General features: G+C 73.6%; 56 protein-coding genes, 1 tRNA gene and 1 pseudogene (2 of these 58 cut by a window edge). 35 read left to right on the forward strand and 23 right to left on the reverse strand.

Annotated elements, in window-relative coordinates:
• The 3 genes from OG338_RS07350 to OG338_RS07360 form a co-directional block, all read left to right on the forward strand.
• Positions 1-223: the 3' end of a class I SAM-dependent methyltransferase gene (locus tag OG338_RS07350; protein WP_405936547.1), read on the forward strand. The gene continues 422 nt to the left of window position 1, outside the view; only the last 223 of its 645 coding nucleotides appear in the window; its start codon lies off the left edge, out of view; it ends in the stop codon at positions 221-223.
• An 83-nt stretch (positions 224-306) separates the two neighbouring features.
• Positions 307-1,242: an N-acetylmuramoyl-L-alanine amidase gene (locus OG338_RS07355; RefSeq protein ID WP_405936548.1), complete on the forward strand. Its 936-nt coding sequence runs from the start codon at positions 307-309 to the stop codon at positions 1,240-1,242.
• A gap of 223 nt (positions 1,243-1,465) precedes the next feature.
• Positions 1,466-2,239 carry a hypothetical protein gene (locus OG338_RS07360; protein WP_405936549.1) on the forward strand — a complete coding sequence of 258 codons (774 nt, stop codon included), beginning with the start codon at positions 1,466-1,468 and terminating at the stop codon, positions 2,237-2,239.
• 75 nt (positions 2,240-2,314) lie between these two features.
• Here the strand turns inward: OG338_RS07360 and OG338_RS07365 are convergent, their stop codons facing one another.
• The 6 genes from OG338_RS07365 to OG338_RS07390 form a co-directional block, all read right to left on the reverse strand.
• Positions 2,315-3,349 (reverse strand): PHP domain-containing protein, encoded by a 1,035-nt coding sequence (locus OG338_RS07365; RefSeq protein WP_405936550.1) that lies wholly within the window; start codon positions 3,347-3,349, stop codon positions 2,315-2,317.
• A gap of 92 nt (positions 3,350-3,441) precedes the next feature.
• On the reverse strand, positions 3,442-4,218 hold the full coding sequence (locus tag OG338_RS07370) for a maleylpyruvate isomerase family mycothiol-dependent enzyme (protein ID WP_405936551.1): 777 nt from the start codon (positions 4,216-4,218) through the stop codon (positions 3,442-3,444).
• Positions 4,219-4,257: 39 nt separating this feature from the next.
• A complete protein-coding gene (locus OG338_RS07375) occupies positions 4,258-4,812 on the reverse strand; it encodes a hypothetical protein (RefSeq protein ID WP_405936552.1) in 555 nt (184 codons plus the stop codon).
• Positions 4,813-4,968: 156 nt separating this feature from the next.
• Positions 4,969-6,042, reverse strand: a complete 1,074-nt coding sequence (locus tag OG338_RS07380) for a prenyltransferase (protein WP_405936553.1) — start codon at positions 6,040-6,042, stop codon at positions 4,969-4,971.
• Positions 6,039-6,788 (reverse strand): methyltransferase domain-containing protein, encoded by a 750-nt coding sequence (locus OG338_RS07385; protein WP_405936554.1) that lies wholly within the window; start codon positions 6,786-6,788, stop codon positions 6,039-6,041. Before OG338_RS07385 ends, OG338_RS07380 begins: the two co-directional genes overlap by 4 nt.
• Positions 6,789-6,857: 69 nt before the next feature.
• Entirely contained in the window at positions 6,858-8,189 is a 1,332-nt protein-coding gene (locus tag OG338_RS07390) for a glycosyltransferase family 4 protein (RefSeq protein WP_405936555.1), read from the reverse strand.
• A 176-nt stretch (positions 8,190-8,365) separates the two neighbouring features.
• Here OG338_RS07390 and OG338_RS07395 point away from each other — a divergent pair, with 176 nt between their 5' ends.
• The 7 genes from OG338_RS07395 to OG338_RS07425 all read left to right on the forward strand — a co-directional run bounded on the left by OG338_RS07395 (position 8,366) and on the right by OG338_RS07425 (position 14,769).
• A complete protein-coding gene (locus OG338_RS07395) occupies positions 8,366-8,965 on the forward strand; it encodes a TetR family transcriptional regulator (RefSeq protein WP_405936556.1) in 600 nt (199 codons plus the stop codon).
• A 135-nt stretch (positions 8,966-9,100) separates the two neighbouring features.
• Positions 9,101-10,348, forward strand: a complete 1,248-nt coding sequence (locus OG338_RS07400) for a substrate-binding domain-containing protein (protein WP_405936557.1) — start codon at positions 9,101-9,103, stop codon at positions 10,346-10,348.
• Positions 10,349-10,351: 3 nt separating this feature from the next.
• On the forward strand, positions 10,352-11,140 hold the full coding sequence (locus tag OG338_RS07405; RefSeq protein WP_405936558.1) for an ABC transporter ATP-binding protein: 789 nt from the start codon (positions 10,352-10,354) through the stop codon (positions 11,138-11,140).
• A complete protein-coding gene (locus tag OG338_RS07410) occupies positions 11,137-11,883 on the forward strand; it encodes an ABC transporter ATP-binding protein (protein WP_405936559.1) in 747 nt (248 codons plus the stop codon). The genes OG338_RS07405 and OG338_RS07410 overlap by 4 nt, the downstream gene beginning before the upstream one ends.
• Complete coding sequence (locus tag OG338_RS07415) at positions 11,883-12,770, forward strand: branched-chain amino acid ABC transporter permease (protein ID WP_405936560.1); 888 nt, start codon at positions 11,883-11,885, stop codon at positions 12,768-12,770. The genes OG338_RS07410 and OG338_RS07415 overlap by 1 nt, the downstream gene beginning before the upstream one ends.
• A complete protein-coding gene (locus tag OG338_RS07420) occupies positions 12,767-13,879 on the forward strand; it encodes a branched-chain amino acid ABC transporter permease (RefSeq protein ID WP_405936561.1) in 1,113 nt (370 codons plus the stop codon). The genes OG338_RS07415 and OG338_RS07420 overlap by 4 nt, the downstream gene beginning before the upstream one ends.
• On the forward strand, positions 13,876-14,769 hold the full coding sequence (locus OG338_RS07425; protein ID WP_405936562.1) for an alpha/beta fold hydrolase: 894 nt from the start codon (positions 13,876-13,878) through the stop codon (positions 14,767-14,769). Before OG338_RS07420 ends, OG338_RS07425 begins: the two co-directional genes overlap by 4 nt.
• Before the next feature lie 54 nt (positions 14,770-14,823).
• Here OG338_RS07425 and OG338_RS07430 read toward each other — a convergent pair whose 3' ends face one another.
• On the reverse strand, positions 14,824-16,086 hold the full coding sequence (locus tag OG338_RS07430) for an alpha/beta hydrolase family esterase (protein WP_405936563.1): 1,263 nt from the start codon (positions 16,084-16,086) through the stop codon (positions 14,824-14,826).
• A gap of 285 nt (positions 16,087-16,371) precedes the next feature.
• On the opposite strand from OG338_RS07430, the gene OG338_RS07435 reads away from it, so the two are divergent.
• The 3 genes from OG338_RS07435 (at position 16,372) to OG338_RS07445 (ending at position 21,557) form a co-directional block, all read left to right on the forward strand.
• A complete protein-coding gene (locus tag OG338_RS07435; protein WP_405936564.1) occupies positions 16,372-17,190 on the forward strand; it encodes a 3-hydroxybutyrate dehydrogenase in 819 nt (272 codons plus the stop codon).
• A gap of 35 nt (positions 17,191-17,225) precedes the next feature.
• Positions 17,226-19,196 carry a helix-turn-helix domain-containing protein gene (locus tag OG338_RS07440; protein ID WP_405936565.1) on the forward strand — a complete coding sequence of 657 codons (1,971 nt, stop codon included), beginning with the start codon at positions 17,226-17,228 and terminating at the stop codon, positions 19,194-19,196.
• Positions 19,197-19,337: 141 nt separating this feature from the next.
• Entirely contained in the window at positions 19,338-21,557 is a 2,220-nt protein-coding gene (locus OG338_RS07445; RefSeq protein ID WP_405936566.1) for a CDP-glycerol glycerophosphotransferase family protein, read from the forward strand.
• On the opposite strand, the gene OG338_RS07450 is transcribed toward OG338_RS07445, so the two are convergent.
• Positions 21,554-22,009 (reverse strand): DUF3291 domain-containing protein, encoded by a 456-nt coding sequence (locus OG338_RS07450; RefSeq protein WP_405936567.1) that lies wholly within the window; start codon positions 22,007-22,009, stop codon positions 21,554-21,556. The genes OG338_RS07445 and OG338_RS07450 overlap by 4 nt on opposite strands.
• A 48-nt stretch (positions 22,010-22,057) precedes the next feature.
• Positions 22,058-22,696, reverse strand: a complete 639-nt coding sequence (locus OG338_RS07455) for a helix-turn-helix transcriptional regulator (RefSeq protein WP_405936568.1) — start codon at positions 22,694-22,696, stop codon at positions 22,058-22,060.
• A gap of 398 nt (positions 22,697-23,094) precedes the next feature.
• Here OG338_RS07455 and OG338_RS07460 point away from each other — a divergent pair, with 398 nt between their 5' ends.
• The 6 genes from OG338_RS07460 to OG338_RS07485 all read left to right on the forward strand — a co-directional run bounded on the left by OG338_RS07460 (position 23,095) and on the right by OG338_RS07485 (position 29,474).
• Positions 23,095-24,357 carry a prenyltransferase/squalene oxidase repeat-containing protein gene (locus OG338_RS07460; RefSeq protein ID WP_405936569.1) on the forward strand — a complete coding sequence of 421 codons (1,263 nt, stop codon included), beginning with the start codon at positions 23,095-23,097 and terminating at the stop codon, positions 24,355-24,357.
• Positions 24,354-25,031 carry an SCO2322 family protein gene (locus tag OG338_RS07465; RefSeq protein WP_405936570.1) on the forward strand — a complete coding sequence of 226 codons (678 nt, stop codon included), beginning with the start codon at positions 24,354-24,356 and terminating at the stop codon, positions 25,029-25,031. Before OG338_RS07460 ends, OG338_RS07465 begins: the two co-directional genes overlap by 4 nt.
• Positions 25,028-26,188: an energy-coupling factor transporter transmembrane protein EcfT gene (locus OG338_RS07470; RefSeq protein ID WP_405936571.1), complete on the forward strand. Its 1,161-nt coding sequence runs from the start codon at positions 25,028-25,030 to the stop codon at positions 26,186-26,188. The genes OG338_RS07465 and OG338_RS07470 overlap by 4 nt, the downstream gene beginning before the upstream one ends.
• On the forward strand, positions 26,185-27,912 hold the full coding sequence (locus OG338_RS07475) for an ABC transporter ATP-binding protein (RefSeq protein WP_405936572.1): 1,728 nt from the start codon (positions 26,185-26,187) through the stop codon (positions 27,910-27,912). Before OG338_RS07470 ends, OG338_RS07475 begins: the two co-directional genes overlap by 4 nt.
• Positions 27,909-28,733 (forward strand): ECF transporter S component, encoded by an 825-nt coding sequence (locus OG338_RS07480; RefSeq protein WP_405936573.1) that lies wholly within the window; start codon positions 27,909-27,911, stop codon positions 28,731-28,733. The genes OG338_RS07475 and OG338_RS07480 overlap by 4 nt, the downstream gene beginning before the upstream one ends.
• 303 nt (positions 28,734-29,036) lie before the next feature.
• Positions 29,037-29,474: a transglycosylase SLT domain-containing protein gene (locus OG338_RS07485; protein ID WP_405936574.1), complete on the forward strand. Its 438-nt coding sequence runs from the start codon at positions 29,037-29,039 to the stop codon at positions 29,472-29,474.
• Positions 29,475-29,552: 78 nt separating this feature from the next.
• On the opposite strand, the gene OG338_RS07490 is transcribed toward OG338_RS07485, so the two are convergent.
• Positions 29,553-30,830: an alpha/beta hydrolase gene (locus tag OG338_RS07490; protein ID WP_405936575.1), complete on the reverse strand. Its 1,278-nt coding sequence runs from the start codon at positions 30,828-30,830 to the stop codon at positions 29,553-29,555.
• A gap of 115 nt (positions 30,831-30,945) precedes the next feature.
• On the opposite strand from OG338_RS07490, the gene OG338_RS07495 reads away from it, so the two are divergent.
• Complete coding sequence (locus tag OG338_RS07495) at positions 30,946-31,920, forward strand: AEC family transporter (RefSeq protein WP_405936576.1); 975 nt, start codon at positions 30,946-30,948, stop codon at positions 31,918-31,920.
• On the opposite strand, the gene OG338_RS07500 is transcribed toward OG338_RS07495, so the two are convergent.
• Positions 31,883-33,907: a bifunctional glycosyltransferase 87/phosphatase PAP2 family protein gene (locus tag OG338_RS07500; RefSeq protein ID WP_405936577.1), complete on the reverse strand. Its 2,025-nt coding sequence runs from the start codon at positions 33,905-33,907 to the stop codon at positions 31,883-31,885. The two genes, OG338_RS07495 and OG338_RS07500, sit on opposite strands and share 38 nt — an antisense overlap.
• Positions 33,908-34,261: 354 nt before the next feature.
• On the opposite strand from OG338_RS07500, the gene OG338_RS07505 reads away from it, so the two are divergent.
• Complete coding sequence (locus tag OG338_RS07505; RefSeq protein WP_405940348.1) at positions 34,262-35,335, forward strand: DUF2330 domain-containing protein; 1,074 nt, start codon at positions 34,262-34,264, stop codon at positions 35,333-35,335.
• A 24-nt stretch (positions 35,336-35,359) separates the two neighbouring features.
• On the opposite strand, the gene OG338_RS07510 is transcribed toward OG338_RS07505, so the two are convergent.
• Positions 35,360-37,558, reverse strand: coding sequence for a DHA2 family efflux MFS transporter permease subunit (locus OG338_RS07510; RefSeq protein WP_405936578.1), 2,199 nt, complete (start codon positions 37,556-37,558; stop codon positions 35,360-35,362).
• On the opposite strand from OG338_RS07510, the gene OG338_RS07515 reads away from it, so the two are divergent.
• The 5 genes from OG338_RS07515 to OG338_RS07535 all read left to right on the forward strand — a co-directional run bounded on the left by OG338_RS07515 (position 37,547) and on the right by OG338_RS07535 (position 42,295).
• Positions 37,547-38,590, forward strand: coding sequence for a peptidoglycan-binding protein (locus tag OG338_RS07515; RefSeq protein ID WP_405936579.1), 1,044 nt, complete (start codon positions 37,547-37,549; stop codon positions 38,588-38,590). The genes OG338_RS07510 and OG338_RS07515 overlap by 12 nt on opposite strands.
• A 162-nt stretch (positions 38,591-38,752) precedes the next feature.
• Entirely contained in the window at positions 38,753-39,415 is a 663-nt protein-coding gene (locus tag OG338_RS07520; RefSeq protein ID WP_405936580.1) for an HAD-IA family hydrolase, read from the forward strand.
• Positions 39,416-39,794: 379 nt separating this feature from the next.
• A complete protein-coding gene (locus OG338_RS07525) occupies positions 39,795-40,439 on the forward strand; it encodes an HNH endonuclease family protein (protein ID WP_405936581.1) in 645 nt (214 codons plus the stop codon).
• A gap of 493 nt (positions 40,440-40,932) precedes the next feature.
• Positions 40,933-41,391, forward strand: coding sequence for a DoxX family protein (locus OG338_RS07530; protein ID WP_405936582.1), 459 nt, complete (start codon positions 40,933-40,935; stop codon positions 41,389-41,391).
• Between the two features lie 244 nt (positions 41,392-41,635).
• Complete coding sequence (locus tag OG338_RS07535) at positions 41,636-42,295, forward strand: DedA family protein (protein ID WP_405936583.1); 660 nt, start codon at positions 41,636-41,638, stop codon at positions 42,293-42,295.
• Here OG338_RS07535 and OG338_RS07540 read toward each other — a convergent pair.
• The 3 genes from OG338_RS07540 to OG338_RS07550 all read right to left on the reverse strand — a co-directional run bounded on the left by OG338_RS07540 (position 42,282) and on the right by OG338_RS07550 (position 44,566).
• A complete protein-coding gene (locus OG338_RS07540; RefSeq protein WP_405936584.1) occupies positions 42,282-42,506 on the reverse strand; it encodes a DUF2277 domain-containing protein in 225 nt (74 codons plus the stop codon). The genes OG338_RS07535 and OG338_RS07540 overlap by 14 nt on opposite strands.
• Positions 42,507-42,563: 57 nt before the next feature.
• Positions 42,564-43,004, reverse strand: a complete 441-nt coding sequence (locus OG338_RS07545; protein WP_405936585.1) for a hypothetical protein — start codon at positions 43,002-43,004, stop codon at positions 42,564-42,566.
• Between the two features lie 65 nt (positions 43,005-43,069).
• Positions 43,070-44,566: an MFS transporter gene (locus OG338_RS07550; RefSeq protein WP_405936586.1), complete on the reverse strand. Its 1,497-nt coding sequence runs from the start codon at positions 44,564-44,566 to the stop codon at positions 43,070-43,072.
• Between the two features lie 91 nt (positions 44,567-44,657).
• Here OG338_RS07550 and OG338_RS07555 point away from each other — a divergent pair, with 91 nt between their 5' ends.
• From OG338_RS07555 to OG338_RS07570, 4 genes are all read left to right on the forward strand, one after another.
• Positions 44,658-45,617: a LysR family transcriptional regulator gene (locus OG338_RS07555; protein WP_405936587.1), complete on the forward strand. Its 960-nt coding sequence runs from the start codon at positions 44,658-44,660 to the stop codon at positions 45,615-45,617.
• Between the two features lie 194 nt (positions 45,618-45,811).
• Positions 45,812-47,101, forward strand: coding sequence for an MFS transporter (locus OG338_RS07560; RefSeq protein ID WP_405936588.1), 1,290 nt, complete (start codon positions 45,812-45,814; stop codon positions 47,099-47,101).
• 25 nt (positions 47,102-47,126) lie between these two features.
• A complete protein-coding gene (locus OG338_RS07565) occupies positions 47,127-47,465 on the forward strand; it encodes a PadR family transcriptional regulator (RefSeq protein ID WP_020207434.1) in 339 nt (112 codons plus the stop codon).
• On the forward strand, positions 47,462-48,349 hold the full coding sequence (locus OG338_RS07570; RefSeq protein ID WP_405936589.1) for a hypothetical protein: 888 nt from the start codon (positions 47,462-47,464) through the stop codon (positions 48,347-48,349). Before OG338_RS07565 ends, OG338_RS07570 begins: the two co-directional genes overlap by 4 nt.
• A 37-nt stretch (positions 48,350-48,386) precedes the next feature.
• On the opposite strand, the gene OG338_RS07575 is transcribed toward OG338_RS07570, so the two are convergent.
• From OG338_RS07575 to OG338_RS07590, 4 genes are all read right to left on the reverse strand, one after another.
• A complete protein-coding gene (locus OG338_RS07575) occupies positions 48,387-49,160 on the reverse strand; it encodes a class I SAM-dependent methyltransferase (protein ID WP_405936590.1) in 774 nt (257 codons plus the stop codon).
• A gap of 84 nt (positions 49,161-49,244) precedes the next feature.
• Complete coding sequence (locus tag OG338_RS07580) at positions 49,245-49,580, reverse strand: hypothetical protein (RefSeq protein WP_405936591.1); 336 nt, start codon at positions 49,578-49,580, stop codon at positions 49,245-49,247.
• On the reverse strand, positions 49,559-49,705 hold the full coding sequence (locus OG338_RS07585; protein WP_405936592.1) for a hypothetical protein: 147 nt from the start codon (positions 49,703-49,705) through the stop codon (positions 49,559-49,561). The genes OG338_RS07580 and OG338_RS07585 overlap by 22 nt, the downstream gene beginning before the upstream one ends.
• A gap of 54 nt (positions 49,706-49,759) precedes the next feature.
• Complete coding sequence (locus tag OG338_RS07590; protein WP_018103370.1) at positions 49,760-49,945, reverse strand: hypothetical protein; 186 nt, start codon at positions 49,943-49,945, stop codon at positions 49,760-49,762.
• 64 nt (positions 49,946-50,009) lie between these two features.
• On the opposite strand from OG338_RS07590, the gene OG338_RS07595 reads away from it, so the two are divergent.
• Together OG338_RS07595 and OG338_RS07600 are read left to right on the forward strand one after the other, a co-directional pair.
• Positions 50,010-50,252: a hypothetical protein gene (locus OG338_RS07595; protein ID WP_405936593.1), complete on the forward strand. Its 243-nt coding sequence runs from the start codon at positions 50,010-50,012 to the stop codon at positions 50,250-50,252.
• A gap of 100 nt (positions 50,253-50,352) precedes the next feature.
• The gene (locus tag OG338_RS07600) at positions 50,353-51,024 is read left to right on the forward strand and encodes a hypothetical protein (RefSeq protein ID WP_405936594.1); all 672 of its coding nucleotides are present in this window, start codon (positions 50,353-50,355) and stop codon (positions 51,022-51,024) included.
• 232 nt (positions 51,025-51,256) lie between these two features.
• Here the strand turns inward: OG338_RS07600 and OG338_RS07605 are convergent.
• Positions 51,257-51,976: pseudogene (locus OG338_RS07605) on the reverse strand (pyridoxal-phosphate dependent enzyme); the annotation flags it as partial.
• Positions 51,977-52,112: 136 nt separating this feature from the next.
• Positions 52,113-52,184, reverse strand: a tRNA-Val gene (locus OG338_RS07610).
• A gap of 174 nt (positions 52,185-52,358) precedes the next feature.
• Here OG338_RS07610 and OG338_RS07615 point away from each other — a divergent pair.
• The 3 genes from OG338_RS07615 (at position 52,359) to OG338_RS07625 (ending at position 55,010) form a co-directional block, all read left to right on the forward strand.
• Complete coding sequence (locus OG338_RS07615; RefSeq protein WP_405936595.1) at positions 52,359-53,126, forward strand: DUF4097 family beta strand repeat-containing protein; 768 nt, start codon at positions 52,359-52,361, stop codon at positions 53,124-53,126.
• A gap of 107 nt (positions 53,127-53,233) precedes the next feature.
• Complete coding sequence (locus OG338_RS07620; RefSeq protein WP_405936596.1) at positions 53,234-54,727, forward strand: hypothetical protein; 1,494 nt, start codon at positions 53,234-53,236, stop codon at positions 54,725-54,727.
• Positions 54,728-54,800: 73 nt separating this feature from the next.
• Positions 54,801-55,010 carry a zinc ribbon domain-containing protein gene (locus OG338_RS07625; RefSeq protein WP_405936597.1) on the forward strand — a complete coding sequence of 70 codons (210 nt, stop codon included), beginning with the start codon at positions 54,801-54,803 and terminating at the stop codon, positions 55,008-55,010.
• A 64-nt stretch (positions 55,011-55,074) separates the two neighbouring features.
• Here the strand turns inward: OG338_RS07625 and OG338_RS07630 are convergent, their stop codons facing one another.
• Positions 55,075-55,734: an O-methyltransferase gene (locus OG338_RS07630; protein WP_405936598.1), complete on the reverse strand. Its 660-nt coding sequence runs from the start codon at positions 55,732-55,734 to the stop codon at positions 55,075-55,077.
• A 27-nt stretch (positions 55,735-55,761) separates the two neighbouring features.
• On the reverse strand, positions 55,762-56,437 hold the 3' portion of the coding sequence (locus tag OG338_RS07635) for an HAD family hydrolase (RefSeq protein WP_405936599.1). It continues 146 nt past the right edge of the window; only the last 676 of its 822 coding nucleotides appear in the window; the start codon falls outside the window, past its right edge — the gene reads right to left on this strand; the stop codon is at positions 55,762-55,764.

Below are 56,437 nucleotides of genomic sequence, written 5' to 3' on the forward strand. Positions count from 1 at the left end.
CGGCGGCCACACCGACGAGCACGCGAACGGCGACTACGAGGGCTGGGCCCCGAAGGTCGCCGAGGGCGGGCTGCTGGTGATCCACGACGTGTTCCCGGACCCGGCACACGGCGGCCAGGCCCCGTACCGGGTGTATCTGCGGGCGCTGGAGTCGGGCGCGTTCACGGAGGTCTCCGTCACGGACTCGCTGCGCGTGCTGCGCCGCACCGGACGGGGCATCTGACCGCAAAGCACCGTTTACGGGGTGTTCCCGGCCGGTCCGCGGACGCCCCGGACAGGGCGGGAGCCTGCCGCTACCATCGCCGGGTGCGTCACCACGAGAGCCTTCCCCCCACCCCGCGCCGCCCGCTTCGGCTCGCCTCCGCCGCTGCCCTGCTGTGTCTGGGCCTGGCCGGCTGCGGCGACGGAGACGGCACCAAGCAGCCCCAGGCCGGGCCCGGCGGCGGTGCGGCCACCACCCCGGCCGCATCCGCCTCGCCGTCACCGGCGCCCACGACGGCCGTCCCGTCGCCGTCGAAGTCCCCGGTGAAGCCCTCCTCGCACACGACGACGCCGTCCGCTCCGGACGGGCCGCTGTCCGGCAAGACCGTGGTCATCGACCCCGGGCACAACCCGCGCAACCATCTGCACACCGCCGCGATCAACCGCCAGGTCGACATCGGCACCGGCCACAAGGAGTGCGACACCACCGGGACCGCCACCAACGGGGGTTACCCGGAGGCGGAGTTCACCCTCGACGTGGCGCACCGGCTGCGGGACCTGCTGCGGGCACAGGGCGCCACGGTGATCCTGACGTACGACGGGGACCGGGAGTTCGGGCCGTGCGTGGACGAGCGGGCGCGTATCGGCAACGAGGCGCACGCGGACGCGGTGGTCTCGGTGCACGCGGACGGATCGGCCGTGGGAAACCGGGGGTTCCATGTGATCCTTCCCGCACTCGTACGCGGCGGGGGTGCGGACACCTCGAAGATCGTGGCTCCTTCACGCGATCTCGGCACCCGTATCGCCGGTCTGTTCGTACGCAGTACCGGAAGTTCCCCTTCCAATTACGTAGGCGGCAAAACGGGTTTGGACGTCCGCAAGGATCTCGGCGGACTGAATTTGTCGACCGTGCCCAAAGTCTTCATCGAATGCGGCAATATGCGTGACCCCAAGGACGCCGCCCTGCTCACCAGCCCGGGCTGGCGCCAGAAGGCGGCCCAGGGCATCGCGGACGGCATCAGCAGCTACCTCAAGGGGTAGTCAAGGGGTGATTCTGCGATGAATTCGGGAGGATGTTCCCGCACCAACCGGGCAGGAACACAACCCGCCCGGGCAGACGATAGATTCATCCCTACGATGGGGAGCCGTTCCCGAGCTTCAAGCCTCGCCCGCCGTGTATCCGGCGGCAGCGACGACCGCCCCGACGAGACGACCGACTAAGGACCTTCACGTGAATATCCGCTCCCTCACTCGAGGCGATGGCGTGGTGATCGGAGCAGCGGTCGTGCTGTTCATCGCCTCGTTCCTCGACTACGTCGACTACGGAAGCAGCCGCATCGACGCGCCCAACTCCTGGGACTCCCTGGGCAACGGCATCGGCGTCTACATGGTCGGAGTGATCGGCGCAGCGCTGATCGTGCTCTCCCGTTCGCAGCCCCAGCCGCGCAAGGTCCTCGGTCTCGACCTCGCCCAGTTCGGTGTCGCCGCCACGGTGTTCACCGCGTGGAACATGTTCTGGACGATCATCGACCTGGGCCAGATCGACGCGGGCGCCGGTCTGATCCTCGGCTTCATCGCCTCCCTGGCGCTCGCCGGTGGCGCGGTCGCCTCGCCGCTGGTCCCGGCCCTCAAGGCCCCGCTCGCCGGTGCCCCGAACCCGCAGGCCGTGCAGCCGCCGTACGGTGGCCAGCCCGGCCAGGGCTACGGCTACCCGGGCGGTCCGCAGCCGGCGTTCGGCGGCCAGCAGCCGGGCCAGCCGCAGCCCTACGGTGCGCAGCAGCCGGGTCAGCCCGAGGCGCAGAAGGCTCCGGCGGCGCCGGCGGCCGGTGGCGGCTCCGGTGACTTCACCCCGTTCTGGTTCGCGGTGCCGGTGGCCCGCCAGCTGTACAACGAGGACGGTTCGCAGGCCCCGATCGCCGAGCTGGCGCCGGGCACCTGGTACCTCGCGGTCGAGCAGCGCGGTGCGGCGCTGATCGCCCAGACGCAGGACGGCCGTCGCGGCGTCCTCCAGGACACCACGGGCATCCAGCGCGGCTGAGCCCCGCGCCCGGTCCGTCCCAGCGGCCCCCCGCCCTTTCCGGGCGGGGGGCCGCTGTCGTGCCCGGGGCCGCGCTCAGCCGGCCGCGCGGGCGGGGACCTTGCCCTCCCGGGTCCAGCGCAGCAGCTCGTCGGCCGTCCAGGTGGTGACCACGCGCTCCGGCGGGACCTCGCACTCCTCGGCGCGGGCGCAGCCGTACGCCTGCCAGTCGAGCTGGCCCGGTGCGTGCGCGTCGGTGTCGACGGCGAACAGGGTGCCCGCCGCCACGGCCCGGCGCAGCAGTGCGCGGGGCGGGTCGAGCCGTTCGGGCCGGCTGTTGATCTCGACGGCGGTGCCGGCATCGGCGCAGGCGGCGAAGACCTCGTCGGCGTCGAACGACGACTGGGGGCGGCCCCGTCCGGTGAGCAGGCGGCCGGTGCAGTGGCCGAGGACGTCCGCCTGCGGATGGCGGACGGCGGCGACCATGCGGCGGGTCATCGGGGCGGCGTCCATGCGGAGTTTGGAGTGGACGGACACCACGACCAGGTCGACCTGTTCGAGCAGGTCCTCCTCCTGGTCGAGGGAGCCGTCGAGGTTGATGTCGCACTCGATGCCGGTGAGCAGCCGGAACGGCGCCCAGCGCGCGTTGAGTTCGGCCACTTCGGCGAGCTGCTCGCGCAGCCGCTCCGGCGAGAGGCCGTTCGCGACGGTGAGCCGGGGCGAGTGGTCGGTGAGGACCGTCCAGTCATGGCCCAGTTCCGCCGCCGCGCGGCCCATCTCCGCGATGGGGCTGCCGCCGTCCGACCAGTCGGAGTGCGTATGGCAGTCGCCGCGCAGCATCGACAGCAGGTGCTCGCCGCCCGGTGCGAGGGGTCCGGCGCCCTCGGATTCGAGCCGCTCCAGATATCCGGGGGCCTCCCCGGCCAGCGCCTCGCGGATGACCTGGGCGGTGCGGGGGCCGATGCCCTTGACGCGTTCCAGCGAGCCGTCGGACACGCGCCGCGCCGCCTCGCCGTCGTCCATCGCGGCGACGGTGCGCGCGGCGGTGCGGAACGCCTGGACGCGGTAGGTGTCCGCCCTGCCGCGCTCCAGCAGGAAGGCGATCCGCTCCAGGGCCCGGACGGGTTCCATCGGCGCCTCCTCGCGGGACGGGACGGCCGGCGGCCGCCCGTCCAGCTTGGCCCAGCCCGCCCGGCCCCGCACACCGGCCGGGCGCGCCCCACTCAGCCGAAGGAGGTGCGCTCCAGCCAGAAGTCCAGCAGCGCGGCGTCGCCCAGCACCTCGACCCGGTCGCTGCCGGGGTCGAGCCGACGGTTGAAGACGAGCATGACGTCGGTGAGCGGCCCGCGCAGCGCCACGGTCGCCTTGGCGTGTGCCCGGCGCCAGGTGAACCCGTCCGAGCCGATCTCGATCAGCCACTCGGCGTCGGGCGCGTCGGTGGCGTGCAGGTGGAGCGAGCGCTCGGCCCCGCGCAGCTGGGCGACCTCGCGGTCGCCGTCGGTCTGCGCGAAGCTCACGATCTCCAGCCACTCCTCGATGGTGTCGGCGGCCAGCTCGGGCGCCATCGTGTACGGGACCTGTGCGGCGAGGGCCGCGTCGGCGAGGTGGACGACGGTCTCGATGGCCATGCGGCGGGCCCAGAAGCCCGCGCTGCCGTCCCAGGCCCAGGACCACACCTCGGCGTCCGGCCCGGCCTCCCGCAGCGCGTCCGCGGTGCCGGCGGCTCCCTCGGCGAGCCAGGCGTCGAGCGCGGCGGGGTCGTCGCTCCCGGGGCTGTTGTCCGGCACCTTCTCGGCCGGGATCGCCTCGCCGGACCGGGTGCGGACGATCTCGCCGACCCAGCGGTGCGCGCGGCCGACGTGCTCGGCCAGTTCGCGCAGGGTCCAGTCGGGGCAGGTCGGCACGGTCGCGCCGAGGTCGGCGCCGCGCAGGATCGCCCTCATCTCCCCCGTGAGCCGCACGATTTCATCGCAGTAGCGCCCGTGCGCCAGAAGTCTCATGATCGCACCCTAGAGCGGCCGGCCCCGATTCACATGGGGTTATCCGCCGAGCTGCGAGGTGGACGGGACCTTGTCCTTCACCTCGGCGCCCGCGCTCTTCCCGGCGTCCTTGATGCCGCTGATGACGTCCTCGAACAGGCCGATGTCGCCCGCTCCCGCCTCGCCCTTGCGGAGCTTGGTGCCGAGGCCCTTGAGCGAGGCGATGCCCGCGGTGAGCGGGGCGACGGCCTTGGACAGCAGCGGGTCGCCCTTGGCATTCTCCGTGGCGGCCTTCAGCCGGTTGTAGGCGAAGCCGCCCGCGAGCCCGGCCTTGACCAGGGCGAAGGTGCGTCTGTCGGCGCCCTTCTTGAACTTCCCGGCCCGGTACGGCTTCACGACCCACTGGTACGTGGCGCCCGCGGCGAGCCCCGCGTTGGCGGCGAACCTGGTCTTGGCCCACTTCTGCGCCTCGGCCGACGAGGTGCCGGTGGGCGACGCCGAACTGCCCGTACCACCGTCCCCGTCGCCGCTCCCGCACGCGGTGGTGCCCGCCGGCACGGCGCAGGCCAGCAGCAGCGCGAGGAGCAGGCGGCGGAGCGGTACGGGTCGGAGCACGGCGGGCCTCCCTGGCCGGGCGGAGCGGATGCCGGGGCCCCGGCACTCCCCGCCAGGCTGGCCGCGTACGGGCCAACCCGCCACCGCTGCGCGGCCGTAAGGGTTCGGCCACCGCGTTTCGGCCGCGTCCGGCGCTGACGCAACCCCGTCAGCCGGTCAGCCGCAGCAGTCCGGCTCCAGCCCCGTCGGGAGCCGGTCCCCGCCGAACACGGCGGTGGTCGCCTCGTCGCCGCCGAGCGCGGCCACCGCCAGCAGCAGCGAACCGGCCGTCCAGGAGGTGTGCTCCTCGGGCCAGAAGGCGCGGTTGCCCTCGAAGACGTAACCCGTCCAGTACATGCCGCCCTCGGCGCGCAGGTGCTGGACCGACTGGAGGATGCCGAGCGCGCGGTCGGACTCGCCCATCACCCACAGGGCGAGGGCCAGTTCGCAGCTCTCGCCGCCGGTCACCCACGGGTTGGGCAGCACACAGCGCACCCCGAGGCCGGGGACGACGAAGCGGTCCCAGCCCTCCTCGATGCGCTCCTTGGCCGCCGCGCCGGTGACGGCGCCGCCGAGGACCGGGTAGTACCAGTCCATCGAATACCGGCTCTTGTCGAGGAAGCGCTCCGGGTGGCTGCGGATCGCGTGCCCCAGGGCCCCGGTCGCCAGCTCCCAGTCGGGCTGCGGCTCCTCGCGGCGTTCGGCGATGGCGAGCGCGCAGCGCAGGGCCTGGTGGACCGAGGAGGAGCCGGTGAGCAGCGCGTCAGTGACCGGTGTGCCGTCGTCCTCCCGCTTCCAGCCGATCTGGCCGCCGGGCTGCTGGAGGCGCAGGACGAATTCGACGGCCGCGTGGACCGTGGGCCACATCCGGTCCACGAAGGCGTCGTCGCCGGTGGCGAGGTAGTGGTGCCAGACGCCGACGGCCACATAGGCGCAGAAGTTGGTCTCCCGGCCGCGGTCGGTCGGCTGCCCGGCGTCGCCGTCGTGGTAGGCGGCGTACCAGGAGCCGTCGGCGTGCTGGTGGCGGGCCAGCCACTCGTACGCGCGTTCCGCGGCCGCGTGCTCGCCGGCCGCGTCCAGGGCCATGGCGGCCTCGGTGTGGTCCCACGGGTCGAGGTGGTGGCCGCGGAACCACGGGATGGCGCCGTCCGGGCGCTGCACGGCGCGCAGCGCGGCGACGGTCTCGGCGGCCTGCGCGGCGGTGAGGACTCCGGGCAGGACGAGGTGTTCGGTCCGCTCGGGAAGGCTCACGCCTCGGCCTCGGCGGCCGCTGCGGCGACGGGCAGGTGCGGCTTGGTCGCGTACGCCACGAAGCTCTTGCCGACGACCGGGTTGAGCAGCTGTTCGGCGACCCGGGTCAGGGCCGGCTTCTTCATGATGTCCCAGACCAGGAGCTTGTGGTACGCCTTCACCGGCAGCGCCTTGTCGTTGTCGACACCGAACGCGCACTTGAGCCACCAGTACGGGGAGTGCAGCGCGTGCGCGTGATGGGTGCCGTACGGCTTGAGGCCGGCGCCGCGCATCCTGCCGAGCAGTTCGTCGGCCTTGTAGATGCGGATGTGGCCGCCCTCGACCTCGTGGTACGCGTCGGAGAGCGCCCAGCAGACCTTTTCGGGGCCGTAGCGCGGGACGGTCACGGCGATCCGGCCGCCGGGCCGCAGCACGCGGACCATCTCGGCGAGGACGCCCTTGTCGTCGGGGATGTGCTCCATGACCTCGGAGATGATCACGACGTCGAAGGACTCGTCGGGGAACGGCAGATTGAGCGCGTCGCCCTCCATCGCGGTGGCGGTGGCGCCCTCGGGGGCCTCCCCGGCCTCCTTCATCGCGGCGAACCACTTCGCGACCTCGCGGATCTCCTCGCCGTTCCGGTCGAGGGCCACCACCTGGGCACCACGCCGGTAGCACTCGAAGGCGTGGCGTCCGGCGCCGCACCCCAGGTCGAGCACGCGGTCGCCGGCGGCGAGCGGGAAGCGGGTGAAGTCCACGGTCAGCACGAGTGCCTGCTTTCGCGGTCGGGGGTGGGTCGGGGGAACGGGGTCAGGGGCCCGGCGGAAGGTCCGGGGTCACCGCCGGCCGCCGGGGCCGGTGGCGGCGCGGGCGGCGATGGCCTGCCGGTAGAGCTCGGCGGTGCCGATGGCGGCCTGCTTCCAGGTGAACCGGGCGAGCACCCGTTCACGTCCTGCGGCCCCGAGCCGGGTGCGCAGCTCCGCGTCGCCGAGCAGCCGGCCGAGCGCGTCGGCGAGGGCCCCCGGGTCGCCGGGCGGGACCGCGAGGCAGGTCTCCCCGTCGGGTCCGGCGACCTCCGGGATGGCGCCGCCGGTGGTCGCGACGAGCGGGGTGCCGGTGGCCATGGCCTCGGCGGCGGGCAGCGAGAAGCCCTCGTACAGCGAGGGGACGCAGGCGATCTGCGCGCCGCGCACCAGGTCGACCAGCTCGGTGTCGCTGATGCCCTTGACGAACTCGACGGCGTCCGCGAGGCCGTGCCGCTCGATGGCCCGGGCGACCGGCCCGTCCTCGGCGCGCCTGCCGACGACGACGAGATGGGCGGCGGGGTTGCCGGTACGGAGCTTGGCCAGGGCTTCCACGAGGTGGACGAGGCCCTTGAGCGGGACGTCGGCGCTGGACGTGGTGACGATGCGGCCGGGGACCTCGGGGACCGAGGGGTCGGGCGACCACAGATCGGTGTCGGCGCCGATGTGGACGACCCGGATGCGGCGCGGGTCGACCCCGAGGTGGTCCACGATCTCCTGCTTGGAGGAGCCGGAGACGGTGAGCACGGACGGCAGCCGGCGCGCGACCCGCTTCTGCATGCGGGTGAATCCGTACCAGCGGCGCACGGAGGCCCGGCGGCGCCGGCTCGTCGCGGCGTCCAGGTCGAGCTGCCGGTCGACGGTGATGGGGTGGTGGATCGTGGTGACCAGGGGCGCGCCGAGGTCGGCGAGGAGCCCGTAGCCGAGGGTCTGGTTGTCGTGGACGACGTCGAACTCGCCGCGCCGGGCGGCGAGATGGCGCCGGGCCCGGAGGCTGAAGGTGAGCGGTTCGGGGAAGCCGCCGGTCCACATGGTGGCGACCTCGGCGGCGTCGATCCAGTCCCGGTACTCGCCGCGGCTCGGGGTGCGGAACGGGTCGGGCTGCCGGTACAGGTCGAGGCTGGGCAGTTCGGTGAGCGGGACGCCCTCGTCGAGGACCGGGTAGGGCTGGGCGCCGATGACCTCGACGTGGTGGCCGAGGCGGGCGAGTTCGCGGGCGAGGTGCCGTACGTAGACGCCCTGGCCGCCGCAGAAGGGGTTGCCCTTGTAGGTGAGGAGCGCGATGCGCAGGGGTCCGTCGCCGGGACCCGTGCCCGGTGCGGCGACGCCCGTACGGGGGCCCGATTCAACGGCCTCAGCGGTCACACTCGGCCCCCTTCTCACTGCGTGTTCGCCGGAGCGTAACCGGCGGCGCTAATCTAGAACAAGTTTCAGACTGAGTAGTTCAATGAGCTACGAATCTACCGGGCGGTAGCGTCGGTGCAACGGCCGGATCAGGTGATTCACGCCACGGCACACACCCTGGCCACGGGACGGGACACATGACAGCGGAAGCCAGACCGGCGACGCCGCCCCTGACGGAACGCCAGGAGGCCCGCCGCCGCCGCATCCTGCGGGCCACCGCCGAGCTGGCCGGACAGGGCGGCTTCGAGGCCGTCCAGATGCGCGAGGTGGCGGAGGCGGCCGAGGTCGCCCTCGGCACCCTGTACCGGTACTTCCCGTCCAAGATCCACCTCCTCGTCGCCACCCTGCGCGACCGCCTCCAGCTGCTGCGCACCGCCCTCCGCGAACACCCCCCGGCCGGGGACGACGCGGCGGCCCGGGTCGCCGGGACCCTGCTGCGGGCGTTCCGCGCGATGCAGCGCGAACCGCAGCTGGCCGACGCCATGGTGCGCGCCCTGACCTTCGCGGACCGGAGCGCGAGCAGCGAGGCCGACGCGGTCTCACGGCTCACGACGGCGATCATCCTGGACGCGATGGGCACCGGCCACCCGACGCCGGGGCAGCTCTCCGCCGTGCGGGTGATCGAGTACACCTGGCACTCCGCGCTGATCTGCTGGCTGGCCGGCCGGGCGTCGATCGCGCAGGTGCGCACGGACATCGAGACGGTGTGCCGGCTGGTCGGCCCGGCGGCGCCCTGACGGGCGCGCCCGGCTGCCATGTGCGGCGCCCACACGCCTCGGGGGCGAGGTGGGGTGCCCTGCACCATATCGACGGCGGCGCGGTGTTCATACGGTTCGGCGACATCACAGGAACACGCCGAGGAGCCGGTCACCATGCCCCGCAGCCGTACCGCCAGCAGAGCCCGCAGATCCCTCAGTGACATCCGTACCACCGCCGTCCTGGCCGCAGCCGGCCTGCTGCTGACGGGCTGCACCGCCGCCGGGACGGCGGGCGGGTCCGACTCCGCGAAGTCCGCCGACGACGCCGCCGTCAAGGTCGGCCTGGTGTACTCCAGGACCGGGCTCCTCGCCGACTACGGCAAGCAGTACCGCGACGGCTTCATGGCCGGGCTCGACTACGCCACCAAGGGCACCCGCAAGGCCGCCGGACATCCCATCGAGGTCACCGAGCAGGACGACGCGGGCGACCCGGGCAAGGCGGTCTCCGCCGCGAAGAACCTCATCGGCAAGGGCTACAAGGTGCTGGCCGGCACCACCGACTCCGGCGTCGCCCTCCAGATGGCCCCGCTCGCCGCGCAGAACAAGGTGCTGTACGTCAGCGGACCGGCCGCCACCGACGCGGTGACCGGGATCAACGACTACACCTTCCGCTCCGGCCGCCAGTCCTACCAGGACATCCTGACGGCGGGCACGATGCTCGGCGACGCCAAGGGCAAGAAGGTCACGGTGCTCGCCCAGGACTCCACCTTCGGCCAGGCCAACGTGGCCGCCGTCAAGGCGGTGCTCGGTGAGAAGGGCGCGAAGGTGGGCTCGGTGCTGGCGCCGCCCAGCGCCACGGACCTGACGCCGTTCGCCCGGCAGGTCAAGGCGGGCGGCCCGGACCTGGTCTTCGTCGCCTGGGCCGGCTCCACCGCACCGGCGCTGTGGACCGCGCTCGACCAGCAGGGCGTGCTCGGCGCGAGCAAGGTCGTCACCGGCCTGGCCGGCACCGCCTCCTACCCGATCTTCGGCGCGGCCGGGGCCAAGGTGTCGTTCCTGGCGCACTACTTCCCGGGCGCGGGCGGGAACAACGCCGTGGAGAAGGCGATGCTGGACGCGGTGAAGAAGGACGGCGGCAAGCCCGACCTGTTCACGCCGGACGGCTTCACGGCCGCCCAGATGATCGTGCACGCCATCGAGGAGGGCGGCGCCACCGACACCGCCGCGATGGTGAAGGCCCTGGAGGGCTGGAGCTTCGACGGGGTCAAGGGACAGACCCGGGTGCGCGGCGAGGACCACGCGCTGCTCCAGCCGATGTTCGTGGCCAAGCTGGAGGGCAAGGGCAAGACCGCCGAGCCGAAGCTGCTGGACACCGAGCAGCTGGACGCCGTCGCGCCGCCCGTGAAGCCCGCGGCGGGCTGAACCGTGACCGCACCCCACACCCTCGGGCAGGCGAGCCCGGCGGACCGGGAGACGCCCGTGCTCCGGCTGGACGGACTCGGCTGGAGCGTCGGCGGCGCCACCATCGTCCAGGACGTCTCACTGAGCGTCCGCGAGGGCGAGTTCCTGGCCTTCATCGGGCCCAACGGGGCGGGCAAGACCTCCCTGTTCAACCTGATCAGCGGGCTGAACCTGCCGACCGCCGGCCGGATCGAGCTGGACGGCGCCGAGATGACGGACCGGCCCGCGCACGTCCGGGCCCGGCGCGGCGTCGGCCGGACCTTCCAGACCTCCAGCCTGTGGCCCGCGATGACCGTCGCCGACCACGTCCGGCTCGCCGCGCAGGCCGCCCGGGGCGGCTCGTACCGGCTGTGGCGGCGCGCCGACCCGTACACCGCCGAAGTGACCGGCGTCCTGGAACGCACCGGCCTCGGCCACCGGGCGAAGGCCACGGCGGGCGAGCTGTCGCACGGCGAGAAGCGGAAGCTGGAGCTCGCCGTGCTGCTGGTGGGCGAACCCCGGCTGATGCTGCTCGACGAGCCGATGGCCGGGGTCAGCGCCGAGGAGGTCCCCGCCCTCACTGAACTCATCCGCACCCTGCACCGCGAGGAGGGGCGCACGGTCCTCATGGTCGAACACCACATGGACGTCCTGCTCGGCCTCGCCGACCGGCTCGCCGTGATGCACCACGGCCGGCTGCTCGCCCTGGACACCCCGGAGGCGGTCACCGCCGACCCGGTCGTGCAGCAGGCATACCTCGGGGAGGGCCTGTGACGGAGCAACCCCTCCTGGACGTACGGGACCTGCGGGTCCTGATCGGCGGCCGGCACATCCTGCACGGCGTCGACCTCGACGTCAGCGCGCACGGCGTCACCGCGCTCCTCGGGCGCAACGGCGCCGGGAAGACCACCACGGTCCGGGGCATCCTCGGGCTCGTCCCGCGCGCCGGGAGCGTCCGGCTGGACGGCGAGGAGACCGCGGGGCTGTCCACGCACGCGCTGGTCCGGCGCGGCATCGGCTACGCCCCCGAGGACCGGGGCATCTTCGCCGGGCTGACCGTCGCGGAGAATCTGCGCCTTGCCGAGCGGCGCGGCGCGGGCGAGCCCGCTTACGGCCTGGTCCACGAGCTGTTCCCGGAACTCAAGCAACGGGCCCGGCAGTTGGCCGGAACGCTGTCGGGCGGTCAGCAGCAGATGGTGGCCATCGGGCGCACCCTGCTCAACACCAACCGGCTGATCATCGCGGACGAACCGACCAAGGGCCTGGCGCCGAAGGTCGTCACCGAGGTGGCCCAGGTGCTGGAACGGGCCGCCGAGGCGGTGCCGGTGCTCCTGGTCGAGCAGAACCTCGCCGTGGTGCGCCGGCTGGCCGGGCACTGCGTGGTCCTCGCCGACGGCCGCACCGCCCACCGGGGCCCGGCCGCCGAGCTGCTGGGCGACGCGGAGGCGGCCCGCACGCTGCTCGGTGTGGGCCACGGCCCGCTCCCCGCACACCCTTCCGTGAAGGCGGATTCCTGATGTCCACCCTCGTCCTGCTCACCATGACCGGACTCGGTCTGGGGGCCCTCTACTTCCTCGTCGCGTCCGGACTCTCGCTGATCTTCGGCCTGATGGACGTGCTCAACTTCGCGCACGGGGCGCTGCTGTCCATCGGCGCGTACGGCACCTGGTGGGCCGCGTCCGGGAATCTCCCCGGCGCGGGCCCCGGCGGCGCCGGCTTCGTCCTCGCGGTCCTGTTCGGTACGGCGGTGGGCACCGCCGCCGCCGTGCTCCTCGAACTCGCGGTCGTCCGCCCGCTCTACACCCGGCCGCGCGAGCAGGTGCTCGCCACGGTCGGGGTGGGGCCCGCGGTGCCCGCGCTGCTCTCCGGCGTCTGGGGCTCGGACGCCCATCCGTTCCCGGGGCCCGAGGCGCTGTCCGGGACCTTCGGGCTGCTGGGCGCGCAGGTCCCGGTCAACCGGCTGGTCCTGGTGGGCGCGGCGGTCGTGGTGCTGGTGGCGCTGCGGCTGTTCCTCGGCCGGACCCGGCACGGCCTGGTCGTCCGGGCCGGGGTCGAGGACCGGGCCATGGTCACCGCGCTCGGCATCGACGTCCGCAGGGCGTTCACGCTGGTCTTCGCGATCGGCGGCTGCGCGGCGGCGCTGGGCGGTGCGCTCGGCGGGCTGTACTTCGGCTCGGTCGACCCGCGCCAGGGGACCTCGCTGCTGATCTTCGCGTTCGTCGTCGTGGTCACCGGCGGCATGGGCTCGGTGACCGGCGCCGCCGTGGCGTCCGTCGTCATCGGCCTGGTCCAGCAGTTCGCCAACTACTACACCGCAGCGGGGCTCGGCGACCTGGCGGTCGTCGTCCTGCTCGCCGTGCTGCTGCTGATCCGGCCGCGCGGACTGACGGGGAGGCTCGCGTGAGCACCGCCACCGACACACCCGACCGCACCGCCGGGCGCACCGCCGCCGGACCGGCCCCCGCCGGACGCTTCCGGCCGCTGCGGTGGTGGCCCGCCGCCGTCCTGCTCGTCCTGGCCGTCGCCCCGTTCAGCGCGGTGCCGGTGCCGGGGCTGCTCGACGGGCCGCTGGGCTCGGCGGGGAGCCTGCAACTCCTGGCGACCTGCCTGCTGTTCGGCGCCCTGGCCACCGGCTACGACCTGCTCCTCGGACGCACCGGGCTGCTCTCCTTCGGGCACGCCCTGTACTTCGCGGCGGGCAGCTACGCCACCAATCTGTTCCTCCTTGAGGCGGGCCTGCCGTTCGCGCTCGCCACGGTCCTCGGGCTGCTCTTCGGGATCGCGCTCGCCCTGGCCCTGGGGTCGGTGAGCCTGCGGGTGACCGGGATCGGCTTCTCCATGGTGACCCTGGCCTTCGCCCAGGCGGGCTCGATCCTGGTCTCCCGCAACCCGGGCGGGGTCACCGGCGGCGAGGAGGGCCGGGCGGCCCCGTCCGACCTGCTGCCGTCCTCGCTGGTCGGCATCGACAACACCGCGAATCTGTACTGGATCGCGCTGGCCTACCTGGTGCTGACCCTGGGCGTCGTCCACTGGGCGGTCCGCTCGCCCACCGGCCGGGTCTGGGAGGGCATCAAGGAGAACGAGCGCCGGGTGGAGGTGCTGGGCCTGAAGCCGTACGGGTTCAAGCTGACGGCCTTCGTGGTCGCGGGCGGACTCGCGGCTCTCGGCGGGATCGTGCACCTGCTGCTGACGGGCGGCTCGACCCCGCAGACGACCACATCGGACTTCACGCTGTCGCTGCTGGTGATGGTGGTGCTCGGCGGCTCGGGCACCCGGTGGGGCCCGATGGTCGGCGGCATCCTCTACACCTGGGCCGACCACCGGCTGGGCGATCTCGCCGGGTCGGGCGCGGTCGCGGATCTGCCGGCGGTGCTGCGCGTACCGCTGTCGCAGCCGTTGTTCCTGCTGGGCGTGCTGTTCGTGGCCGTGGTACATCTGCTGCCCGGCGGCCTGGCCCGGCTGCCGTCCCGGCTGAGGGCAGCCTCGAACCGTAAGGAGACCGGAGTCAGTTGAGCCCGCTCGCGGAGTACGAAGAGATCGAGGTCCCCGTGCGCGGGGGCTCCCTGGCGGCCCTGCGCTGGCCGGCCGCCGACCCCGGGGCCCCGGTGGTGGTGGCCCTGCACGGGATCACCTCCAACGCGCTGTCCTGGGCGGCGGTGGCCCGGCTGCTGGACGGCCAGGTCACCCTGGTCGCGCCCGATCTGCGCGGCCGGGCCGGGAGCGCTCGGCTGCCGGGCCCGTACGGGATCGCCGCGCACACCGACGACATCGCCGCCCTGACCGAGGCCCTGGGCCGGGACCGGGTGGTGCTCGCGGGCCACTCGATGGGCGCGTTCGTGGCGGCCCTCGCGGCGGTGCGCCACCCGGACCGCTTCGGGCCGCTGCTGCTCGTGGACGGCGGCGTCGGCTTCCCGGCGCCGACGCACCTGACGCCGGACGAGCTGATGACGGCGGTGATCGGCCCGGCGATGGACCGGCTGTCGATGACCTTCCCGGACCGGGCCGCCTACCGGGCGTTCTGGCAGGCGCATCCGGCGTTCGCCGGGGCGTGGTCGGACGAGGTGGACGCGTACATCCAGCGCGATCTGACCGGCGAGGAACCGGAGCTGCGCTCGTCCTGCCGGATCGAGGCGATCCGCACGGACGGGGTCGGCCTGTTCGACGAGGAGGTCCTGTCGGCGGTGCGGAGGCTGCCCGCCGACGCGACGCTGCTGTGGGCCGCGCGCGGTCTGATGGACGAGGAGCAGGGCCTGTACGACGAGGGCCGGCTCGCCGCCGCCGGTCTGGACGGGACCCGGGTGGAGCCGGTCGCGGTGAAGGACGTGAACCACTACACCGTCCTGACGGGCGACCGGGGCGGCCGGGAGATCGCGGACCGGCTGGTGGCGCTGGCGCGCGGCTGAGAGGCCGTACGAACGGGGCCCGGCGGGTGTGCCGGGCCCCGTTCGTCGTGTGCGTCAGGTGGTGCAGCCGCTGTCCGCGATGACGAAGTAGCCGGCCGGGGTCTCCTTCAGGGTGTGGCTGACGAAGACGTTGTACAGGCCCATGTTCTCGTCGGAGCCGTTGGCGTAGACGTATCCGCCGGACATGTGCGCCCGGCCCGCCATGACGTGGGCGTAGTTGGTGGCGGTGTAGCACTGCGCGGGGTCGGGGTCGCCGGGGTCACCCGGGTCCCCCGGATCACCCGGGTCGCCGGGATCGCCCGGGTCGCCCGGTTCGGTGCCGTCGTCCAGGCCCCAGAAGACGCCCGTGTAGTACGTGGAGCAGATGGTGTTCAGGAAGTACGCGGCCGTCGAGCCGCACTGCCGGTCGCCCGAGCCGGGGCTGACGGGCAGGCCGTGGCCCATGCCGGAGACCGAGTACATCTCCACCGCCGGCTGCCCGGAGGCGTCGTTGTAGACGGTGCGGGTGGTGCTGCCGGGGAGGCTGTCCGTGGCGGACGGGGTCTGGCTGATGCCCCACACATTGGTCCACTGGTCGCGCAGGGCCGTGGCGTTGGCCGGGTAGACCGTGTAGTCCGAGGTGCCCTGCCAGATCGCGACCCGGGGCCACGGGCCGCTGTAGCCGGGGTACGCGGAGCGGACCTTGTCACCCCACTGCGCGGGCGTCAGGCTCTGCGGGCCGTACTGACAGGTGGACGCGGCCGTCTGGCTCGTCGCGCACTGGGCGGGCAGCCCGGAGGCCACCGAGCCGCCCGCGAAGACGTCCGGGTAGGCGGCGAGCAGGTCGGCGGTCATGCCGCCGCCCGCCGAGAGCCCGGTGACGTACACCCGGTCCGCGTCGGAGCCGTAGGTCTGCTTCGCGTAGTCGACCATCTGCACGATCGACGCGGCTTCGCCCTTGCCCCGGGTGTCCTCGTTCGGGTCGAACCAGCCGAAGCAGGACAGCGCGTTGTTGGCCGAGGTGGTCTGCGGGAAGACGACGGCGAAGCCCCACTCGTCGGCGTACTCGGGCCAGCCGGAGTTGGTGTAGTACGCGTCGGCGGTCTGCGTGCAGCCGTGCAGGGCGACGACCAGGGGGGCGTTCGCGGGGAGTCCTGCGGGGGTGTACGCGTACATCTGGAGGTTGCCGGGGTTGGAGCCGAAGCCGGTCACCTGCTGGAGGCCGGCGGCAGCGGCGGCGGGCTGCGCGGTGGTGACGCTCAGCGTCGCCGCGAGCAGGCCGAGGACGGCCGTCGCCGCGAGGCGGCGGACGAGACGTTTCAGGATCGGTGGGCGCACGGGTGCTCTCTCCCTGCCGTGGGGGTGTACGGGTTGCTGCCGGAACCTACGAGCGGCACCGGCCCCCGCCCATGGGACCGGTGGCCACACCCGGGCCCCCGCTGTGTGCCCCGACGCCCTTGCGCGACAGGGCGCGGCGAGGGACCCCGGGCACCGGCCCCCGCCGGTCGCGCCCCGGCGCCCGCCCGGGGACCCGCACCATGTACGCCCGCACCATGCCCCGGTACGCGGGTGTGTGCACCGACGCCGTGTGACGCGGGGCCGCGCGTACCTACGGTGACGGCCATGGAGACTTCCCGCAGACCGGATCACCAGCCCGCCGCCCCCGCGCCCGGCGGCCCCGCGCAGGCGCCCGCAGAACCCGTCCTGGCCGGGCGCACCGCGCTGGTGACCGGGGCGGCGAGCGGCATCGGACGGGCCTGTGCGCAGGCGCTCGCCGCCGCGGGTGCCCAGGTGCACGTCGTGGACCGGGCCGCCGAGGCCGCCGAGCGGCTGGCGAAGGAGATCGGCGGGACGCCCTGGGTGGTGGACCTGTCCGAGCCCGACGTCGTGGACACCCTGCCCGCCGATGTGGACGTGGTCGTCAACAACGCGGGCATCCAGCACGTGGCGCCGGTGCACGCGTTCCCGCCGGACCGGTTCGCGCTGATCCAGCGCGTGATGGTGGAGACCCCGTTCCGCGTCTTGCGCCGGACCCTGCCGGGCATGTACGAACGCGGCTGGGGGCGCGTGGTCAACATCTCGTCGGTGCACGGGCTGCGCGCGAGCCCGTACAAAGCGGCCTATGTCACGGCCAAGCACGCACTGGAGGGGCTGAGCAAGGTGGTCGCGCTCGAAGCGGCGGAGCACGGGGTGACGAGCAACTGCGTCTGCCCCGGCTATGTGCGCACCCCGCTGGTGGAGAACCAGATCGCCGACCAGGCCCGCACGCACGGCATCTCCGAGGACGAGGTCGTCGGGCAGGTCATGCTGGAGCGCAGCGCGGTCAAGCGGCTGATCGAGCCGGCGGACGTGGCCGAGGCGGTCCTGTGGCTGTGCGGCCCGCGCACCGGGCACATCACCGGCTCCTCGCTCTCCATGGACGGCGGCTGGACCGCGAACTGACCCGCCTGCCCGAACCCCGAGGAACACTGGACGCCATGCCTGAACCGCTCCCCTCCGCCGCGCCCCACCTCCGGCGCCTGTTCGGCCTGCTGGCCGACGACGCCCCGGCCGAGGCGCTGGGGGCGGTCTCCTCGCAGGCGCGGGCGGACGGGGTGCCCGCCGAGGAGCTGGCGGAGGTGGAGCGGGCGACGGCGACCGCGCTGCGGATCAGGAGCGCGCTGCGCCAGCACCGGCGGCGCGAGGCCCAGCTGACCGCGCTGTTCGACACGGCGGGGGACCTGGCGGCGTCGCGCGACCTGGACGACGTGCTGAAGGCAATCGTGCGGCGGGCCAGGATGCTGCTGGGCACGGACACCGCGTATCTGACGCTCCCGGACGAGGAGGCCGGGGACACCTATATGCGGGTCACCGACGGCTCGGTCTCGGTGCTCTTCCAGCGGCTGCGGCTCGAACTGGGCGAGGGCCTGGGCGGTCTGGTGGCGCAGACGGCGAGCCCTTACGCGACGCCGGACTACCGCACCGACGAGCGCTTCCGCCACACCCGCAACATCAACGCCGGGGTGCTCGACGAGGGCCTGGTCGCGATCCTGGGCGTGCCGCTGCTCCTCGGGTCGAGCCGGGGCGGTACGGGGAAGGTGATCGGCGTCCTGTTCGCGGCGGACCGCTCGCCCCGGGTGTTCAGCCCGGACGAGGTGGCCCTGCTCTGCTCTCTGGCGGCGCACGCGGCGATCGCCATCGACACGGCCCGGGCGCTCGCCGACACCACGGCGGCGCTGGCCGAGCTGGCGGAGGCGAACGCGGAGCTGGCCGAGGCCAACGCCTCGGTGCGGGCGCACTCGGCGGCCATGGCGCGGGCCGAGGAGTCGCACGACCGGCTCACCGACCTGGTGCTGCGCGGCCGGGACGTCAAGGACGTGGCGGCGGCGGTCGCCGGGCTGCTCGGCTCGCCGCTGACCATCCACGACCCGGGCGGCCGCCCGCTGGCCGCGGTCCGCCCGGACGGTACGGGCTTCGCCGCCGACAGCATGGACGCCGGCTGGCTGGCGGAGGCGGCCGAGGAGTCGCGTACCGGCGCCCGGGCGGTGCACCGGGACGGGCGGGTGGTGTGCGCGGTGCTCGCCGGGCAGGAGCTGCTGGCCGGGCTCGTCCTGCACCGGGTCCGCCCGCTGGACGACTCGGACCGGCGGCTGTTCGAGCGGTCTGCGGTGGTGACGGGGCTGCTGTTGCTGCTGCGGCGCACGGTGGCCGAGACGGAGAACCGGATACGCGGTGAGCTGATCGCGGACCTGCTGTCGGACCCGGCCCGGGACCCGGCCGGGCTGGCCGAGCGGGGCCGCCGCCTCGGTATCGACCTGGACCGCCCGCATCTGCTGCTCGTGGCGGAGACCGGGGCGCGGGAGCGGCTGGCCCCGGCCGCGATGCGCTTCCTGTTCGGCGGCGAGCACCAGGGCGTGAGCGCCGAGCACGCGGGCACGGTGGTGCTGCTGACCGAGGACACCGGTACGGGTGCGGGGGCGGCGGCCCGGGCGGCGGCGGCCCAGCTGGGGCAGCTGGCCCAGGCCCCCGTCACGGTGGCGGCCGCCGGTCCGGCCCGGGGCCCCGGGGAGCTGGCCGCCGCCCATGCGGAGGCGGCGCGCTGTCTGCGGGCGATGCGGGTGCTGGGGCGGGCGGGCGAGGGCGCGTGCGTGGAGGAGCTGGGGTTCCTGGGCGTGGTGCTGGGCAACGCGCAGGACGTGGACGGCTTCGTGGCGGCGGCGCTGGGGCCGCTGCTGGAGTACGACGCGCAGCGCGGCACGCATCTGGTGCGGACGCTGAGCGCGTACTTCGGGGCGGGCGGCAGCCTGATCCGGGCCAAGGACGAGCTGCACGTCCATGTGAACACGGTGGTGCAGCGCCTGGACCGCATCCAGGTGCTGCTGGGCCAGGACTGGAACGAGCCGGACCGGGCGCTGGAACTACAGCTGGCCCTGCGGCTGCATCTGCTGTCGGGGGCGGACCGGCCCTAGGGCGTGCCGCCCGGCGGAAGCCCGTAAGGTACCCGGCGGAGTGCGGACGCACCCCTGCCCGCCTCGTACAACGCTTCGACGGGCTGGGGAGTCTTCCTTGTCCGACCTCCCGCGTTCCCGCACGTCATCTGGAGTTCCCGAATGCCCCGATTCAGCGTTGTCGTCCCTGTGTTCAAGGTGCAGGGATATCTGCACGCGTGCCTGGACTCGGTGCTGGGGCAGTCGTTCCGGGACATCGAGGTGATCGCGGTGGACGACCGCTCGCCGGACGCCTGCGGGGCGATCATCGACGAGTACGCCGCCCGCGACGCGCGCGTCAAGGCGGTGCACCTGCCCGAGAACGTGGGCCTGGGGCGGGCGCGCAACGCCGGGCTGGAGCACGCGCGGGGGGACTACGTCCTCTTCCTGGACAGCGACGACTCCTACACCCCCGGCCTGCTCCAGGCGCTCGCGGACCGGCTCGACGCGGCGGGGGACCTGGACATCCTGGTCTTCGACCATGTGCGCACCCACTGGTACGGCAAGGGGCCGCGCAGCCAGACCGCGGACCTGGTCGCGCGGGCGGGCACGGACGTGTTCCGCGTCCAGGACCGGCCCGAGTTCATCGAGCTGTTCCTGGTGGCCTGGAACAAGGCGTTCCGCCGGGAGTTCTTCCTGAAGGAGGGCTTCCAGTACGCGCCGGGCCTGTACGAGGACGCGCCCGTCTCGCATCTGGCGATGGTCACGGCCGAGCGCATCGGCTGCCTGGACCGGGTCGGCGTCGAGTACCGCCAGCGCCGTCACGGCGCGATCACCAAGACGCCGGGCCGCCGGCACTTCGACATCTTCGAGCAGTACGAGGGGCTGTTCGCGGCGCTCGCCGAGCGCCCCGGACTGGCCTGGGCGCACAGCCTGCTGTTCGGGCGCGCCATGGACCACATGCTGTTCGTGCTGAAGCGCCCCGACCGGGTGCGGCCCGCCGACCGCAAGGACTTCTTCGCTCTCACCGCGGACTTCTACGCGAAGCACCTGCCGGCCGGGTTCACGCCGCCGGGCGGGGCGGTCGGGGCCGCCATGCGCGCCCTGGCCAAGCGGTCGTTCGGCACCTACCGGGCGACCGAACTCGCCGTCCGGGCCAGGCGGAAGGGCCCGAAGAAGGTCCGGCGGATCACGGCGAAGGCGGGCGAGCGGGCGGCCGAGCGCCTGTACGGCGTGCACCGCAGGCGCCCGCTGGACCCGAATCTCGCCGTGTACTCCTCGTACGGGGGCGGGCTGCCCTCCTGCAATCCGCTGGCCGTCTTCGAGAAGGCGCGGGAGCTGGCCCCGGAGGTGCGCGGGGTGTGGCTGGTGCGCGCGGAACTCGCCCGCGAGGTGCCCGAGGGCATCGATTACGTCGTGCACGGGTCGCGCCGCTACTGGGAGGTGATGGCCCGCGCCACGTACTTCGTGAGCAACGGCGACTTCCCGGACGGCATCGTGAAGCGCCCGCGCCAGGTGTACGCGCAGACGCACCACGGCACTCCGCTCAAGCGCATGGGCCTGGACCGCAGGTCGTATCCCGCCGCCTCCCGGAACCTGGACTTCGGCCGGCTCCTGGAGCGGGTGGACCAGTGGGACCTGAGCATTTCCGCCAACCCGCACTCGACGGCCCAGTGGGAGCGGGTCTACCCCGGCACTTTCACGTCCCTGGCCGCGGGGTATCCGCGCAACGACCGCTACTGCACGTCCGGCGCGGAGGAGGTCGCCGCCGCCCGGGCCCGGCTCGGCATCGCCCCCGGCCGGACGGCCGTGCTGTACGCGCCGACCCACCGGGACTACCGGAAGGAGTGGACGCCGCCCTTCGACCCGGCACGGCTGGCCGCGTCGCTGGGCGAGGACTTCGTCCTGCTGGTCCGGCCCCACCCGCTCGACGGCCGGAGCCCGCACCTGGCCGAGCTCGCCGGGTGCGACGGCGTCATCGACGTCTCCCGCCACCCCTCGGTCGAGGACCTGTGCCTGGCCGCGGACGCGCTGGTCTCGGACTACTCGTCCGTGATCTTCGATTACGCCAATCTCGACCGCCCCATCGTCATCCACGCCGACGACTGGGAGACGTACAACCAGGTCCGCGGGGTCACCTTCGACCTGCTCTCCGGCCTTCCCGGCGACACTCCGGGCCCGGTCACGGCCACCGAGGACGAGCTGGCCGAGGTCTTCCGGAGCGGCCGCTGGCGCGACGCCGATTCGGCCGCGCTGCGCGCCGCGTTCCGGGAGCGGTTCTGCCCGTACGACGACGGGCACGCCGCCGAACGCGTCGTGCGCCGCCTCTTCCTCTCGGAGGAGGGCCCGGCGCCGGTCCCGCTCGCGCGGCGCGCTCCGGCGCCCGCGCCCGTCCGGCTCTAGGCCGGCGGGGGGTGCGGGGCGCGGAAGGTGAAGGCGTCGGGGGTGGGGCCCTTCGCGCGGAGGAGAGCGACCCGGTCCATCGCCTCCGCGACGCCCGGGCGGTGGCCGGCCGGGACCCACCACAGGGCCATGTGGTGGTCGGCCAGCCGCTCGAACCATTCGCGGCGGCGGGCCATGACCCTCAGGTGATCGCTGCGGTACACGTACGCCTTCAGCGCGTCGACCGACTCCCAGACCGAGCAGTTGAACAGCAGCAGATCGTCCTCGCTCTCGGGCCGCAGCCCCGTCGCGTCGGCCCCTTCGCCGTCCACCATCCGCCAGACGAAGCCGGGGGCGCGGTCGGCGAGGGCGTTGATCTCGGGGAGCTGTGCGACGAAGTCGGCGAGCTGGGGGCTGTCGAGCGGGGCGAGGATGCGCCCGACGTTGACCTGGGCAAGGTGGAAGTCGTTCACGGGCCCAAGCATGGCCGGGTGAACCTTCTAAAGTCAACGAATTCTTTTTTAGACTTCGACGGCCCCCTCCGGCCCCTCGACCGCCACGCAACACCCTTCCGGCAACGGGTCCATGACAGCACTCCACCCCTCGGGGAGCAGCCCTTCGATCCCGGCGAGGTTCATCCCGCAGACCAGGGCCGGGAACTGCTCCGCCAGCGCGTGGAACGGACAGTTGCGCAGCCGGAGTCTCCCGCGGTCCCCATACGGTTCATAGCCCCGTTCCCGCAGCGCCTCGACCGGGTCCGCCACCCCCGCCGCCTCCCCCGCGGCCCGTGCCGCCGCCTGCAACTCCGTGTCGAGCCCGGCCCGTTCGACCACCTCCGCGAGCAACTGGCTCACGGTGCCGTACGCACGCGGCGGTACGGAGACGGCGTACTCGCCGTCCGCCCGCCGGTACAGCTTGGACGGCCGCCCGGCGCCGGGTCCGGTGCGGCCGGAGAGCCGGCGGAAGGCGGTCTCCAGGAGCCCGGCGTCCACGAGCTTGTCCAGATGGAACGCGGCCACGGCCCGCGTCACCCCGACCGCGTCCGCTGCGGCGTCCCGCGTGACGTCGCCGGGGGCGGCGGCGACGTGTCGGTACAAGCTGCGGCGCACGGGGTCCCCGAGCACCGCCAGCGCGTCCAGGGCGGCATCATCACTGCTCACGGCCCCGAGTCTAGGCCGCACGTCTCTCGGGGGCGGAGCCGCGAAATCAAGCCCCTGCGGCGATTGAGCAGCGGGGTCCGGGGCAGCGCCCCGGTTTCGGGAAGGGGCGGGTAGGGGAACAAACCCCGCCCGCTAGACTGGGCCAGTCGTCACTATGCCCGTTCAGGGGGAAGCCGGTGCGAATCCGGCACTGACCCTTCCCCAAGCTCTCGGCTCCGCTCGAGCTGGGGGAGACCCCATCCCGTAAACCGCCGCCAGGCGAAAGTCGGAATGCCCTGTCCGAGTCGTGACCCGCTCACGCCGCCGGAACCCCGGCGGCCCGCCCCGTCGAGGTATACGGAGCCGGAGCCCGGTGCCGTGTGTGCCTGCCCCGGTCCCCAGGAGAGGCACCACCCGCCATGACCGCACGCCGCAGCGCCACCACGCTCGCCGTCACCGCCGCCGCGCTCCTCGCGGCCGCCGCCCCGGCCGCCGTCGCCGCGCCGTCTCCGTCGCCCTCCCCCTCGGCCGCGCTGCCCTCCGGGCTGTACGGCACCGGCGACCCGACGTACGACGGGGTGTGGCGGCAGTCGCTCGCCTTCCTCGCACAGCGGGCCACGGGTGTGACGCCGGCCGTGAAGGCCGTCGACTGGCTGACCGGGCAGCAGTGCGACAGCGGCGCGTTCCCCGCGTACCGCCCGGACGCCTCCGCGCCCTGCACCGACAAGACGATGGTCGACACCAACGCGACGGCCGCCGCAGCCCAGGCGCTGCGCGCGGTCGGCGGGCACCAGGACGCCGTCGCGAACGCGGTGAGCTGGCTCAAGTCCGTCCAGAACGAGGACGGCGGCTGGGGTTACACCGCCGGCTCCCCCAGCGACGCGAACTCCACCTCCATCGTGATCGGCACCCTCGCCCGGGCCGGCGAGAAGCTGGGCGACGTGACGACGCACGGCGGCAAGACCCCGTACGCCGCACTGCTCACGTTCTCCATCCCCTGCGGCGGCGAGGACGGCGGCGCGTTCGCCTACCAGCCCGACAAGGCCGGGAAGCTTGCCGCCAACGGTGACGCCACCGCCGCCGGTGTCCTCGGCGCGCTCGGCAAGGGCCTGGTCGTCTCGGACAACGCGGCCGTGAAGGACCCCTCCTGCCACCAGGGCTCCCCGCTCGAACCGGAGCAGGCCGCTCAGAACGGCGCCGCCTACCTCGCGACCGCCCTCGCCAAGAGCGGCCACCTCGACGCCGCCCCGATGCCCGGCGCGGAGGACAGCACCCCGCAGCCCGACTTCGGCAACACCGCCGACGCGGTCGTCGCCCTGTCCGCCGCCGGCCACAAGGACAAGGCGGCCGGCTCGGTCGCCTGGCTGAAGAAGAACTCCGCCGCCTGGGCCAAGCAGAGCGGCCCGGCCGCCTACGCCCAGCTGATCCTGGCCGCCCACGCGACCGGCGCCGACGTCCACGACTTCGGCGGCGCCGACCTCGTCGCCCAGCTGAACGCGACCGGCCCCGAGCCGGCCGCCGTGAAGAAGCCGCAGCCGACGGCCACGGAGGACGAGGAGAAGAAGGACAGCGGTGACGGCGACGGCATCGGCGGCGTCTGGTGGTTCGTCGGCATCGGCCTCGCGGTCGGCGCGGGCGCCGGCTTCCTGATCAGCGGCCGCCGCAAGAACCAGCAGCTGTGAGGCACGTCGCACGGGCGCTCGCGCTCCTGGCCGTCGGCGCCGTCCTGGCGCTGCTCGGCACGGGCGCGGCGCAGGCGGCGGGCTACCGCTACTGGTCGTTCTGGGAGGGCTCGGGGAAGGGCTGGTCGTACGCCACCCAGGGGCCGTCGCTCGTCCGGCCCGACGACGGCTCGGTGCAGGGCTTCCGCTTCGCGGTGAGCGCGGACTCGCAGGACGCGTCCAAGCCGCGCCGCGCACCCGACTTCGAGAAGGTCTGCGCCGGCACCCCGGCGAAGGACGGCAGCAAGCGCGTCGCCGTCGTCATCGACCCGGGCACCGCCGCCGACGCGCCGGACGGGGAGACGCCGCCCCCGCTGCGTACCGCCTGTGCGCGGGTCGCGAAGGACGCCAGCAGCGCGGAGGCCCTGGCAGCGGTCGCCAAGCCGCTGCGCTACGACGCGAGCGCGATGCTCTGCGCGATCTCCGGCTACCCGGCCACCGGCTGCGGCGAGCAGGTCTCCCAGACCGGCGGCGGCACGGACGGCGGCAGCGAGGCACCCACCTCGCCCACCGCCTCCGCCACGGAAGCCCACGGCGACGACGGCGGCCCGTCCGTCGGCATACTCGTCGGGATCGGCGCCGTGCTGCTCCTCGGCATCGCCGCGGTCGCGCAGGCCCGCCGCCGCCGCGGATGACCGGCTCGACGGCCGGCCGCACGGACACCGCGACACACCGGCTCCCCGCCTGGCGCGCCCCCGCCGCCACCCGCTCCAACGCGGTGCCGGCCGGGGCGTGGTGGCTGTGGGCGCTGGGCCTGGCCACCGCCGCGTCCCGGACCACCAATCCACTGCTGCTCGGCCTGCTGGTCGGGGTCGCGGGCTATGTGGTGGCCGCGCGCCGCACGGACGCGCCATGGGCCAGGTCGTACGGGATGTTCATCCGGATCGGGCTGTTCGTGATCGCGGTCCGGCTGCTGTTCTCCGTCTTCCTCGGCTCGCCGATCCCCGGCACGCACACCCTGTTCACGCTGCCCGAGGCGCCGTTGCCGGACTGGGCGAAGGGCGTCCGGATCGGCGGCCGGGTCACCGCCGAGCAGATGCTGTTCGCGCTGTACGACGGGGCGAAGCTGGCGGCCCTGCTGATCTGCGTCGGCGCGGCGAACTCCCTCGCCAACCCGGCCCGGCTGCTGAAGTCGCTGCCCGGCGCGCTGTACGAGGCCGGGGTGGCCGTCGTCGTGGCGATGACGTTCGCGCCGAACATGGTCGCCGACGTGCTGCGGCTGCGTACCGCCCGCCGGCTGCGCGGCCGCCCGACCGGCGGGGTGCGAGCCGTCCTCCAGATCGGCCTGCCGGTCCTGGAAGGCGCCCTCGAACGTTCGGTCGCCGTCGCCGCCTCCATGGACGCGCGGGGTTACGGGCGTACCGCCCGCGTCCCGGCCGCCGTCCGGCACACCACGAACGTCCTGACGCTCGGCGGACTGCTCGGCGTCTGCGCCGGTACGTACGGGCTGCTCGCCGCCGAGGGCGCCGGCTACGGGATGCCGCTGCTCGCCGCCGGTCTCCTCGCGGCGATGGCCGGGCTGCGGCTCGGCGGGGCGCGTTCGGTGCGGACCCGCTACCGGCCCGACCGCTGGGGCGTACGGGCCTGGCTGATCGCCGGGTCCGGCGCGGCGGTCGCGGCGGCGATGATCTGGGCCGGGACCGCCGACCCGGCGGCGCTGCGCCCCGGCGTCGTACCGCTGACCGCTCCCGTACTGCCGCTGTGGCCGGCCGCCGCCGTGCTGATCGGGCTCCTTCCGGCAGTGGTCGCGCCCGTCCCGCCCTCCCCCACAGGCTTCCAGGAGCAGGTGTGATCCGGTTCGACGCTGTTTCGGTGCGGTACGAGGGGGCCGGGCGCCCCACGCTCTCGGGGGTCGACCTGACGATCCCGGAAGGGGAGCTGGTGCTGCTCGTCGGCCCCTCCGGGGTCGGCAAGTCGACGCTGCTCGGTGCCGTCTCGGGGCTCGTGCCGCACTTCACGGGCGGGCGGCTGACCGGGCGGGTCACCGTGGCCGGCCGGGACACCCGGACGCACAAGCCCCGGGAGCTGGCGGACCTGGTCGGCACGGTGGGCCAGGACCCCCTGGCGCACTTCGTCACCGACACGGTCGAGGACGAGCTGGCCTACGGCATGGAGTCGCTGGGCCTGGCCCCGGACGTGATGCGGCGGCGGGTCGAGGAGACCCTTGACCTGCTGGGCCTGGCCGGGCTGCGCGACCGCCCGATCGCCACCCTGTCCGGGGGCCAGCAGCAGCGGGTCGCGATCGGCTCGGTCCTCACCCCGCACCCCCGCGTCCTGGTCCTGGACGAACCGACGTCCGCGCTCGACCCGGCGGCGGCCGAGGAGGTCCTGGCGGTCCTCCAGCGGCTCGTCCACGACCTGGGCACCACGGTCCTGATGGCGGAACACCGGCTTGAGCGCGTGGTGCAGTACGCGGACCAGGTCGTCCTGCTCCCCTCGCCCGGCGCCGCCCCGGTGATGGGGACGCCCGCCGAGGTGATGGCGGTCTCCCCGGTGCACCCCCCGGTCGTCGCCCTCGGCCGCCTCGCCGGCTGGGACCCGCTGCCCCTCACGGTCCGGGACGCGCGGCGCAGGGCCGGTGACCTGCGCGAGCGGCTGGCGGACGTGGCCCCGGGGGCGGTGGACGAGGACGCGCCCCGGCCCGCGATGCCCGACGCCCCCCTCCCCGAGCCACGCCCCGCCCCCGCCCGGAGCGCCCTCGCCCGCCTCTTCCGGCGCGCCCCGCACGAGGCCCCCGCCCCCGCCGCCACCGGCGCCCCCGCCGCCCGGGCGGAACGCCTCGGCGTCCGGCGCGGCCGCGTCGAAGCGCTGCGCCGGGTGTCGCTCACCGTCCGGGCCGGGGAGACCGTGGCGCTGATGGGGCGCAACGGCGCGGGCAAGTCCACGCTGCTCGGCGCCTTCGTCGGCATGGTCGAGCCCACCTCCGGAACCGTCCTGACCGGGGGCCTGCCCCCGCACCGGACCCCGCCGGGCGAGATGGTGCGCCGCGTCGGCCTCGTACCGCAGGAGCCGCGCGATCTGCTGTACGCGGACACGGTCGCCGCCGAGTGCGCGGCGGCGGACGCGGACGCCGGGGCGGAGCCGGGCAGCTGCCGGGCCCTGGTCTCGGAGCTGCTGCCGGGGGTGGCGGACGACACGCACCCCCGCGACCTGTCCGAGGGCCAGCGCCTGGCCCTCGCCCTCGCGCTGGTGCTCACCGCCCGGCCGCCGCTGCTGCTCCTGGACGAGCCGACCCGGGGTCTGGACTACGCGGCGAAGGCCCGGCTGGTCGGGGTGCTGCGCGCGCTGGCCGCCGAGGGCCACGCCATCGTGCTCGCCACCCATGACGTGGAGCTGGCCGCCGAGCTGGCGCACCGGGTGGTGATCCTCGCCGACGGGGAGGTCGTCGCGGACGGGCCGACCGCCGAGGTCGTGGTGTCCTCGCCCGCGTTCGCCCCGCAGACCGCCAAGATCCTCGCCCCTCAGGAATGGCTCACCGTCCCCCAGGTGCGCGCGGCCCTGGGAGGTGGCGCGTGAGCGAGGTGCTGAAGCGGGGCCGCCCGGTCCGGCTGGGCCCCCGGGCGATCGTGGCGCTGGTGCTGATCAGCGCGATCGGGATCGCCGCCTTCGGGTGGCCGCTGCTCGCGGACCGGGACTCGGGGCTCGCGCACGCGCAGGACGCGCCGTGGCTGTTCGCCGCGCTGCTGCCGCTCCTGGTCGGGGTGGTGGTCGCGATGATCGCGGACGCCGGGCTCGACGCGAAGGCGGTCGCGATGCTCGGGGTGCTGGCCGCGGTCGGGGCGGCGCTGCGCCCGCTGGGGGCGGGCACGGCGGGCCTGGAGCCGATGTTCTTCCTGATGGTGCTGAGCGGGCGGGTGCTGGGGCCGGGCTTCGGCTTCGTGCTGGGGTCCGTGACGATGTTCGCGTCCGCGCTGCTGACCGGCGGGGTGGGGCCGTGGATGCCGTTCCAGATGCTGTCGATGAGCTGGTTCACGATGGGCGCCGGGCTGCTGCCGGGGCCGGACCGGCTGCGCGGGCGCGGCGAGCTGCTGATGCTGGCGGCCTACGGGGCCGTCGCCTCGCTCGCGTACGGGACGATCATGAATCTGTACGGGTGGACGATCGTGCCGGGCCTCGCCTCGGGCATCTCGTTCCGGGCCGGGGACCCGCTGGGCGACAACCTGGTCCGCTTCCTCGCGTACTGCGCGACGACCTCGCTGGGCTGGGACCTGGGCCGGGCGGTGCTCACGGTCGTGCTGACGCTGGCGGTCGGGGCGCCGCTGCTGAAGGCGCTGCGGCGGGCGACGCGGCGGGCCTCCTTCGAGGCCCAGGTCACATTCGACGCCCCCGGCGAGTGAGGGCACCCACAGGACCTTGGTCCTGTACGAAGCGGCTTAGGAGCCGTGCACGGGGCTCGCGGGGCCCCATCGCACCCCTCGCGAGCTGCCATGGAGCGGTTTGAGGGGGTTCGGGACCTTCGGCCTTCGGTGCGAGGCGGGGTCGTAACAGGGGTCGTTGCCACGGCCGACCGGGCTCGCTAAGACTGGATCTCGTCGCCGAGCACCGCAGGGTCCTCACCATGGATCGCGGTCAACGAGCGCCGGTCAGCGCAGGATTCGGACCGAGCCGCGACTCCCCCGTTCCCCACCGTTAGGTTCCCTGTGACGTTCGCCCGTAACCTCATCGCCAAGCCCCGCACCGCCCGTCGCAAGGCCGCCGTCGCCGGCGCCTCCGTACTGCTGGGCGCCACCGGCATCGGCCTGGGTGTCTCCCCGGCCATGGCGGCCCCGGCCGCCGCACCGGCCTCCGCCGGGAGTGCCCAGGACACGGCGAAGCAGATGATCGGTGACGACGCCCAGTTCCAGTGCTTCAGCAACATCGTCAGCCACGAGAGCGGCTGGAACCCGAGCGCGACCAACGCCTCCTCCGGCGCGTACGGCCTGGTCCAGGCCCTGCCCGGTTCGAAGATGGCGTCCGCGGGCTCGGACTGGAAGACCAACCCCGGCACGCAGATCAAGTGGGGCATGGACTACATGAACTCCCGCTACGGCAGCCCCTGTGGCGCCTGGTCCTTCTGGCAGGCCCACAACTGGTACTGAGCCGGCCCGGCTTGAGCCAGTGACCCCGAAGCCCCGACCGCACCGCGGCCGGGGCTTCGGCGTGTCCGGAGCGGGCCGTCAGCGGCGCGCCGCCAGCCGGTCGAACCAGGCCACGATCTGCGGGCCCGACGTCAGATACGTCTCGTTGTGGCTAAGGTCACCCTGGTCGATGACCGGCGCCTTCACGCCCCGCCGCGCCAGATCGGCCGCGCAGCTGCGGGCGTTGGCGATCGGCACATCGGTGTCGCCCGATGAGGTGTAGAGCCGGACCGGGACGGCGGGCTTCCAGGCGCAGGTGTCGTCCTGGGCGCGGATCGCGGCGAGCAGGGCGCCGGTGGGGTGCTGGAGCTTGCGGTAGTAGGCGTCGGTGAGCAGGTCCTTCAGGGTGGCGGGGAGGGCCGGGATGATCTCCTCCTCGTAGTGACTGCTGTCGAAGAGGCCGTCGACGAGGTCCGCGTACGGCTCCCGGAACGCTTCGGAGGGGTCCTTCCACAGCGGGTGCAACCGGTTCTGCGCGGTGAGGAAGTACGTCATGTAGAAGATGCCGCTGGTGTCGTTGACGCGGCCGTCGAAGAGGGCGGGCGTCTCGGCGTGCTCGATGTCGTACGGGCCGGAGACGGGCGCCAGCGCGCGCAGCCGGAAGTGCGGGTCGGCGCCGCGCTGAAGGGCCCGGCCCAGGGCCATGGCGACCTGGCCGCCCTGCGAGAAGCCGCTCGCGTACACGTCGCCGGTGAGCGGGCGGTCCAGCCGGAGCGCGGCGGTGCGCGAGGCGCGCAGCATGTCGAGCGAGGCGCTGACGGCCGATGCGGTGTCCATGTACGGGTGGCGGCCGGGGCCCTTACCGAGTCCCAGGTAGTCCGGGGCGGCGACGGCGCGCCCGGCGGCGGCGTGCAGATAGGGGGCGTAGCGGCCGAAGTCCTCGCCGACCGAGGGGGCGTAGTCGCGGTGGGCCATCGTGCCGTGGGTGTCGGAGACCAGGTCCAGCCGGTGCGCGCCGCCGTCGGGCAGCACGAGGAGGCCGGTGGCGGTGGTGGGGCGGCCCTGCGGGGTGATCGTCGCGTAGGTGAGGCGGTAGCCGCGCACCCCGTGGCGGACGGTGTCCGTGCGCATGCCGGCCTCGGCGAGGAAGGCGGTCACCCCGGCCCGGTCATGGCGGGCGACGGGGGTGACCGCGAGGAGCGTCCCGCGCGCCTCGTGCCGGCCGGTGACCGCCGCGTCGTGGCCGGTCGCGGGCCGGGGAGCGGCGGTGGCGGGCGCGGTGCCCAGTGCGGCGAGGACCACCACGGTGGCCGCCGCGAGAAGGCGCCGAGTGCCGTGCGCCCGGGGCGAGTTGATCGCGTTGTTGTCCATGTCCACGACCGTAGGAGCGGAATCTCCGCATCGGCATCCGCGTGGACCCCCGGCCCGCGGTGCACTTGAGTGCACCCCGGTCCGGGGGTCAGCCACCGGGCCGAACAGGCGTACGAGGATCATGGCGGCCATGCATGCCCTGCTCTCCGCCTTCGCCCCCATCTGGGTCCTGACCGGCATCGGTTACGCGGTCGGGCGCGGCGGGCTGCTCGGGGAGCAGGCGGAGGCCGTGCTCGGCCGGTTCGTCTTTCATGTGGCCATGCCCGCCGCCCTGTTCACGATGGTGTCGGGGGCGAGCCCGGACGTGTTCGGCCATCCGTCGATGGTGGCGTTCGCGGCGAGCACGGCCGTCGCGGCGGGGGCCGGCTATGTCCTGGTCCGGCGGGTCTTCGGCCGGGGGCGGGCGGACGCGGCGATCGGGGCCATGTCCGCGGGCCATGTGAACTCCGCGAACCTGGGCATCCCGGTGGCGGTGCAGGTGCTGGGCGACGCCTCGTTCATCGCACAGGTGATTCTTTTTCAGGTGCTGGTGCTCTCGCCGGTGATCCTGACGCTGGTGGACTCCGGGACGGGCGGGACGGACGGGGCACCAGGGGCGGGCGGGCGGCGCCCGCCCGGCGGGGTGCGGCGGCTGCTCACCATCCCCCTGCGCAACCCGATCATCCTCGCCTCGCTGCTCGGTGTGGCCGTCTCCGCGACCGGGCTGCGGCTGCCGGCCGCCGTGACGCACCCGTGCGATGTGCTGGGCGCGGCGGCGGTGCCCACGGCCCTGATCACGCTCGGCCTGTCGCTGCACCGGGGCCCGGGCGGCGGGGGCCGGGGACGCCGGGAGCGGGCGGAGACGGCGGTGGTCGTCGCCGTGAAGACGCTGGGCCAGCCGCTGGCCGCCCTGCTCGTCGCGGGCCCGCTGCTGCGCCTCCCGGACCACCAGCTGCTCGCGGTCGTGCTGTGCGCGGCGCTGCCCACCGCGCAGAACTCCTTCATCTACGCCCGCGAGTACGGCCTCGGCACCGGGCTCGCCCGCGACGCGATCGTGGCCTCCACGCTGGTGTCGATGGTCACGCTGTCGGCGGCGGCGTGGGCGCTGGGGCCGTGAGCCGTTCGGGTGGCGGGGCGGCGGCTCCGGGCGGATGCTGGAGGGGCGACGATCCACCTGGTGAAGGGGTGCGGGGACGCTTTTCCGTCCCCGCACCCCTTTGTGCCGGCACCAGCCGGCGCGGCCCCGCGAGCACGTACGTGATGAGGAACCCGAGCGCGACGACGGCCGCCCCGCCCACCGCGTCCAGCACCCAGTGGTTGGCGGTCGCGACGATCGCGGAGACCGTGAACAGCGGATGCAGCACCCCGAGCGCCTTCATCCACACCTTGGGGGCGAGCAGCACGATGATCACCCCGCACCACAGGGACCAGCCGAAGTGCAGCGAGGGCATCGCCGCGTACTGGTTGGTCACCGCAGTCAGCGCCCCGTAGTCCGGCTTGGTGAAGTCCTGGACCCCGTGCACCGTGTCGATGAAGCCGAGCCCGGGCATCAGGCGCGGCGGGGCCAGCGGGTAGAGCCAGAAGCCGACGAGCGCGAGGAGCGTGGCGAAGCCGAGGGTGGACCGGGCCCAGCGGTAGTCGGCGGGGCGGCGCACGTACAGCACGGCGAGGATCGCCAGCGGGACGAGGAAGTGGAACGTCGCGTAGTAGAAGTCGAAGAAGTCCCGCAGCCGGCCGACGCCCGCGACCGCGTGGTTGATCCGGTGCTCGATGTCGATGTGCAGCCACTGTTCGAGCGAGTGGATCTGGTGCCCGTGCCGCTCGGCGGTGTCCCGCCCGGCCGTGGCGGCCAGCCTGACATGCCCGTACGCGGAGTAGACGACACGGATCAGCAGGAGTTCCAGGAGCAGATTGGGCCGGCTGAGCACCCGCCGCCAGACGGGCAGCAGCGGCACCCTGCTCCAGCGGGCCGGGACGGGCTTCGCGTACGCGGTGGGCACGGGCTTCTGCCAGTACGGGGAGGTGCGCGGCAGGAACGGCGTCACGCAGGCCGCCCCGAGCGCGGCGATGAGCAGCACGTTGTCGCGTACCGGGAACACCGCTCCGACGTTCGGCAGCAGCATCGTGCCCGGCAGCGTCGTCACCAGGACCACGACGGCCGGCCACACCAGCCGGTCGGCGGCGCTGCGGCCCGCCCGGCCGACCACGGCGAGCAGCACCCAGAGCAGCTGGTGCTGCCAGGCGGTCGGGGACACGGCGACGGCGACGCAGCCGGTGACGGCCACCGCGAGCAGGAGCTGTCCGTCGCGCGCGTACCGCACGGCGCGGCGCAGGCCGATGGCGCAGACGGCGGCGGCGAGCGTCAGGAACAGCGCGATCTCCGCCGGTCCGGCGAGGCCGAGGCGCAGCAGCGCACCGTGCAGGGACTGGTTGGCGAGGCTGTCCGCCTGGTCGCCGAGGCCGGCCCCGGCGACATGGTGCACCCAGTACGTCCACGAGTCGTGCGGCATCGCGGTCCAGGCCAGCGCGGTACAGGCGGCGAACGCGGCGGCCGCGGTGAGCGCGGAACGGCGTCTTCCGGTGAGCCACAGCAGCAGGGCGAAGAGCAGCACGGTCGGCTGGAGGGCGGCGGCCACGCCGATGAGCACCCCGGCCCTGCGCTCGCCCCGGACGGTGAAGAGGCCGACGAGGACCAGGAGGACGGGCAGGATGCTGACCTGGCCGAGGTAAAGGGCGTTGCGCACCGGCAGCGAGAGCATCAGCAGGCTGATCGCGACGGGCGCGGCGAGCAGCGCGGTGCGCCGGCCGACCGGGCCGGGCAGGGCGCGGGCGGCGACGAGGCCGAGGGCGGCGACGAGCAGCAGCGAGCCGAAGGTCCAGGCGACCCCGAGGCTCTGTTCGGCGGTGCGGGTCAGCGGCTTGAGGACGAGCCCGGCGAACGGGGTGCCGGTGAACCGGTCGGTGTCGTACAGCGAACCGGTCACATGGAGCACCCCGCCGTCACCGGTCCAGGTCTTCAGATCCGTGAGCCGTTCGCCCGGCGGCTGCCGCAGCACCACCGCCATCTGCCGGACGGCCAGTGCGGCCACGACCAGCCAGAGCACCGCCCGTACCGTTCCGGTTCCCGCTCCCGCCGTCGCCCCTGTGCTGCCACCGTGCTCCGCGTTCGCCACGCTGCGCCGACCCTCCAAGGTCTGGATGCCGGCCGATTGTCCGGCATGTGTGAAACCTTCGCATTGTGCTCTTGGGTAGACCCAATCAACCCCTTTTACGCCTGACTGTCACCCGGCTTTGGCCGAAAGTCCGCCTGCCCGGGTGCCCGCCGAAGCCGGAACCGGGCGGGGCCCGCGCACGTCTGAGCCCGTGATCAATAACGACGGGGAGGACGGAAGATGCGCCGCGCGGGGAGAGAAAAAGGGACGGGGGGCTGGGCGGTCCGGGGGCTCTCCCTGCTCCTGATGCTGGTGTCGCTCCAGGTGGGGTCGCTGATCGCACCGGCGTACGCCTGCGGCTGCGGGGCGATGGTGGTGAACCGGGACAGCCGGGTGGCGGTCGACCGGGAGACGTCGGCGGTCGGCTGGGACGGCCGCACCGAGCAGATCGTCATGCAGCTGAGCGTCCGGGGGAACGCGCCGGACGCGGCCTGGATCATGCCGGTCCCGCACCGCGCCACGGTCGAGCTGGGCGACGCGGCCCTCTTCTCCGAGCTCAAGGCGATCACCGCCCCGGTCACCGAGGAGCGGCACTACTTCTGGCCCCGTGACAAGGACTGGCCGTTCGGCGGCTCCGGGAACTCGTCCGCCGACGGCGCCGGGGCGCCCAAGGCCGCCGCCCCGGTGGACGTGGTCGGCCGGGAACGGCTCGGCCCGTTCGACGTGGCACGGCTGGCGGCGACCGACCCGGCGGCGCTGGAGAGCTGGCTGGAGGAGAACGGCTTCGAGCTGCCGGACCGCCTCGCCACGGCCCTGACCCCGTACGTCGACCAGAAGTGGGAGTACGTGGCGGTGCGCCTCGCGCCGGAGAACCAGGGGGGCACGCTGAGCGGGACGCTCGAACCGCTGCGGCTGCGCTTCGCCAGCGACCGGCTGGTCTATCCGATGCGCCTGTCCAGGCTGGCCGCCACCCCGCAGTCGCTCGGCCTGTACATCCTGGCCGACCACCGCATGGAACCGCGCGGCGCGATCGGCGGGCGGCCCCCGAAGGTCTCGTACGCGGGCCGCGTCGACCCCGCGAAGCAGCCGTACGAGGCGCTGGCGGCGGTCACCGGGGACAAGCCGGTCTTCGTGACGGCCATCGACCAGTACTTCCCGTCGCCGGAGCGGATCGACGGCGACCACGAACTGCGGGCGACCGCCGAGGACACCCCGTACCGGACCGTGGTGTACCGGGACACGCTGCTGACCTGGGCCGGCATGCCGGCCTGGGTGCTGACGCTGCTCGGCGGCGCGCTGCTGGTGGTGGCCCTGCCGCTGTTCCTGGTGGTACGCGCCAGGCGACGGCGGCCGGTGCTGCCCCCGCCGCCGGTGCGTTAGGGCCTTTGGTTTGGATCATGCCGGTCAATCCCGCCCCGCCGCATGATCACGCTTCGGCTCCGGGCTGTGCGGGCGCTCCTTGCTGGAGCCGCTGGTCTCCCGCGTCAGCTCGGAGACCAGGGCGACCAGGTCGGTCGGCCGGTCCGGCCCCCACCAGTCGCCCAGCAGCTCGGCCAGGGAGTCCTCGCGGGCCTGGGCGAGCTTCACCACCGCCTCCGCGCCCGGCTCGGTGAGCACCATCTGCACTCCGACCCGCCGGACGAGCCCGCGTCCCTCCAGCTGCCGGGCGGCGTCGTTGATCACTCGCAGCGGCACGGGCGCCACCTCGGCGAGCCGGGCGGGCTCCACCGTGCCGTGGCGCTTGATCCGCAGCAGCATCCAGCTGGCGGCGGGCAGCAGGTCGAAGCCCGCCTTCGCGGTGATCTTCACATAGACCTCGCGGCGGCCCTCCCGGGTGGCCAGCACGGACAGGGCCCGCGCGCACTCGTCGTACGAGGAGCGCTCGACCGGGTTGGACGCCAGGGTCTCGCTCGGGTCCGGCGCCGTCACCGAGCCGCGCAGCTTGTCCTCCTTGAGCAGCCAGGCGAAGAGGAAGGCGACCAGGACGACGGGGGCCGCGTACAGGAAGACGTCCGTGATCGACGTCGAGTACGCCTGGAGCACGGGCCCCCGCAGCGCGTCCGGGAGCTGCCCGATGGCGCGTGGGTCGGCGGCCAGGCTCTTCGCGTCGACCCCGGGCGGCAGCGGCCGGCCGGCGAGCGCGGCGCCGAGTTTGTCGGTGAGCCGGTTGGTGAAGATGGTGCCGAAGATCGCCACCCCGAACGAGGCGCCGATGGACCGGAAGAACGTCGCGCCCGAGGTCGCCACGCCGAGATCCCGGTACGAGACGGCGTTCTGCACGACCAGGACGAGCACCTGCATCACCAGGCCGAGGCCCGCGCCGAACACGAAGAAGTAGACGCTCATCTCCCAGGTGCCGCTGGACACCGTCAGCCGGTGCAGGAGCAGCAGCCCGATCGCCGTGATGCCGGTGCCGGCGATCGGGAAGACCTTCCAGCGGCCCGTCCGGCTGACGATCTGCCCGGACACCGTCGAGGTGATGAGCAGCCCGAACACCATGGGCAGCATGTGGACACCGGACATCGTCGGCGTGATCCCGTGCACGACCTGGAGGAAGGTCGGCAGATAGGTCATCGCGCCGAACATCGCGAAGCCGACGACGAAGCTGATCACCGCGACGAGGCTGAAGGTCCTGATCCGGAACAGCTTCAGCGGCAGCACCGGTTCGACCGCGCGCCGCTCCACGGACACGAACGCGATCAGGAGCACCACGGCCAGCACCGCGAGGCCGATGATCTGCCACGAGCCCCAGGCCCAGGTGGTGCCGCCGAGCGAGGCGACGAGGACGAGGCAGGTGGCGACCGAGGCGATGAGGAAGGTGCCCAGGTAGTCGATGGTGTGCTTGGTCCGGCGGACCGGGATGTGCAGCACGGCGGCGATCACGAGCAGCGCGACGACGCCGATCGGGAGGTTGATGTAGAAGACCCAGCGCCAGCTGAGGTGCTGGGTGAAGAAGCCGCCGAGCAGCGGCCCGAGGACGCTCGTCGCACCGAACACCGCACCGAAGAGCCCCTGGTACTTACCGCGTTCGCGCGGCGGGACGATGTCCCCGACGATCGCCATCGACAGCACCATCAGACCGCCGCCGCCGAGCCCCTGGAGGGCGCGGAAGCCGATCAGCTGGGGCATGTTCTGGGCGAGGCCGCAGAGCGCGGAGCCGATCAGAAAGATGACGATCGCGGTCTGGAACAGCTTCTTGCGCCCGTACTGGTCGCCCAGCTTCCCCCAGAGCGGGGTCGCGGCGGTCGAGGCCAGCAGATAGGCGGTGACCACCCACGACAGGTGTTCGAGCCCGCCGAGGTCGCTGACGATGGTGGGGAGCGCGGTCGAGACGATGGTCTGATCGAGCGCGGCGAGCAGCATGCCGAGGAGCAGGGCGCCGATCGCCACCAGGACCGACCGCGTGGAGCGGTCCCCGCCGGGGGCCTGGGCGGTCGGGCTCAGCTGCTGGGCCATGAGACATCTCCTCGGATCCGCTACACCCCCATCCTGTCTGTTCTGCCCCGTTATGGCCTGCCGGGAAGCCGGATGATTGGGCTTCTCGGCGGGGGGCTGCATAATCGCAGGCAGTTCAAGGGGAGGGGACCCACGATGGCCGGACATATATGCCCGGAGTGCGGTACGGAGAGCAGACCGGGCGCCGGTCCCGGCTGCGCCTGCGCGGGCCGGAACACCGCTACGCCGGGTTACGTCACCGACCCGGAGCGGGCCGCCGAGCAGCAGCGCGTCGCCGACGAGCACCACGCGGGGCGCTCCGCGGAGATGGCCGCGGCGGAGGACTTCGACCCGCTGCGCATCCGCCCGTACGTGACGCTGGGCGACGGCACCGCGACGGCGCCCACGCCGCCCCCGCCGGGCGCTCCGCGGGTGTACGCCCCCGAGGGGGACGCGGCGACCACGATGCCGCTGTTCCTGGACCCGGCGGCCGGCGCGCAGCGGGCGGCGGAGCCCGGCACCGCCCTCCTGCTCACCGACCCCGACCCGGTGACCCCGCGCCGCCGCAAGCCGTTCGCCGCGGTGATCGCGGGGGCGGCCGTGGTCGCGGTGGTCGGCACGGCGGCCTTCGTCGGCGGGCTGTTCAACGGGGACGGCGGCGGCGAGGCCGACCTGGACCAGGCCCTGCCCTCCACGGTGGCCAGCCTCCCCGAGGAGAGCGACGAGCCCGCCCCGTCCGCCTCATCCTCGCCCTCCGCGTCACCCAGCCGTTCCGCCTCCCCCACCTCGTCCGCGTCGGCCTCCGCATCGTCGTCCGCCTCCGCCTCGTCCTCCGCCTCCCCGTCCCGCTCCGCCACGGCCTCCTCCTCGGCCCCCGGCACGGGCGCCGCGCCGTCCCCGTCGGCCACCGCGAGCAGCAGCGCCCCGGTGGAGGGCGTGGCTCCGCCGCCTTCGTCGCAGGAGGAGGCGGGGACGCTGCGGCGGGGCGACCGGGGCGCGGAGGTCGCGGAGCTCCAGAACCGGCTGCGGGAGGTCTGGGTGTACAACGGCCCGGTCGACTCGGACTACGGGGACAGGACGGAGCAGGCCGTGAGCGACCTCCAGACCTGGTGGAACATCGGCGGGGACCCGGAAGGCGTCTACGGCCCGAACACCCGGAGCCGCCTGGAGGCGGTGACGACGGGGCGCGGGCGCCGCTGAGGGGCCCGCCCCGGAGGGGATTCGCATTCGCGACCACCTTTTTGTATCGTGGAGAAACAAAGTGGCCCCTGCGCGCACCCCCTGACCGGCGGGCGGGGGCCGCTTGATCTCCCGCGCCGCCCACCCCCGCGGCGATCGCTTCCCCCGCTCTGGAGCCCGCCCATGCCGGCCACCGCCCTCACCGCCCACGCCCTGCTGCTCGACATGGACGGGACCCTGGTGAACTCCGACGCCGTCGTGGAGCGCTGCTGGCGGCGCTGGGCGCTGCGGAACGGCCTGGACCCGGAGGAGGCGCTGAAGGTCGTCCACGGCCGGCAGGGCTACGCCACGATGGCGGTCCTGCTCCCGGAGCGCCCGATGGAGCAGAACCACGCGGACAACAAGGTGATGCTCGCCGAGGAGACCGCCGACACCGAGGGGGTCGTCGCGATCGGCGGCGCCCCCGCGTTCATGGACGCCATCGCCGCCCTTCCGCACGCCCTGGTCACCTCGGCCGACCTGGCGCTGGCGACGGCCCGGATGGGCGCCGCCGGGCTGCGGATGCCGGACCTCCGCGTCACCGCCGAGAGCGTCGGCGCCAGCAAGCCGGACCCGGAGGGCTTCCTCAAGGGCGCCGCGGCGCTGGGCTTCGCCCCGGCGGACTGCGTGGTCTTCGAGGACTCCGAGGCGGGCATCGCGGCGGGCCGGGCGGCCGGCATGCGCGTGGTGGGCGTCGGCCCGCGCGCCGGGGCCCACTCCCCGGACGCCCAGGTCGCCGACCTGACGCAGCTGCGCGTCGAGGCGGCGGCGGACGGCACCATCACGCTGCACGTCGACGCGCGGTAGTCTCCCGGCGGGGCACCCGAAGCCCCGCCCACCGCGCGCGCCGGGACCGGCCGCGCGCACCCCGGGGCCGCCGGCCCCACGTCAGACACCAGCACCACGAACCTCCGTACGGCCCCCGCCCACCCCGGGCGGGGGCCGTACGCATGCGCTCCCCCGCAGGTCATGGGCGCCGGCGCCGCGCCGGACCGGCTCACCGCGCCCGCGCGCACGGACCCTTGCGCTCCCCGCGCCACGAACCCCTTTGTCAGATCCCTTGATGTGACGTGCCCATGTCGCCATCGTGTTACCTGGCGCCCACCCCACGGAAACCCGGTGCCGCCACGATGGCCGGGCCGTTCATGACAGCCCGTCCACATCCCCCCACATCAAGGGAGTTCGCATGTCAGGTGTCTACGCGCGTCGCATAGCCGTCCTCGCCGCATCCGCCGCACTCGCCGCCACCACCGGCCTGCTCACCGCGCCGAGCGCCCAGGCGGCCATGCCCACCCCGATCGCCGCATCCACCGCCCGCACCTATCTGAGCCAGCTCACCGTGAAGGCGGAGGGCTCGTCCAGCGGCTACAGCCGGGACAAGTTCCCGCACTGGATCACCCAGTCCGGAGCCTGCAACACCCGCGAGGTCGTCCTGAAGCGGGACGGCACGAACGTCACCCAGAACTCCAGCTGCGCGGCGACCAGCGGCAGTTGGTATTCGCCGTACGACGGCGCCACCTGGACCGCCGCGTCCGACGTGGACATCGACCACATGGTGCCGCTCGCCGAGGCATGGCGCTCGGGCGCGTCCAGCTGGACCACCACCCAACGGCAGGCGTACGCGAACGACCTGACCCGCCCGCAGCTGATCGCGGTCACGGACAACGTCAACCAGTCCAAGGGCGACAAGGACCCGGCGTCCTGGATGCCGCCGCGCGCCGCGTACAAGTGCACCTATGTGCGCGCCTGGGTCCACGTGAAGCACTACTACAACCTGTCCGTCGACCCGGCCGAGAAGTCGGCCCTGCAATCCGCGCTCAGCGGCTGCTGAACGCGAGGCTCAGCGGCTGCTGAACGCGGGCGCACCCACCCCGCGACTCCCACCCCGGTGGCCCCACCGGCCGACGCCCCGACGACGGGCGCGGCCGGTGGGGCCACCACGCGTTTTCGGCCTACTACGGCTGTCCATGACAAGCCACATCCCGCTCCGCGGACCGGCCGGCGGGCCACCGGTCCGCCAACGGGGCGCGAGGGGCCCGGAACTCCGGTGGGACTCCTGTGAGAGCCGGGGGTGCCGTGGTGGGAGCCCCCACCGCCGGGACCGGACTCCCGTGGCCGGAAAACTGCGCCGCCATTGGTTCAGGCCAGACAAAGGAACGAGGCTGCCCAGTTCGCGGCGGTATTGGCGCGCCGGACGGCTCATAACGGCCCGTCGATTTTCAGCCAGTCGACAGAACGTTGAACTTGCAAGTATTGGTGAGGTCTACCTAATCTTTTGCGCCCAGTCGGTTCACGTCCCCACCAGACCGAAGGAGCCTCCCCCCATGACCCCACACCTCCACCGAGCACAGCCCTATGCCCTCGCGCTCTTCCGCATCGTCGTCGGCGGGCTCTTCGCCTGCCACGGCGCCGCCTCGGTCTTCGGCGTCCTCGGCGGCGCCCACGGCGGCGGCTCCATACCCGCCGGCACCTGGCCGGGCTGGTACGCGGCGGTGATCCAGCTCGTCGGCGGCGTCCTCGTCGCCCTGGGCCTCGGCACCCGTCTCGCCGCCCTGGTCTCGTCCGGCTCCATGGCCTACGCCTACTTCACGGTCCACCAGTCGCACGCCCTCCTTCCCCTCCAGAACGGCGGCGAACCGTCGGCCGTCTTCTGCTGGGTCTTCCTGCTGCTCGTCTTCACCGGCCCCGGCGCGCTGGCCCTGGACAACCTCCTCACCGCCCGCACCCCGGACCGCCAGGACCGGGACCACACCCAGGAACAGAACTCCCCGGTCGCCGTCTGACCCGCTCCCCGCTCCCCCCTCCCCCGGGCCCGCTGACCGACCGGGCCCCGCACACCCCTCGCGTACCGCCGGGAAACCGCTCCCCGGCGGTGCGCGCCCAAGCCCCACCCGCCCCGGGGTGCCCAACATCACGCATATATATGGATCACCGGGTGAACGGCAGGCGTACGCTGTACAGCTGACCCTGCCGCTCCTGCCGCTCCCCTGCGACGTCGCGGCGTTGTTACCGATCGGGGAGTAGACGGTGCTGGAGAGTGTGGGTGCGCTGACCGGCAGCCCATGGATCTATGTCGTGGTCGCCCTCTCCGTGCTGCTGGACGTCTTCCTGCCCGTACTGCCCAGCGGCGTGCTGGTCATCACCGCCGCCACGGCCGCCGCGGCCGGCACCACCGGTGTCGCCGCCGACGCGGCGGGCGCCGCCCGTCAGGTGACCCAGGTCCCCTCCCTGCTGGCCCTCGTCCTGTGCGCCGCCACCGCCTCGGTGCTCGGCGACTTCGCCGCGTACCGGCTGGCCCGGCACGGCGGCGAGCGGCTGGACCGCGCCATCGCCCGCTCCCGCCGCCTGACCTCCGCACAGGAACGCCTCGGCGCCGCGCTGAGCCGGGGCGGCGGCATCCTCGTCGTCATCGCGCGCTTCGCCCCGGCCGGGCGCTCGGTCGTCTCGCTGGGCGCGGGCGCCTCGCACCGCAAGGCGAAGGAATTCCTGCCCTGGTCGGCCGTCGCGGGCGTGGCCTGGGCCGGCTACAGCGTGGGGCTCGGCTACTTCGGCGCGCAGTGGCTGGGCGCGAGCTGGCTGGGCACGGCCGTCTCGGTCCTCGCCCTGTTCCTCGCGGGCTCCTTCGCCGCGCTGCTCATGCGGCGCCCGGCCGCCGCCGCGGCCGCCGCGCCCCCTATGGCTTCCTGACCCCGCCCCGTATCTCCAGTCCGTCGAGCAGCCGGGCGGTCGCCTCGGCGATCTCGTCCACGGCCCGGTCGAAAACCTCCCTGTTGTGCGCGGCGGGGGCACGGAAGCCCGACACCTTGCGGACGAACTGGAGGGCGGCGGCGCGGATGTCGTCCTCGGTGGCCTCTTCGGGCAGGACGGGCGGTCGGAGCGTCTTGATACTGCGGCACATGACTCCAGTGTGACCCGTGCCACTGACAACGGCACACACCCTGCCCGGAGCGGCCGGTCAGATGACCGGTTTCCGTGCCGTGCACAGGGCCCAGATGACGAAGGTGTCGATGGCGAGGGAGACCACGGCCCAGACCGGCTGGTAGGGCAGCCACATGAAGTTGGCGATCATATTGAGCGCCGCGAGCCCCACACCGGCCCCGCGCGCCCAGGCGGAGCCCCGGAGGATGCCCCAGCCGACGATCGCTATGACGATGCCGAGGATGAGGTGGATCCAGCCCCAGGCCGTCACGTTGAACTTGAAGACGTAGTCGTTGATCCGCGCGTACACGTCGTCCGACGCGATACCGGCGATGCCCTTGATCGCGTCGAGCACCCCGTCCACCAGCAGCAGCACACCGGCGAACATGACCCCGCCGGACGCCCAGGGGTTCTCGTCCTCCGGGCGCGGTGCGGAGGGCGGGGACGGGGTGCCCGGCGGGGGCGCGGTCTGTGCCATGAGGACTCCAGGGCCGGAGGGGACGTACAGGTCAGACCGACCCTGCGCCGCCCTTCCCGGCGCGGCTAGGTGGAAACACCCGTACGGGTGACGCCGGCGGCCTCCGCCCCGTCCCCGTTCCCCGCCTCCTCCGCCGCCACACCGCGCGGCCGCCCCGAAGTCCCCAGGACCACGAACACCGTGGCGACCAGGAGTACCGCCGCCACGACCCGCAGCCCGTCGGACATCGCCGGGGCGAAGGCGGCCGCGTGGGCGGCCCCGGTGCGCCCCGCGCCCGTTTCGGAGGCCAGCACGGTGCCGACGACGGCGACACCGAGCGCCGCCCCGATCTCGCGCGCCGCCGTGTTGAGCCCGGAGCCGAGGCCGCTGCGGTGCGCGGGCAGCCCGGCGACGACGGCCGCGGTCAGCGCGGGCGCGCAGAGCCCCGTACCGGCGGAGATGACGAGGAGATGGACGGCGTACAGGGCGTACGGGGTGCTGCCGTCGGCGGTCGAGACGAGGAACAGGCCCAGGCCGATGACCGCGAGCCCGCCGCCCGCCACCGGGCGGATGCCGTACCGGTCCTGCCAGCGCGCCCCGAACTTCGGCATGACGGCCATCCCGACGGTGAGCGGCACGATCGCCACCCCGGCGAGGCCGACCGGGAAGCCCTTCACGTACTGGAGGTACTGGGAGTTGACGTAGAACAGCGCGAACAGCCCGAAGAAGGCCGCGGCGATGCCCAGGGTCCCGGCGCGCACCGCCGGCGATGCGAAGATCCGGGGGTCGAGCAGCGGTCGTGCGGCGCGCAGCCCGTGGACGGTGAACACGGTGAGCAGTACGGCTCCGAGGCCGAAGGCGGTCAGCACCCGCGCCGAGCCCCAGCCCTGCGGCGGGCCCTCGATGATCCCGTACACCAGGGCGGTGAGGGCGGCGACGAGCAGCAGCGAGCCGACCGGTTCGGGCGCGGCGTCCGAGCGCTCGGGGCTGCGGGGTGTGAGGCGGGCGACGGCGAGGGCGAGCAGCGCGGCGAGCGGCACCATCGCCCAGAACAGGGCGCGCCAGGTGGCGAACTGTCCGGCGAGACCGCCGCCGACGTTGCCCGCGAGGCCGCCGAGGCCGGCCGCGAGCGTCCAGGTCGCCAGCGCCTGGGACCTGCGGGCGGGCGGGGTGAGGGTGATCAGGAGCGACATGGTCGCGGGCATGATCAGCGCGGCCCCGGCCCCGCACACCCCGCGTCCGGCGATGAGCACGGCGGGGACGGTGGCGAGCGCGCTGACGGCGGCACCGGCCGCGAAGAGACCGAGTCCGGCGAGCAGGGCGCCCTTGCGGCCGAAGCGGTCGCCGAGCGCGCCCGCCGGGATCAGCAGCCCGGCGAAGACGATGACATAGGCGTCGACCGACCACAGGATCTCGCCGGCGGACGGGTGCAGGGCGGAGGCGGCGAGCTGCGGGATGAGCAGGTTGACGGCGGCGACCATGCCCTGTGCGACGAGCACACAGGCGCAGAGCGCGTACTGCGCGGCGGGGGTGAGACGCGGGGCTTTCCGGGTATGCGGGGCCTTCTGGGCATACGGGGACAACACTCCTCCTGGGAGCCGTGGCGGGTGGGATGTGCTGTCCACCGTAGAGTTGGCATGACTTGCTTTCCAATGCATCTTTGACAAGGGATGTATGCGCGTGACGCAATCCGGCCTTGACCTCAATCTCCTGGTCGCCCTGGACGTTCTCCTGGACGAGTGCAGCGTCTCCGGGGCCGCCGCCCGGCTGCATCTGTCCGAGCCCGCGATGAGCCGCACCCTCGGCCGCATCCGCAAGGCGCTGGGCGATCCGGTGCTGGTGCGCGCCGGGCGCACGATGGTGCCGACCCCGCACGCCCTGGCCATTCACGGTGAGGTGCGCGCGGTCGTGGAGCGGGCGCGCGGGCTGTTCCTGTCGGGCGGCAAGGTGGACCTGCGTGCCCTGTCGCGGACGTTCACGGTGCTGGCCCAGGACCTCCTGGCGGCGGTCTCCGGGCCCGCGCTGTTCGCCCGGATCGCCCGCGAGGCGCCGGGCGTACGGCTCCGGTTCCTGATGGAGAGCCATGTGGACGGCCCGTTCCTGCGCGAGGGCGCCGCCGACCTGGAGGTGGGGGTGCTCGACACGCGTTCCCCGGAGGTCCACGGCGAACACCTCTACGACGACCGGATGGTGGGCGTGGTGCGCCCGGGCCACCCGCTCCTGGCCGGGGAGATCACCCCGGCCAGGTTCGCCGCCGCCGACCATGTGACGGTGTCCCGGCGCGGCCGGACGACGGGCCCGGTGGACACCGCCCTCGCGGAACTCGGCCTGAGCAGGCGGGTCGTGGCCAGCGTGGGCACCCTGCCGTCGTCCCTGTTCATCCTGCTCCGCAGCGATCTGGTCGGGCTCGCGCCACTGCGGACGCGGTCGTTGACGGAACCTCTGGGGCTGCGGACGTTCGAACTCCCCCTCCCGCTGCCGCCGCTCCCCTTCGGCATGGCCTGGCACCCGCGCCACGACGCGGATCCGGCACACGCCTGGCTACGGGAGTGCTTCCGGCAGCTGGCCCGTGATGAGGCACCGGACGGCGACGGCGGCGGAAATCCGCTGTTCCCCGTTCCGCCGGGCGGCTAACCTCCCCTCACCCGACGGCCCGAAGGAGGGAAAGTTGCCCGGTAGCCCGCGCACGCGCTGACGTCGTAGAACGACCCGTCATCGCGTGCTGCCTTCGAGCGCGGCACAGCGAGCCCTTCCCGCCGGACCGCCGACGCACACCTCCGCGTCGGGTGGCGGCGGAGCCTTGCCGTCCGCAGCCCGAAGGGGCCATCGTGCATTCCGATTCCCGTATCCACTCCCCCGCCCTCCGGCGGGATTCCGGTTTCCTGCGCCTGTGGGCCGGGCAGACCGCCTCCCAGTTCGGCGAGCAGGCGCTCCTGGTCGTCCTGCCGCTGGTCGCCGTCGTCTCGCTGCACGCCGACGCGGGGGCGCTCGGTCTGCTGCGCGCGGTGGAGCAGGCGCCGATCCTGCTGCTGTCGCTGTTCGCGGGCGCGTGGGCGGACCGCCGCCGCACCCGTACGGTGATGGTGGCGGCGGACCTCGGCCGGGCGCTGGCCCTGGCGGCGGTCCCGCTCGCATATCTGCTCGGTGTGCTGGGGCTGCCGGTCCTGCTCGTGGTGGCCGCCCTGCTCGGGGTGGGCAGCGTGTTCTTCGACGTGGCGTACCAGGCGTCGCTGGTGCGGCTGGTGGACCGCGCGCTGCTGATGCGGGGCAACAGCGCGCTGGAGGGCAGCAGGTCGGCGGCGCGGATCGGCGGCCCGGCGCTCGGCGGGGCGCTGATGTCGGTGTTCTCGCCGCTGCTCGCGGTCGTCACCGGTGCGGGCTTCTTCGTGCTGTCGGCCGTGTCGATCGGCCGCATTCGCCGCCCGGAACGCGTGCCCGCCCCCGCCGGGGCCCCGGCACCGGTCCTGCGGCGCGTCCACGAGGGGCTCCGCTTCGTGGCCCGGCATCCGGCGCTGCGTGCGGTGGGGCTGGCTTCGGCCCTGTTCCAGTTCTCGTTCGCCGCGCTGATGACGGTCTATCTCCTGTTCCTGCCGCGCGAACTGGGCCTGTCCGGCGCCGAGGTGGGCCTGGCGCTCGCGGCGACGGGCCCGGGCGCGGTGCTGGGGTCGCTGCTCGCGGCACGGCTGCCGGAGCGGCTGGGGTACGGCGTGGTGCTGGTGGGGTCGGCGGTCCTGGCGGACGGCGTGCTGCTCGGCGTACCGGCGCTGCACGGCTCCGGGCCCCTGGTCCTGCCCGTGCTGATGGCCGTCAACCTCGTCTTCGGTACGTTCGGGCAGCTGGTCAACGTCACGGTGATGTCCGTACGCCAGGCGGTCACGCCGGTCCGCATCCAGGCTCGGGTGGTGGCGACGATCAACTTCGCGGGGATGGGCCTCACCCCCTTCGGCTCCCTGCTCGGCGGCTTCCTCGCGGGTACGTGGGGGCTGCGCCCGAGCCTCCTCGTCACGGCGGTCGCGCTCGCCCTCTCCCCGCTCTTCATGGCGCTCTCCCCCTTGGCCCGCCTGGGGAAGGTCCTTCCCGTGGCAGCTCAGGGCGGCCCGTCATATGCCGGTGAGTGACCCATGCCTGGCGTACGATACGGGCATGAGCGAACGTGCGATGCAGGAACCGACCCTCCTCCTCCTGACCGCCCTGGCGGACGAGCCCCGGCACGGTTACGCCATCGCGCGCGAGGTCGAGACGATCTCCGGCGGCCGGGTCAGGATGCGCACCGGCACGCTGTACGGGGCGCTGGAGCGGCTGCTGAACGAGGGCCTGATCGAGGTGCACGCGGAGGAGGTCGTGGACAGCCGGCTCCGCCGCACCTACACGCTCACCGCGACCGGCCGGGAGACCCTGGCCGCCGAGGCGCGGCGGATCGCCGCCACCGCGCGCGAGGCGACCCGGCGGCTGGGTGTCGCCGGGAAGCCGGCCACCGCATGAGCGCCCCGCTGCTGCGGCTCTACCCGGCCGGTTACCGCCGCGCCTTCGGGGCGGACATCGCGGAGGCGTACCGCGAGGCGACCGAGGGCGCGGGCCGGACCGCCCGGTTCCGGGAGGCGGGCGACATCGTGGCGCACGCGCTGCGGATGCGGCTGCGCCTCGGCTCCGCGCACCCCGCCGGCCGCCTGTTCGCGGCCGCCGCGCCCTTCGCGCTGGCCGCGACGGCCGCGTACGCCGCCTTCGGCCTGGTCTCGGTGCTCGGTGACTGGCGGCTGAGCGGGAACCCGGACTCCCTGGTCCCGCTCAGCTTCGTCATGATCGGCTGCGACCTGGTGACGCTGGCGGGGGCGGTCCTGGCGCTGGGCGGGCGGTTCGCGGCGGGGGCGCGGTGCGCGTTCGCGGGCACGCTGGCCCAGGAGTCCGCGCTCCTCGTGGTCCCGCTGACGGCCGGGGTGCTGCCCCCGGCCGCCGCCGTCCCGTATCTCCTGGCCCCGGTCGCGGTGGCCGCGCTGCCGCTGACCTGCCCGCCGGACCTGCGCCCGCCCGGGCGTGCCCTGGGCGCCGCGGCCCGGGTCGCGCTGCTGCTGTGGACCGGGCTCGCGGTGGCCGCCCTGCCCCTGGCGGACACCGGCAGCCAGCTCGCGTACATGCTCTGGCGGCTGTGCGTCCCGATGGCCGCCGCCCTGCTCCTGGCGGGCCGCCCGGCGCTGGCCCGGCTGCGCACGCCCGGCCGGTTCGCGCTGGCCGGGGCGCCGTTCGTCGCGATGGGGTACTGCGCCGGGGCGGTGGACCGGGACACCGTGGTCCCGGCGCTGGCCGTCGTGGCGGCGGCGGGGGTGGCACTGCGGCTGTGGTGGCTGCGGGGCGGGCCGAGCACCGGCTGAGGAGGCCGGGCGGGTACCGGCCGAGGGCGCGGGGGTGTCAGGCGGTCACGCGTATCTTCGACTGCCCGTGCCCCAGCTTCTCCCAGTCCTCCATGAACCGCGCCCGCAGCCCGTGCTTGGCGGCGAGGTCGATCAGGGTCTCGGTGCGGTAGTAGAAGTCCTCGCGCAGCACCTGGTGTTCGGCGCCGGTGGTGCGGTCGAAGGTGAAGTCGAAGTGCCCGCCGGGCGCCAGGACGCGGCCCACGTGGGCCAGGCACTCGTCGATGATCTCCAGCGGCGAGTGGGAGAACACGCTGTGCGCGTGGACGACGTCGAAGTGCGCGTCGGGCAGGAAGTCCAGCGTCAGGTCCTTGGTGATGGTCAGGTGCGGCACCTTGGCCTGAAGCCCCTGCGTGGTCAGCGTCCGCTTGGCGGCGATCAGGATGTCGGGCGAGATGTCGATGCCGTAGTAGTGCCCGGGCTCCAGATGGTCGATGAACCGCCAGCCGGCCCGGAGATTCCCGCATCCGATGTCGAGCATCCTGGCGCCGGGGGCGAGCCCGTGCTCCACGAGGTAGTCGAACTGCATCTGCCCCAAGGCCAGCCACCGTTCGTGCGTCTGGCTGCCGACGGCGGCCTCCGGGTTGCGCCGGGTGTCCGAGGCCATCACGGCCCGGTAGTAGTTCACGTGGTCCGGGTGCTTGAAGGCCAGCCACCGGTCGCGGGCGGCCCGCTTCAGATAGGGCGCGATGCGGTCCGGCCGGCTCGCGGCGTAACGGACCTTGTGGGCCAGGGACTCGCGGTTGGCGACGAGGTTCTTCTTGGATGCCATGGCGCCACTATAGGTCGGTGAACGACATATACAAATCACCGACCCTTCGATGATCCTTCGGCCGCCCGGAAGCGCCGGGGTTCCTCACCTCCGCCTGATCCGGCGCACATCGCGTACGCAGGCGTTGGCCACCCCGGCGGCGAGGATGACGACGGAGCACACCAGGAGGATGTGCCCGCTCGACCAGTACGCGGACGCGGCCGCGACCAGGAGGTAGCCGGCCGGGACGGCGATCTGCTCCCCCAGCGAGTTGAAGGCGTTGAGGCGGCCCAACTCCTCGTCGGGCACCTGCTGTTGCATGGCGGTGGACCAGGCGACGACGGCCGCGCGGCGGTGGTCGCCGTCCCGGTCGCCACGAGCACCGCCACGACCGCCTGCGCGGCCCCCGCCCTGCTCGATCACGGCGAACGCCAGCGCCACGGGGCCATCGCGGACCCGGTCGCGGAGACGAGATGGGCCAGCAGAAACCGCCGGAAGGCGGGCAACCGCAACGGCGAAGCGCCCTGGTCGCCGACGGCCATCAGTCCAGCACGCGCGTCACCCATCCTGGCAGGCCAGGGGCCCTACGACCGGGACGGCACCCGGCTTCCGGCCACGTCCTACCGCCGCCCGTGGTCGGGGTCCGCGTCCAGACCGGGCAGCTCCTCATGCCCCTCCGAGTAGTGGTTGACCCACCCGCAGAGCGCACAGGCATACCGCCCGGCCAGACCGTGCACCTCGGTACCGCACCGCGCACAGTCGGTACGGGTGATCTCGGGAATCTTCGGCTCGGGCTCGCTGGTCACCCGGCGACTGTACCGAGTGGAGCGCTCTCCGCGGAGGTAGGCCAGGTTGCCGGGTTCGCCCCGGGTGGACCCGACGAGGCTGAAGATCGGCGATCTGGCCGCGGGCCTGCCGGCCCGCACCATCCGCGACCTGCTCCCGTGCGTACGGCAGGACGGCACGGTGACCCTGTGCAAGCTGGACACCCTGGAACAACACCTCCAGGGCCTGGACGACCGCATCACCGCACTCCAGGAAACCCACTCGTCCCTGTCCGTCCTGGTCACGGCGGCCCGGGCGGAGGAAGCCCCGATCCCGGCGCGTCCGTGAGGCGCTGCCGCGCGAGGCTTCCGCTCAACGCGCGCCGGAGCAGGAGACGGGCGAGCATAGGGCTATGGCACTGGGTCGGAAAGCGTGCGGTACGACTGCGATGGCAGCCTTGGTCGTAGCCCTGGCCGGCTGTTCCGGGAGTAGCGGGGCCGCCGATGGCGGCGAAGCGTCGTCCAGCCCTGCGGTAGGTGCCGCGGCCAAGCAGGCGAGCGGCGACCCCGCCGGCGACGCGCCCACGGGCGCCGAAGTGCTCGGAGTCGTCGCCATGGGTAAGCCCTTCACCGTCACCGTCATCGCCACGAACACGGCTGACGACCCGAACCGGTGGAAATTCACCGTGGACAGCATGATCTGCGGCAAGCCCCTGGACCCGGCGGTGATGGCGGACGCCGCTGAATCCGTCGGCGCCCCCACGCCCACCCCCATACCGGAATCCGGAAAGCAGTTCTGTGTGCTGACGATGACGGCGGTCAACATCGGGCACAACGAGGCGACGTGGGACGCCGATAACACTGTGAGCCTGAACGTGGGCGACACTCACTACAGCGAGTCACAAGTCGACGCGGACTACGCCATGGACTACGCCCAGTACTGGCAGAGCAAGGGCAAGGTGGCACCGGCATTCGGCCTGAATCCGGGCAGCCAGGGGCCCGTCCACGGCGTGTTCGAGATCCCGGCCGGCGACAAGCCGACCAGCCTCTGGGTCACCTCCGGCACGGCCATCAAAACGATCGACGGCACTCAGCCGGGTTACCTCGTACAACTCAAGTGAGCCCCCGTCACGTGTTCTTCCGCTCTGCCGGACCGGCGACTTCCCTGGCCGTCACCAGGCAGCCCGCAAAGGCCACCCCCTCCCGGGCCTTCGCCCACCCCTCCGCCGCCCCCTCGACCGGAACCAACACGGTCGTGCCCGGAAGGCGTAGTTCGAGGTCGACGTAGTCATCTGCCGGTCATCGACCCAAATCGTCAACGTCATCCGGCCATTGCGCGCCGTGCGGTCCAGGTCAGCGCAGCCCGAACCGGCCGGCCCAGGCGGTCACATCGGCGGTGGTCGCGTTGCCGCCGCAGACGACCAGGCCGAGCCGGGCGTGCTCACCGACGCGCTCAAGCACCTGGCGTGCCGCGGGCAGCAGGCATCCGGCGGCGGGCTCGGCCCAGACCTTCGCGTGGTCGGCCAGATCGAGGACCCCCCGCACGGCCTCGGCATCGGTCACGGTGAGGACATCGGTGACCATGGCCGAGACATGTTCGTACGTGATCGGCGAGGCGCTCGGGGCGCTCAACGTCGAAACGATCGAGGACAGTTCGACCGGTACCGGCCCGCCGGCCGCCAGGGCTTCGGACATGGCGCGCGCCCCCTCGGTCTCCACGCCCCAGACCCGTACACCCGGACGGCGCGCATGCAGCGCGGCCGCGACACCGGAGATCAGCCCGCCGCCACCGATGCTGACGAGTACGTCGGTGAGCTCGCCGGCATCCTCCGCGAACTCCAGGCCGACCGTCCCCTGGCCCGCGATGACGACGGGATCGCCGAAGGGGTGGACCAGCGTGAGCCCCGACTCCTGGAGTTCGTCCACCAGAGCGAAGGCGCCGCCCATGGTGTCGGCGAGGACGACACCCGCCCCGGCCGCCTCGGCGATCTCCACGGCGCGACCGGGAGCGGACCGGGGCATGACGACGGTCGCCTTGATCCCCAGCGCACCGGCCATCTCCGCGACCGCGACGGTGATCAGCACGTTCCCCTCCACGCTCAGTAGGACAGCACAACGAACCTACCGCCCATCGGAGGTCAGTTGCCCGTACAGCCAGGAGACATGAAGAAGGCCCCCAGCCGCTTTCGGCTGGGGGCCTTCGTGTAGGTGGGCGCGGACGGTTTCGAACCGCCGACATCTGCTTTGTAAGAGCAGCGCTCTACCCCTGAGCTACGCACCCGTGGATGAAGGAACAGGTTACATGGCTCGCGGGGCATGTCGACAATCGGTTTCGGGTGGGCGTACGGGGGATAGCCCCACCCCGGAGACGGTAGCCGTCCGGATCGTCCGGGGTGGGCCCGGTTGCCTACCGTGGGGGCACATCGCAGCGCCGGCCCAGGGGGACCTGATCACCATGACCATCCGTAATCGCAGCGCGTTCGTGGCCGCCGGGGGCGCCGTTCTGCTCGTCGCGGCGCTCACCGGGTGCGGGAGCACGGACGTGGAGGACGCGCCCGCCGAGCACAAGTCGTTCGCGTTCGAGGGGAAGGCGCTGACCATCGACGCGGAGAACTCCACCGTGGACGTCGTCCCGGCCGACGTGGACCGGATCGAGGTGACGCGGAGGGTCGACGGGTGGGTCGTCCTCGGGAGCGGGCCGGACCCCGTGTGGAAGCTGGAGGGGGACACGCTCACCCTGCGCGTGAAGTGCAAGGCGATGATCAGCGACTGCGAGGCCCGCCACACGGTGAAGGTGCCGCGCGGGCTCGCGCTGACCGTGGACGCGGACAACGGGAAGGTCACCGCGTCCGAGTTCACCACGCCGCTCAAGCTCTACTCCGACAACGGCGGCGTCGTCGTCCGGGACGTCAGCGGGCCCCTGGACCTGAAGAGCGACAACGGGTCCGTACGCGCCGAGCGGATCTCCTCCCGGTCCGTGATCGCGCGGTCCGACAACGGGTCCGTGCAGCTCGACCTCACCCGGGTCCCGGACCTCGTGGACACCGTCAGCGACAACGGGCGCATCGCCATCGACCTGCCCGCCGGCAAGACCTCCTACGCCGTCTCCGCGTCGGCCGACAACGGGCACGTCGACGTGAAGGTGCCGCGCAGTGACAACAGCCGGCACGTGGTGAAGGCCCGCAGCGACAACGGCGGAGTCGCCGTCCGGCACGCCGGCTGAGAAATCGACGCGGTCGTCGCGCCCGCCGTGAACTAACCGGCACGTGTGTTCGTCCTTACTGGTGGGAGAATGTATCCGGCAGGGGCGGAACGGCACGGGAGAGGCATGTGACGGCGACAGACGCGCAGCCGCAGGCGGGAGTCGCCGGAGCGGTCCGGGAGCGGAGTCGGCGTCGTGCGGTGGGGGCGGATCCGGGTGCCCGGCCCGTTCCGGACCCGCGTGGCCAGGACGCCCGCCGCGCCACGGGCCCGTGCGACCGGCCCGACCGGCGTGCCGTCGGCCTGCGGGATCTGTGCGTTCTCGTCCTCGCGCCCCTCCCCCTCCTCGCCGTCGCCCTGCCCCTCGCCGTCACCGGCGGCGGGACCCGTCGGTGGTTCGGCGGGCGTGGCGAGGGGCAGCGGGCCGAAGCCCAGGCGGCGAAGGACGCGGCCGCCGAGGCGTTCTACGAGCTGGACACCGCCCAGCGCGACCTCAAGATCTCCATCGAGACCATCACCGCGGTCGACAGTTCGCCGGCCGCCCGCAAGGCCGTGGACGACTTCGCCGCGCTCGGCCGGCGCATCGACGAGGCGAGTCACGCGTACATCACCGCCGTCGACGCCCATGACCTCGACCGCGACGATCTCGAACCGTCCGTCGCGTCCCGGGCCCGGGCCGAGCTGACCTCCGCGAAGGAGCAGCTGGTACGGGTGAAGGGGGAGCTCGACCGGTTCGGCGCCGGGCTCGGGCCGCTCCTCGGGAGCGCCGAGACGCAGCTGGCCCGGCTCGCCCCCGCGATCGAGCGCGCGCGGCAGGCGCTCCTCGGCGCGAGCAATGCTCTCGATTCGGTGCGGGCGTCCGGATTGCGGGCGGATGATCTCGCCGCCCGGCTGGCCGCGCTCGCCCCCGAGCTGACCATGCTCAACCAGGGCGCCGGGCGGCACGGCGTGACCGAGACCCTGCAACGCGCCGACCGGGTGCTGCGCGACGCCGAAGCCGTACGGGCCGAGGCCGCGAAGCTGCCCGAGCGCGCCGCCGAGATCGACCGCCGGCTGGTGTCCCTGCGCACCCGCGCCCAGGCGCTGACCACCCGGTCCGCGTCCGTCGAGCCCGTCCTCAGCGAGCTGCGGCGCCGGTTCTCCGCCGCCTGCTGGCAGGACCTCCAGCCGGTGCCGGAGCAAGCCGCGGTCAATGTGCGCCGGGCCGAGGAGAAGCTGAAGGAGGCGGCCCAGGCCCGGGACGAGCAGCGCTGGGCCGACGCCACGTCCCGGCTCAGCACCGTGCGCGCCCTGCTCAACGCCACCGACGAGGCGGTGTCCGCCGCCGGTGACCGCCTGCGCCGGCTGGACGAGGTCGCCAAGGACCCGCAGCAGGAGATCCAGCGCACCCGCTTCGCCATCCGCGACGCCCAGCGCCTCGCCATGGCCGGCCGCCACACGCCCGAGCCGCGGCACGCCCGGCCGCTGGACGACGCGGTGGCCCGCCTGGACCAGGCCGTCACCGCCCTGGAGAGCCGCCACCCCGACTACTGGCACTTCCTCACCGTGACGGAGGGCCTGCGCCAGACCGTCGCCGACGTCGTCGCCGACATCCGCGAGGAACGCGGCGCGGGCACCCACTGACACCGTCCGCCTCGGACGGTCCCGGGCCCCGCACGGTGGACAGCCCGGGGCCCGGCGCCGATAGCCTGGTGTCATGCCTCGTTACGAATACCGCTGCCGCTCCTGTGGAGACACCTTTGAGCTCAGCCGGCCCATGGCCGAGTCGTCCGCTCCCGCCTCCTGCCCCGCCGGGCACGAGGACACCGTGAAGCTGCTCTCCGCCGTCGCCGTCGGCGGCTCCCAGCCCGCGCCGTCCGCCGGGGGCGGCGGGGGCGGCTGCTGCGGCGGGGGCTGCTGCGGCTGACCGGCGGGCCAGGGCGCGCGGGTGCCGGGAGCCCCGGCACCCGGGAACCCGCCGCCCCGGGCGGCTACCGCTTGCGGGACAGCGTCAGCCCGTCCGACACCGTCAGCAGCACGCTGTCCATCCGCGCGTCCGCCGAGACATGGTCGTTGAACTCCTGGATGGCCTTCGCCGCGCCCGTCGCGTCCGGGTCCGTCACGCGGCCGTGGAACAGCACGTTGTCCGTGGTGATGACCCCGCCCGGGCGCAGCCTCGGCACCAGTTCCTCCCAGTACGCGATGTAGTTGCCCTTGTCCGCGTCCAGGTAGGCGAAGTCGATGTGCGGCTCCTCCGGCATGGCGCGCAGGGTGTCCAGGGCGGGGGCGATGCGCAGGTCGACGCGGTCGGCGACGCCCGCCTTCTGCCACGCCTCGCGGCCGTACGCCGTCCACTCCTCCGAGACGTCGCAGGCGATCAGCCGCCCGTCCGCCGGAAGCGCCTGGGCCATCGCGAGGGCGGAGAAGCCGGTGAACGTGCCGACCTCCACGATGTGCCGTGCACCGGTCAGCCGGACGAGGAAGGCGAGCAGCGGGCCCTGCTCCTCGGCCGACTGCATGCCCGCGTGGTCGGGCAGCCGCGCGTAGGTCGTCTCGACCAGTTCGCGCTGCACGGCGTCCAGTGGCGGGTTGTGCGCCAGCATGTACGCGTACAGCTCATCGGTGATCTTGGTGGAGTTTCCCTTGGTCATCGCACAACTCTACGGTCGCCCGCACGATCAGCCCGAGGCCCGCAGGAAGTGGCGCAGGATCTCCTCGCCCGCCGCCACGCCCCGTTCGGCGGTGGCCTCGACATGGGCGGCGCTCCAGCCCGCGTCGGCGAGTTCGCCGTGGCCGGGGCGCCAGCCCCGGTCGGCGGCGAGCAGGAGGTCCGCGTCCAGGAGGGAGTCACCGGCGGCGAGGGTCTGTGTGGCTCCGGTGCGCCGGGCGACCTCGCGCATGGCCGCGCTCTTGGTGAGCGGGCGCGGCACGGCGTAGATCTTTCGGCCCTGGAGCGAGACGGTCCAGCCGCGCGGCTCCGCCCAGGCGGCGAGCTCCTTCGTCCAGTCCGGGGGCAGTTCGGCGCGGTCGACCACGAGGTACGCGAACAGTTCCTCGGCGACGCGCTCCTTGAGCAGCCACGCGGGGTCTGCGGTGGCGACGAGGTGGGCGCGGACCTCGGCGAGCGGGGCGCACTCGTCGGCGAGGCGGCGGGCCACGGTCCGCTGCCAGTCCGGGTCCGATTCGCCCTTCACCAGGATGTGGCCGCCGTTGGCGCAGATCGCGAACTCGGCCGGTGCGCCCGGGAGCCGGATGCGGTGGTACTGCTCGCGGGTGCGGGTGGTCGTCGGGACGAACACCGTGCCGGCGGCGGAGGTCAGCTCGGTGAGCAGACCGGCCGCGGTCTCGGTGACG

The organism is Streptomyces sp. NBC_00726, from assembly GCF_045161735.1.
GTDB lineage: Bacteria > Actinomycetota > Actinomycetes > Streptomycetales > Streptomycetaceae > Streptomyces.

Coding starts and splice junctions, on each gene's coding strand:
- OG338_RS07365 (WP_405936550.1), bottom strand. CDS start 3,349: ATGGAACCCGTCCGGGCCCTGGAGCGGATCGCCTTCCTGCTGGAGCGC.
- OG338_RS07370 (WP_405936551.1), bottom strand. CDS start 4,218: ATGAGACTTCTGGCGCACGGGCGCTACTGCGATGAAATCGTGCGGCTC.
- OG338_RS07395 (WP_405936556.1), top strand. CDS start 8,366: ATGACAGCGGAAGCCAGACCGGCGACGCCGCCCCTGACGGAACGCCAG.
- OG338_RS07400 (WP_405936557.1), top strand. CDS start 9,101: ATGCCCCGCAGCCGTACCGCCAGCAGAGCCCGCAGATCCCTCAGTGAC.
- OG338_RS07415 (WP_405936560.1), top strand. CDS start 11,883: ATGTCCACCCTCGTCCTGCTCACCATGACCGGACTCGGTCTGGGGGCC.
- OG338_RS07435 (WP_405936564.1), top strand. CDS start 16,372: ATGGAGACTTCCCGCAGACCGGATCACCAGCCCGCCGCCCCCGCGCCC.
- OG338_RS07440 (WP_405936565.1), top strand. CDS start 17,226: ATGCCTGAACCGCTCCCCTCCGCCGCGCCCCACCTCCGGCGCCTGTTC.
- OG338_RS07445 (WP_405936566.1), top strand. CDS start 19,338: ATGCCCCGATTCAGCGTTGTCGTCCCTGTGTTCAAGGTGCAGGGATAT.
- OG338_RS07460 (WP_405936569.1), top strand. CDS start 23,095: ATGACCGCACGCCGCAGCGCCACCACGCTCGCCGTCACCGCCGCCGCG.
- OG338_RS07470 (WP_405936571.1), top strand. CDS start 25,028: ATGACCGGCTCGACGGCCGGCCGCACGGACACCGCGACACACCGGCTC.
- OG338_RS07495 (WP_405936576.1), top strand. CDS start 30,946: ATGGCGGCCATGCATGCCCTGCTCTCCGCCTTCGCCCCCATCTGGGTC.
- OG338_RS07505 (WP_405940348.1), top strand. CDS start 34,262: ATGCTGGTGTCGCTCCAGGTGGGGTCGCTGATCGCACCGGCGTACGCC.
- OG338_RS07515 (WP_405936579.1), top strand. CDS start 37,547: ATGGCCGGACATATATGCCCGGAGTGCGGTACGGAGAGCAGACCGGGC.
- OG338_RS07510 (WP_405936578.1), bottom strand. CDS start 37,558: ATGTCCGGCCATCGTGGGTCCCCTCCCCTTGAACTGCCTGCGATTATG.
- OG338_RS07520 (WP_405936580.1), top strand. CDS start 38,753: ATGCCGGCCACCGCCCTCACCGCCCACGCCCTGCTGCTCGACATGGAC.
- OG338_RS07525 (WP_405936581.1), top strand. CDS start 39,795: ATGTCAGGTGTCTACGCGCGTCGCATAGCCGTCCTCGCCGCATCCGCC.
- OG338_RS07530 (WP_405936582.1), top strand. CDS start 40,933: ATGACCCCACACCTCCACCGAGCACAGCCCTATGCCCTCGCGCTCTTC.
- OG338_RS07540 (WP_405936584.1), bottom strand. CDS start 42,506: ATGTGCCGCAGTATCAAGACGCTCCGACCGCCCGTCCTGCCCGAAGAG.
- OG338_RS07545 (WP_405936585.1), bottom strand. CDS start 43,004: ATGGCACAGACCGCGCCCCCGCCGGGCACCCCGTCCCCGCCCTCCGCA.
- OG338_RS07555 (WP_405936587.1), top strand. CDS start 44,658: ATGCGCGTGACGCAATCCGGCCTTGACCTCAATCTCCTGGTCGCCCTG.
- OG338_RS07565 (WP_020207434.1), top strand. CDS start 47,127: ATGAGCGAACGTGCGATGCAGGAACCGACCCTCCTCCTCCTGACCGCC.
- OG338_RS07570 (WP_405936589.1), top strand. CDS start 47,462: ATGAGCGCCCCGCTGCTGCGGCTCTACCCGGCCGGTTACCGCCGCGCC.
- OG338_RS07575 (WP_405936590.1), bottom strand. CDS start 49,160: ATGGCATCCAAGAAGAACCTCGTCGCCAACCGCGAGTCCCTGGCCCAC.
- OG338_RS07585 (WP_405936592.1), bottom strand. CDS start 49,705: ATGGGTGACGCGCGTGCTGGACTGATGGCCGTCGGCGACCAGGGCGCT.
- OG338_RS07600 (WP_405936594.1), top strand. CDS start 50,353: ATGGCAGCCTTGGTCGTAGCCCTGGCCGGCTGTTCCGGGAGTAGCGGG.
- OG338_RS07615 (WP_405936595.1), top strand. CDS start 52,359: ATGACCATCCGTAATCGCAGCGCGTTCGTGGCCGCCGGGGGCGCCGTT.
- OG338_RS07625 (WP_405936597.1), top strand. CDS start 54,801: ATGCCTCGTTACGAATACCGCTGCCGCTCCTGTGGAGACACCTTTGAG.
- OG338_RS07630 (WP_405936598.1), bottom strand. CDS start 55,734: ATGACCAAGGGAAACTCCACCAAGATCACCGATGAGCTGTACGCGTAC.